Here is a 55,309-nt window from a genome sequence, read left to right on the forward strand (position 1 = left end):
GGGGCGAAGGTCTTCCACGTCGACCCCCGGTTCACCCGCACGAGTGCGGTCGCGGATGAGTACCTGCCGATCCGGGCGGGCACGGACATCGCGCTGCTCGGTGGGGTGGTGCGCTACATCCTCGACAACGAGTTGGACTTCCGGGAGTACGTGCTCGCGTACACCAACGCGGCGACGATCGTCAGCGAGGAGTTCAGCGACACCGAGGACGGCGACGGCTTCTTCTCCGGCTTTGACCCGGAGACCGGCGCCTACGTGCAGGACAGCTGGCAGTACGAGGGGCACGAGGGTTCGTCGGGCAGTGGGCACACGGCGCAGGAGCGGGACAGCGCGGCGGGGTTGACGCACGAGTCGCACGGCGCGCAGGTGAGCGGCCAGACCCGCCGCGACGAGTCGTTGCAGCACCCGCGCTGCGTCTACCAGATCCTCAAGCGACACTTCGCCCGCTACACCCCGGAGATGGTGGAGCGGGTCTGCGGCATCTCGCAGGCACAGTTCCTGGAGTTGGCGCGGGCGTGGACGACGAACTCCGGCCGGGACCGCACCGGCATGCTGATCTACTCGGTGGGATGGACGCAGCACAGCGTCGGCGTGCAGTACATCCGCACCGGCGCGATCATCCAACTCCTGCTGGGCAACATGGGCCGTCCGGGTGGCGGGGTGATGGCGCTCCGTGGCCACGCCAGCATCCAGGGCTCGACCGACATCCCGACGCTGTTCAACCTGCTGCCCGGTTATCTGCCGATGCCGCACCACGCCGAACACCCGAGCTTCGAGGAGTGGGTGGACAGCATTCGCCATCCGGGGCAGAAGGGGTTCTGGGGTAACGCGGGGTCGTTCGCCGCCAGCCTGCTCAAGGCGTACTGGGGTGACGCGGCGACGCCGGAGAACGACTTCTGTTACGGCTACCTGCCGCGGATGACGGGTGATCACGGCACGTACCAGCAGGTGCTGAACATGATCGACGGGAAGATCAAGGGGTACTTCCTGCTCGGGCAGAACCCGGCGGTCGGTTCGGCGCACGGACGCGCGCAGCGGCTCGGGATGGCCAACCTCGACTGGTTGGTGGTCCGCGACCTGTTCATGATCGAGAGCGCGACGTTCTGGCAGAACGGCCCCGAGGTCGCCACCGGGGAAATCGTGCCGGAGGAGTGCCGCACGGAGGTGTTCTTCCTACCCGCCGCGTCGCATGTGGAGAAGGAGGGCACGTTCACCCAGACGCAGCGGTTGTTGCAGTGGCGGGAGAAGGCCGTCGAGCCGCCGGGCGACGCCCGCTCCGAGCTGTGGTTCTTTTATCACCTGGGCCGCAAACTGCGGGAACGGCTGGCCGACTCGCCGCTGCCGCGCGACCGGGCGCTGCTCGACCTCACCTGGGACTACCCCACGCACGGTCCGCACGCGGAGCCGAGCGCCGAGGCGGTGCTGCGCGAGATCAACGGGTACGACGTGGCGACCGGCCGTCCGCTGTCCAGTTTCGCGGAGGCCCGCGCGGACGGCTCGACCGCCATCGGCTGCTGGATCTACACGGGCGTGTACGCGGACGGGGTGAACCAGGCGGCCCGGCGCAAGTCCCGGCACGAACAGGACTGGGTGGCCGCCGAGTGGGGTTGGGCGTGGCCGGCGAACCGGCGCATTCTCTACAACCGTGCCTCCGCCGACCCGGACGGCAACCCGTGGTCCGAGCGCAAACGCTACGTGTGGTGGGACGCGGAGGAGTCCGAGTGGACCGGCTACGACGTGCCGGACTTCGAGAAGACCAAGCCACCGTCGTACCGGCCGCCGCCCGGCGCGTCCGGGCCGGAGGGCATCGCGGGCGACGACCCGTTCGTCATGCAGGGCGACGGCAAGGGCTGGTTGTACGCGCCCAGCGGTGTCCTGGACGGGCCGCTGCCGACGCACTACGAGCCGGTGGAGTCGCCGGTGCGTAACCCGCTCTACGGTCAGCAGGCCAACCCGACGCGCAAGATGTACGCACACCCGGTGAACTCGGTGAACCCGAGTCCGCCGCAGGAGCACGCTCAGGTGTTCCCGTACGTGTTCACTGTCAGCCGGCTCACCGAGCACCACACCGCCGGTGCGATGAGCCGGACGGTGTCACCTCTCGCGGAGTTGCAACCGGAGATGTTCGTCGAGGTGTCCCCGGCCCTGGCCGGCGAGGTCGGGCTGACGCATCTGGGTTGGGCGCACCTGGTCAGCGGCCGCGCGGTGATCGAGGCGAAGGTGCTGGTGACCGATCGGCTCACCCCGTTGCGGGTGGACGGTCGGATCATTCACCAGGTGTGGTTGCCGTACCACTTCGGTTTCGAGGGTCTGGTCACCGGCGACTCGGCCAACGACCTGTTCGGCATCAGCCTGGACCCGAACGTGCTGATCCAGGAGAGCAAGGTCGGCACCTGCGACGTGCGGCCGGGCCGTCGTCCCACCGGCCCGGCGTTGCTCGACCTGGTGGCCGACTACCAGAGGCGCGCCGGGATCATCCCTGGCCAGCACGCGCCGGCCGTGACCACCGACGACGAGGGGAAGGAACACGGTGCTTCCTGACCCGAACAGCCTGTACGGTCCGCTGGACCCGGCACCCGAGGCAGGCTATGAGAACGCGCCGCCGCGGATGGGGTTCTTCACCGACACCAGCGTCTGCATCGGCTGCAAGGCCTGCGAGGTCGCCTGCAAGGAGTGGAACGGCGTTCCGGAGAGCGGCCTGGACCTGCTCGGCATGTCGTACGACAACACCGGCGCGTTGACAGCGAACTCGTGGCGACACGTCGCGTTCATCGAGCAGCCCCGCCCGGCCGGGCATGGTGTCGCCCTGGCGGACGTCCTCGGGGCGCCGGTCGACGCGGACCGGGCCCGGCCGGTCGACGCGGGACCGCAGTTCCTGGGGATGCCGGGGACCCAACCGCCGGGCCGGGGCACGGGCGTCGAGGAGCGCACGGATTTCCGGTGGTTGATGATGTCGGACGTCTGCAAGCACTGCACCCATGCCGCCTGCCTGGACGTGTGTCCGACTGGTTCGTTGTTTCGCACGGAGTTCGGCACTGTGGTGGTGCAGGAGGACATCTGCAACGGCTGCGGTTACTGCATCTCGGCGTGTCCGTACGGGGTGATCGACCAGCGTAAGGACGACGGTCGGGCGTGGAAGTGCACGCTGTGCTACGACCGGTTGGGCGCGGGGATGACTCCGGCGTGTGCGCAGGCGTGTCCGACCGAGTCGATCCAGTACGGGCCCCTGGACGAGCTGCGTGAACGCGCCGCCGCCCGGGTGACGACGCTGCACGACAGGGGCGTCCCCGAGGCCCGCCTGTACGGGCACGACCCTGACGACGGCGTGGGTGGTGACGGCGCGTTCTTCCTGCTGCTGGACGAACCCGAGGTGTACGGGCTGCCGCCCGACCCGGTCGTGACCACCCGTGACCTGCCGAAGATGTGGAAGCGCGCCGGCCTCGCTGCTCTCGCGATGGCGGCGGCGACCGTCGCCGCGTTCGTCGGAGGTTCCTCATGACCCCATCCGGCCCCGTGGGCGACCGGTTCCGTCGCTTCCGGGAGCGGCTCGCCGACGAGGGCGGCCACCGACCACAGGCGAGCCACGAGCGGCCGGGCAGCGCGACGGGCGCAGAGCATGCGCGGGGCGCAGAGCCGCCGGCGAGTGCCGGCGATCACCCGGGCGGCAGGGCCATCACCACCGACAGGGACAGCACCAGCGGTGACGAGGTCGGCAGCGGCCGTCGGGGTCACCAGTCGGTGCGGCGAAGCGGCGAACCTCCCGGCCGGCGGCGCAGGCGGCGCGGCGGTGGCGCCGAGGAACTGCGGGTGCCGGAGGCCGAGTTCACGTCCTATTACGGTCGGCCCATCCTCAAGGGGCCGGTGTGGAAGTGGGACATCGCCGCGTACCTGTTCACCGGCGGGCTGGCAGCCGGCTCGTCACTGCTGGCCGCGGGTGGGCAGCTCACCGGGCGGCCAGTGTTGCGGCGCGCCGGTCGGGTCACCGCGTTGGCCGCCGTCAGCGCCAGCGCCGTCTTCCTGGTCAAGGACCTGGGCCGGCCGGCGCGGTTCCACCACATGCTGCGGGTGGCCAAGCCGACCTCGCCGATGTCGATGGGTACCTGGATCCTCACCGCGTACGGGCCGGCGGCGGGTATCGCCGCGATCGCCGAGGCGGCCGGTGTGCTGCCCCGGCGCGGTCTGCTCGGGCTGGCCGGCCGGGCGTTGCCGTCGATCGGGCACGCCGCCGGGCTGCTCGCCGCCGGCACCGCGCCGGCGCTGGCCACGTACACCGGGGTGTTGCTGGCCGACACGGCGGTGCCGTCGTGGCATGAGGCGTACCCCGAGTTGCCGGTGATCTTCGCGGGCAGCGCGTTGGCCAGCGGCGCCGGCGTGGGTCTGCTCGCCGCGCCGCCGGCTGAGGCCGGGCCGGCCCGCCGGATGGCGGTGGCCGGCGCGGCCATGGAGCTGTACGGCGCGCATCGGGTGGAGACCCGCCTCGGCCTGCTCAGCGAGCCCTACCGGTTGGGTCGGCCGGGTCGGTTGCTGCGCGCCGGGCGGCTGCTGACCGCCGGCGGGGTGGCGGGTGCTCTGCTGGGCAGGCGCAGCCGGGTGGTCGGGGCGCTCTCGGGGACCGCGCTGCTGGCCGCGTCGGTGCTGACCCGGTTCGGCATCTTCTACGGTGGTGTCGCCTCGGCCCGCGACCCCCGGTACACAGTGGTGCCGCAGCGCGAGCGGGTGGAAGCGCGGCGGACCGCCATGGATGTTCCATCTGACTGGGCGGAGCCGCCCGCGGTGTGATCGAATGGCCGGTGGAGGCGTTCAGGCGGCTGGTGCCCCTCCCGGTCTTCAAAACCGGAGTGGTCCGGGACCCGGGCCAGGCGGGTTCGATTCCCGTCCGTCTCCGCCACACCGCTTGCAGGAGATGACGCGATGGGCGACGGCCCGGTGGACCCGCGACGTCGGGTGCCCCGTACGGACACGCTGCTCGCCGACCCGGTGCTGGCCGCCGCCACCGTGACTCTCGGCCGGGAGCAGGTCAAGGCCATCGTCTCCCACGCGCAGGGCCGCGCCCGTCGCGGTGAGCTCAACCCCGACGAGGTACGCGACGCGGCGGTCGCCGCGTTGCCCACGCCCGGCCCCCGGGTGGTGCTCAACGCCACCGGTGTCGTGCTGCACACCAACCTGGGCCGGGCGGCGTTGTCGTCCGCCGCGGTCGCCGCGGTGGTGGCCGCCGCCGGGCACACCGACGTCGAGTTGGACCTGGCCACCGGCCGGCGGGCCCGCCGCGGCCGGGGCGCGCTCGACGCGCTGGCCGCCGCCGTGCCCGACGCGGGCGCCGTGCACGTTGTCAACAACGGCGCCGCCGCGCTGGTGCTGGCCGCCACCGCGTTGGCCGCCGGCCGGGAGATCGTGGTCAGCCGGGGCGAACTGGTCGAGATCGGCGACGGTTTCCGCCTGCCAGACCTGCTGGAGAGCACCGGCGCGCGGCTGCGCGAGGTGGGCACCACCAACCGCACCACAGTCGCGGACTACGCCGCCGCGCTCGGCCCGCAGACCGGTTTCGTGCTCAAGGTGCACCCGTCGAACTTCCGGATCACCGGCTTCACCTCCGCCGTCGGGGTACGGCAACTGGCCACGCTCGGGGTGCCGGTGGTCGCGGACATCGGCTCCGGGCTGCTCGGCGCGGACCCGCTGCTGCCCGACGAACCGGACGCGGCCAGCACCCTGCGAGCGGGCGCCACGCTGGTCACCGCCAGCGGCGACAAGCTGCTCGGTGGGCCGCAGGCCGGGCTGCTGCTCGGTGACGCCGAGGTGGTCGACCGGCTGCGACGTCACCCGCTGGCCCGGGCGCTGCGGGTGGACAAGCTCACCCTGGCCGCGCTCGCCGCCACCCTGCACCAACCGCACACACCGACTTACGCGGCGCTGCACGCCGAGCCGGGCACTCTGCGGGAACGCGTGGAGCGCCTGCGGGACCGCCTCGGCGCGGACGGCCGCAAGGCGGAGGTGGTGCCAGCCGTCGCGGTGGTCGGCGGGGGCGGCGCCCCCGGCGTGGAGTTGGACTCGTGGGCGTTGAGCCTGCCCGAGCGGTACGCGTTCCCGCTGCGCACCGGAAACCCGCCGGTCCTCGGGCGGGTGGTGCGCGGGCGACTCCTGCTCGACCTGCGCTGTGTGCCCGCCGACGCCGACGACGCCGTCCGCGCGGCGGTGCTGCGCGTACCCGGGGACGACTGAACGTGTTCGTCGTCGCGACCGCCGGGCACGTCGACCACGGCAAGTCGACACTGGTCCGGGCGTTGACCGGGATGGAACCCGACCGGTGGGCGGAGGAACGCCGCCGGGGGATGACCATCGACCTGGGTTTCGCCTGGACGACGCTGCCGTCCGGCGCCACCGTCGCCTTCGTCGACGTACCCGGGCACGAGCGCTTCGTGCCGAACATGCTCGCCGGGGTCGGCCCGGTCCCGTCAGCGCTGATCGTGGTGGCCGCCGACGAGGGCTGGATGCCGCAGTCCGCCGAGCACCTGGCCGCGCTCGACGCGCTCGGCGTCGCGTACGGCCTGCTCGCGGTGACCCGCGCGGACCTGGCCGATCCGGGGCCGGCGACGGCCCGCGCCCGCGCCGAGATCGCCGCGACCACCCTCGGCGCAGTGCCGGCGGTGGCGGTCAGCGGCCTGACCGGCGCCGGCCTGCCGGAGCTGCGGGCCGCCCTGGACCGCCTCGCCGCCCAGTTGCCCGCGCCGGTCGTGGACGACCCGGTCCGGCTCTGGGTGGACCGCAGCTTCACGGTGCGGGGCAGCGGCACAGTCGTCACTGGGACCCTCGGCGGCGGCCGGCTGCGGGTCGGCGACGAACTGGAGCTGGCCGGCACCGACGAACCGGTCCGGGTCCGCGGCCTGCACTGCCTGGGCGAGGCCCGCCCGGAGGCGGCGGCGGTCGCCCGGGTCGCTGTCAACCTGCGGGGTACGCCCCGCGACCGGCTCGGCCGGGGCGACGCGCTGCTCACCCCGGGCCGGTTTCACCACACCGACCTCATCGACGTCCGGCTCGCCGGCGACCCGGCCGGCGACCTGCCAGCCACCCTCACCCTGCACGTCGGGTCGGCGGCGGTGCCGGTACGGGTGCGCCCGCTCGGCCCGGACACCGTCCGGCTGAGGCTGGCCCGCTCGCTGCCGTTGCTGGTGGGTGACCGGGCGCTGCTGCGGGACCCGGGCCGCCACCACGTCAGCGGCGGGGTGCGGGTGCTGGACGTGGCGCCGCCACCGCTGGGCCGACGGGGGGCGGCCGCCGCCCGCTCGCAGGTCCTCGCCGAGTTGGACGGTCGACCCGACCTGGCGGGGGAGCTGCGCCGTCGCCGACTGATCCGGGCCGGCGCGTTGATCCGGATGGGTGTGCCGGTGCGTACCCGGCCGGGGCGGGACAGCCCGGCGTTGGCGGCGCCGGTGGCCGGTGACTGGCTGGCCGACCCCGCGCACTGGCGGCAGCTCGGCGAGCGGCTGACCGAGGAGGTCGCCCGGTACGCGCGGGAGCACCCGTTGGAGCCCGGAATGCCGGTGGACGCCCTGCGTCAGCGCCTCGCCCTGCCCGACCGGGTGCTGGTCGAGGCGCTGGTCCGGCCGCCGCTGCGGATCCACGCCGGTCGGGTCGGGGCGGCGAACGCCAACGCGCTGCCCGAACCGGTGGCCCTGGCCGTGAGCCGGGTCCGCGCTGAGTATGGCGACCGGCCGTTCCGCGCCCCCGAAGCGGACCGCCTCGTCGACCTCGGTCTGGGCCCTCGGGAGATCGGCGCCGCGGTGCGGGCCGGGGCTCTGCTGCGTCTGGCCGACAACGTGGTGCTGCTGCCCGACGCGCTCGACGACGCGGTCCGGGTGTTGGCCGGGTTGCCGCAGCCGTTCACCCTCTCCGCTGCTCGGCAGGCGTTGGACACCACCCGCCGGGTGGCGGTGCCCCTGCTGGAACTGCTGGACCGGCGGGGCGCGACCCGCCGGCTGCCCGACGACGTCCGGATCGTCGTCACCTGAACGCGCGCCCTTGCGGGGCTGACAGGGTGGCGTGGGAATGCGACGGTGGGCTGATGGTCGAGGTGATGGCGTCCCGGGCGCGGCCGTTCGGTGGCCGCTGGCGGGAGATCGTCTCGGTGGCGCTGCGCTGGGGGCTGCCGGTGCTGTGGGTGCTGTGGGCCGGTCTGGCGTGGTGGGTCGAGCCCCGCGCGTCGACCGAGGCCCAGCTCGACCGGGATCTCGCGGCCGGCCGGGTGGTGAGCTACCAGCGGGCGTACGGCTGGGCCGACGACGGCGCGTACTGGGGGAGCCGGCCGCGTGTGCAGTACGCGGCCGACGGGGGGATGCTGACCTGGACCGTGTCGAACGGCCAGAACCGGTACGCCGATGGGGCGCCGTTGGCCTCGGACTCGTCCGCCGTCGGGCCGGACTCGTCGGCGAGCACCGGGTGGGACGCGCGGCGTGCCGCAGTCGACGGTTCGGGGCAGGCCGGGGGCGGCACCGCGCACCGGATCGGGAACGCCGCGGCTCTGCTCGCCGGTGTGCTGACCGTGCTCTGGCTGGGCCGCTTGATCGGTGGCGCGCCGCCGCTGGTCGGCACCCGGTGGTTCTGGTTCTGGGTCGGCCTCCTGCCGTTCGGGACAGGTGTGCTGGCCTGGACCTACCGGGAGCTGTGGAGACCACCGCCGGTGCCGGTGCCTGACCGGGGCTCGGGGTGGCGTGGGTTCGGCTGGCTGATCCTCGCCGCGGTCGGCATCAGCCTCCTGGTGTCCGTTGCCCGCATCGTGTTTGGGACGACGGTGGTGCCGGGCTGAGCCGGCGATGCCGGGCCAACCGGCCCCGAGGTCGGTGATGGTCACCTACGGTGACGCCATGGACCCTTCGGCGGTCTGGCGGGACCGGCAGCACAAGTGGCGGATCGAGGCGTACCGGGCGCCGGACCTCCGTTTCGCCATCTACGCCACCAACGGCCCCACCGAGTCGGTGCCGCTGTGGCTGTTCGGCATGTCGGCCCTGGCCCGCTGGCTGATGACCCACGCCATCTCGCTGGACGACCTGGAGGTCGACTGAGCGGGGGCGCGGTCGCAAACACCGCCCACGCCGCGCCCCGCTGCGGTTGAGTGACCTCAGGCGGCGGACGGGGGCACGCGATGGGCAGTCAGCTCGGGCAGTTGGCGTTGGTGGCCGTGCTGGTGCTGGTCAACGCCGCGCTCTCTGGCAGCGAGATGGCGCTGGTGACCCTGCGGGAGGGGCAGTTGCGGCGGCTGGGCCGGCGAAGCCGCGCCGGTGACCGGTTGGTGCAGCTGTCCCGCGACCCGAACCGCTACCTGGCCACGATTCAGCTCGGCATCACCCTGGCGGGGTTCCTGGCCTCGGCGGCGGCCGCGGTGTCGTTGGCCTCTCCGCTGGTCGGGCCGTTGGGTTTCCTCGGCGCGGCGGCGCGTCCCGCCGCGGTTCTGCTGGTGACCGTGCTGCTGACGTTCGTCACGCTGGTGCTCGGTGAGTTGGCCCCGAAGCGGCTGGCCATGCAGCGGGCTGAGCGTTGGGCGTTGCTGAGCGCCGGTCCGTTGGATCTGTTGGCTCGGGTGTCCCGGCCGGCGGTGTGGCTGCTCAGCCGGGCCACCGACGCGGTCGTGCGGCTCGCCGGTGGTGACCCGCGGGCCAACCGGGAGGAGATGACCGAGGAGGAGTTGCGGGAGATGCTGGCCAGCCAGCGCGGTCTGTCGGCCCAGCAGCGGGAGATCCTGACCGGCGCGTTCGACATCGCCGGCCGGACGCTGCGGGAGATCCTGGTAGCCCGGCGTGAGGTGACGACGCTGCCCGCCGGTCTGGCCGCCGACGAGGGCGTCCGGCGGCTCGCCGCCGCCGGACGGTCCCGCGCTCCCGTCACCGGCCCCGGCGGCCTGGACGAGGTGCTCGGCGTGGTGCACATCCGCGACCTGGTGCGGGCCGGCACCGCTGAAGTGGGTGAGCGGGTCCAGGCGCCGCTGCTGCTACCGGTGACCCTGCCGGTCGCCGACGCGATGCGTCAGCTGCGCCAGGAGCATCAGCAACTGGCCCTGGTCGTCGACGAGCACGGGGGCATCGACGGCATGATCACCATGGAGGACCTTCTGGCCGAGGTGGTCGGTGAGTTGTACGACGAGACCGACCGGGACGTGCGCGGGGTGGTCCGGGAATCGGACGGGTCCCTGCTGGTGCCCGGTGACTTCCCGCTGCACGACCTGCCCGACCTGGGGGTGCGGTTGAGCTTCCCGTTGTCCCGGGACTACACGACAGTGGCTGGTCTGGTGCTGGCCCGACTGCGGCACCTGCCGGAATCCCCGGGTGAGACGGTGCGGCTGCCCGGTCTGACCCTGCAGGTGGTGGAGGTCGCCGACCGTGCGGTGCGCCGGGTACGCCTCTGCGGGTTCGTCACCGAGCGCTGAGTGTTCACCCAGAAGGCTGACAAAAGGCCCAAATCGACAAGCCGGGGAACGCGGTACGCCTACGGTGCCAGACGTGAAGGACCGAGGGTTGCGTACGTTCGTCACGGTGCTGGCCGGCCTCGCGGTGATCTACTTCGGCAGCGCCGGCCGCAGCCCCGAGGAGGGCCGTGGCATCTCCGGCGGGGTGGTGGTCCTGGCGCTGCTCGCCGCGTTGCTCGTGTGGCACCTGACACGGCCGGGGGACAAGACGGTCAAGTGAGCGCCTCAACGGGCGGCGACACGGGTGACCTCACCGGCGGACTCCTCACCCAGCGCCACCCGTACCAGCGCTGACGCGAGCCGGCCGAAGTCCGGTTCGTCGACGAGACCGGCGAGCCGGTCCGGGGACCCCGGCAGGCCCAACCGCTTCGCCCCGGCCAGGGCCCGACGGTCGGCGTACGGGCGCACGTCCGACCAGACCGTCTGTGCCTCGCGCAGGTAGATGTCCGCGCCCGTGGGGCCGATGCCGGGAAACTCGGTGAGCCGCCGCCGCAGCCCGGCCGGGTCGCCCTGGGCCTCCCGGTGCAGGCGTCGCAGGTCACCGTGCCAACGGTCCAGGCACAGCCGGGCGCCGGTGCCGAGCATGGTGGCGGTCCGCTCGTCGTAGCGGCGGTAGTGGCCCCGGCCCAACGCGTCGACGCGCTCCTGCCAACTGGCCGCCTCCATCGCCTGTGGGGTGCGGTAGCCGGCGGCGAACAGTTCCCGCGCCGCGTCCACCGCCACGCACGCGCGGATCCGGGTGCTCAGCAGCGTGGTCAGCACCAGCAGCTGGTACAGCGGCCCCGGCCGGTCGGCAAGCCGGATGCCGGCCTCCTCCGCGTACGTGCGGCCACGCCGGTCGAGCAACACCCGCACCACACGTCGATCATTGCCCACCCGGTCGGGTTACCCACTTGAGGAGCGGCTAGCCGTCGCACCGCCGGCCGAGGCCGGAATGCCATCGGGGCGGGCGGGTATGCCGACGGTGGAGGCGGCTTCTGCCGCCTGCCGTACCGGAGGGAGACACCCCGTGACGAACCCGCAGCAGCAGGAGTTGCGCCGCAACGCACTGGGCGCCACCAGCCAGGACAACAAGGGCCCCGCCCCGGGCGGGCATCCGGCCAACCGCGGCTCGTCGCGCGGTGACGCCGGTCGTCCGGTGCCGAAGGGGCAGGTGTCGCCGTACGGCCCGGCCGGTGAGCCGGTGGCCGAGGACGACAGCGACACCCGCTGACGGACCTAGCGACCGCGGCCTGGCGGCCGTCGCAACCTGTTCCAGGTGGCGGCGGCCGCCAGCCCGTACGCGAGGTGCGGGATGATGTCGGAGATCCAGTCGGAGCGCCGCCACGTACGCGGGTCGCTGATCCCGAGCACGGTGATCGACCCGTCGGTCATGGTCATGACGCCCGCGCCGAGCAGACCGGTGGCCACCGGCAACGGCTGACGTCGACCACCGGCGTAGAGCGCGAACCCGACGCCCGCGGCGACGCCCAACCCGTAACCGATCAGCGGCCCGAGGCCCGAGCGGCGGTTGGCCGCCCGGGCCCCGTTTCCCAGGTCGACGTGCGCGATCCCGGCCAGCCGGTCGACGGTCTCCTGGGGAACGTCGCTCTCCGGCCGTCCCCGCAGTGCCATGTCCAGGAAGCTGACCACGTTCAGCGCGGTGCTGCCGACGGCGCCTGCGATCGCGCCGTCGGCCACGTCGACCGTCCTCACTTCGGGTCGCCCGGTTCGCGCTCGCTCTTCGGGCCGTACGTCCGGTCGCCGCGCACCACGCCTCGTTGACCGCGATCCTCCTGGAGGATCCTGTTCGCGACCTGGTTGGCCTTGCCGTCGGGTACTCGGCGTCCGGAGTCGTCGATCGCGTTACGCAACCGCGCGCGCTGCTTGTCGTACGCGTTACTGCCCGGCCGTGGTCCTGGCATCTGTGCCTCCTTCGTCGGTCTGGGCACCTGGTGCTGCCCGCCGTCCGCTGGGCGTACCGCGGCCGTCTACCCGTCTGGCGGCGGACCAACCCCGGCGCACTACCGGGGCGCGCGGACCACGACCACCGGGCACTGCGCGTGGTGCAGCATCGACTGACTCACCGACCCCAGCAGCAACCCGGTCACCTCGCCGCGCCCGCGCCCACCGACGACCGCCAGTTGGGCGGAGCGGGACGCCTCGGCGAGCACAGTGCCGGGTCGGCCGTGCACCACCTGGCAGGTCAACCGCAGACCCTGGTGGGCCTCGGTGAGCCCGGTCAGCCACCCGGCGAGCATCCGTTCCTGCTCGCCGCGCAACCGCGCCTCGTCGTACACCAGGGGTTGCATGTCGCCCGGGCCGCTGCTGCCGGGATGGCGGTAGGCGTGCACCGCCATCAGCGGCACGCCGAGTGACACTGCGGTCTCGGCGGCGAAGTCCGCCGCCAGCCGGGAGGCGTCCGAGCCGTCCACGGCGACCAGGACCGGCTCGTCGGGGCGTTGCGTGCCGCGCGCGACCAGCACCGGGCAGTCGGCGTACGCGGCGACCTGCACCGCGACCGAGCCGACCAGCAGCGCGGAGAACCCACCCAGCCCGCGATCGCCGAGCACGATGAGCGCGGCGGTGGGGGACTCGCCCACCAGCACCGCGGAAGCCTCACCGTCGATGATCTCGCCGGAGATCGTCAACCCGGGCACTGTCGCCTCGGCCTCGCGGACCGCGGCCTCGACGAGTTCCTCGGCCCGGTGGCGCAGCCCACCGCCGGGAGGCGCATCCGGGGCAGGGGAGACGGGTACGTGCAGCAGCGGCCAGATGAAGCCGTGCACGACCCGCAGTGGTCGGTGCCGGCGGGCCGCCTCGGCGGCGGCGAGGCGCACGGCGCGCAGCGCCGACTCCGAGCCGTCGACGCCAACCACCACCGCCGCGTTGTTCGCCGAGTTCACGGCCCCACCTCCGCTCGCGGCCAGTATCGCGGGCCCGGACGCCCCCGCGTCGCGATACCGCCGAGCGCGTCCAGGTCGGTACGCTGGCGACGACCGGGGAGGGAGCGCCGCCGATGGGTGAACCGGACCAGCCAAGCACCGCTCGCATGATCGACTTTTGGCTCGGCGGGCAGCATCACTTCCCCGTGGACGTGGCCGCCGCGAACGCGTTCGAGCAGGCGTACGGGCCGTGCGCGCCGGTGTTCCGCGAGCTGCGGGCGTTCCTGGGCCGGGCGGTGCGGGCCATGGCCGAGCAGGGCGTGGACGGGTTCCTGGTGTTCGGCGCCGGGGTGCCGACGATGGGCAACGTGCACGAGGTCGCCGCCGACGCGACGGTGCTCTACACCGACGTCGACCCGGTCACCATCCGACTGGGACAGAGCATCCTCGCCGGCAGCGACCGGGCCGGCTACGGCTTCGGCGACGCGACCGACATCGGCACCGTCGACCCGGCGCAGCTGCACCGTTTCGTGCCGGGGTGGGGTCGGCGGCCGGTCGGAGTGGTCTTCCTGGGGTTGGCCGCGTTCCTCGACGACGCCACGCTGACCCGCACCCTCGACGAGCTGTACGCTGCCGCGGCGCCGGGCAGCCTGCTCGCTGTGGACTTCGACACCGAGGAGCTGGCCGGTCACCCGCAGGCGCTGGCCATGATGGGGCCGCAGTTCCGGATGCGTCCACCGGCGGCGTTCGCGCCCCTGCTGGGTCGGTGGGCGCCGACGGCGGACGGGATCGTCCCGGTTGCCGAGTGGCGCCCGGAAGGGCCGCTGGCCGAGGTGCCCGACGCGTTCCACGGTGTGCTCGCGACCCGCGCGGGTGACTGACCGCGCCGATCACCCGTCCGGTGACGTCCGTATGATGCTTGCCCTACAGCAAGCTTCGGGGGAGGTCGACGATGGTAGACGCGCCGGACGTGGTGTCGCGCGCGTTGCGCGAGGCTCCGCCCGACCAGTTGGCGGAGGCGGCGGACCGGGCGATCCGGTCCGCGATGGGCGCGCTGCGCACCGACGTCTTCGTCGCCGACTACCGGATCAGCGGCCTGTGGCCGGTGCTGGATCCGGACCTGCCGGCGGCCGGTTTCCTGGCCTGCCACACCATGGCGCAGCGCTGCTTCAGCAGCCAGCAGCCGGTCCGCGATGGTGAGGGCCCCTGCCGGCTCTACCTGCCGTTGACCGTGTGGGGCGAGCGGCTGGGTGTGCTGATGATCGAGCTGCCGGCCGTACCGAACGCGGCGGTCACCGGTCGGGCGACGGACATCGCCGGCGCTCTGGCGGTGGCGATGCGCGCGGCGGACCGGGAGACCGACCGCTACCGGCGGGCCCGCCGTCGGGAGCGACTGACGATGGCCGCCGAGATGCAGTGGGACCTCCTGCCCGGTCGTGGTGTGTCCCACCACGCGTTCGACCTGGCCGGCCAGCTCGAACCGGCGTACACGGTGGGTGGCGACCACTTCGACTGGTCGCTGGACGGCGACCGTCTCACCGTGACGGTGCTCAACGGTGAGGGCAACGGGCTGGCGGCGTCGCTGTTGACAGCCGTCACTGTCAACGCGATGCGCAACGCGCGTCGCTCCGGTGGCGGCCTGGTGGAGCAGGCCGAGCTGGCCTCGGACACGGTCTTCTACCAACACCGGGGCGCCCGGTACGTGGCCACCCTGCTGCTTGAGGTGGACACTCGCCTCGGCCGGGTGCGGGCCGTCGACGCGGGCTCGCCCCACCTGTTGCGGATGCGCGGGTCCACTGTCGAGCCGATGAAACTCGATCAGCAGTTGCCGCTGGGCATGTTCGCCGAGACCCGCTACGAGCTTCAGGAGATGCAACTCGTCCCCGGTGACCGGCTCTTCGTCGTCAGCGACGGGGTGTGGGCCGCCGAACCGCCGGGCCAGGAGCCGTACGGGCAGCGGGCGATGGCACGTTCCCTGCGCGCCACGCGGTTGCAGCCGCCGGCCGAGGCGGTTGGTACGGTGATGCGCGAGCTACACGCCTATCACGCCGATTCCGATCTGCGTGACGACGCCGTCGTGGTCTGTCTGGACTGGCACGGTCCACGCGAGCGGAGCATGGCGTGAGTTTCGCCGCCGCATTGCCGGGCGGGCACCAGCGCGACAACGGCAGGGGACATCAGGTGGAGCGACCTGCGGATCTCGCCGCGGCGATCACCACGGCCGCCGAGACGCTGATCGCCGTGCTGGAGTCGGCCGGGTCGCGGCACCAGGTGCCGCCCACCCAGCTGAGGGTGCTCTTGCTGATCAGCGGTCGCCCGGAGACCAACGTCAACGGGTTGGCGGAGCTGCTGGACGTGGTGCCCTCGTCGGCAAGCCGCCTGTGCGACCGGTTGGAGGCGACCGGGCTGTTGCGTCGGGTGGCCGATCCGCGTGACCGGCGTGAGGTGCGGTTGGTGCCGACGCCTGCGGCGCTGACCCTGTTGGGGGAGTTGGCCGAGCGGCGTCAGCGCGCGGTGCAGGCGGTGCTGGACCGGATGCCGGCGCGGATGCAGCACGAGCTGTTGCTGGCGCTGGCCGGGTTCGCTCGGGCGGCGACCTCGGTGCCCGAGCAGCAGGCCGATCCCGCCGTCCAGACGGCCTGAGCGCCAACCCTTCTTCCACTAGTATCCTAGGACGCTCTACGCGTGGTGATCCACGCCACAGTGCGACATCGCCGCACCGGCAGGCCACGGCAGCGGCCGGCCAGCGAGAGGAAGCCCGATATAGTGGCAGCGCACCTACCCGGCCCGCGATCATCGAGATCGCGGGCCGTATCAGGGCAAGGGGCCCCGCCCGGGGCCGCAGGGGAGAGCCGGCGCTGGTCGGCCCGACAGCGCGTACGACCCTCAGCCGCGCCCGGCGCCGGCCGGGGGCCCGCGTGCCGTGGAGGAGGATCGGTGTCGCGTCGGCCGGCTCGGGCAGAGCAACCGCGGGACACCGGTGACGAGACTCCCGGCAACCAGGTCCTCACCCTGCCCAACCTGATCAGCTTCGGGCGGCTGCTGGGCGTGCCGCTCTTCCTCTACCTGTTCCTGGTGGCGCGGGCCGACGTGGCGGCGGTCGTGGTGCTGGCCATCGGGGGCACCACCGACTGGGTCGACGGCTGGATCGCCCGCCGCCTTCACCAGGTCAGCCGCCTGGGCGAGTTGCTCGACCCACTCGCCGACCGGCTCTACATCCTCGCCACCCTGATCGCCTTCACCGCGCGGGAGGTGGTGCCGTGGCAGTTCACCGCGGCCCTGCTGGCCCGTGAGGTGCTCCTGCTGGCCTCGCTGGCGGTGCTGCGTCGCTACGGGTACGGTCCGCCGCCGGTGCACTACGTGGGCAAGACTGCCACGTTCCTGCTGCTCGCGGCGTTCCCGGTGCTGCTGTTGGCCAGCGCGGCCACCGACGTGGCGACGGCGGCGAGCGCCATCGGTTGGGCGTTGGCCTGGTGGGGGCTGGTGCTGTACTGGGTGGCCGGCGCGATGTACGTCGTGCAGGCGGCCCGGCTGGTGCGCGCGGCGCGCGGTCCGGGAGCGGCGGCGTGAGCGCGCCTCGGCTGGGAAAACCCGGCCAGGACCGGGTGTACGCGCCGGACTTCCTCACCGAGCTGTTCCGCAACCCGCTGGATCCGGGGTACGCGGACGCGGCTGCCGCCCGTCGGCGCTCGGCGGAGTCCGCTCCGGCGCGCGGGTGGCGGGCCTTGCCGGCACGGTCGGTGAGCCTGGTCGTGGTGGTGATGCTCGGTTTCCTGTTCGCGGTCGCGTACCGGCAGACGATGGCAGACGAGCCGGGGCGCAGCCAGGCCCGTTCGGGTCTGGTGGCGCAGATCAAGGAGCGGGAGAGCCAGACCGACCGGTTGTCCACGCAGGCGGATCAGCTGCGCGAGGAGGTCAGTCGGCAGCGGGACGCGGCGTTGACCGGTTCGGCCGCCGCCCGGTTGCGCAACCTGGAGGCGAGCACCGGGTTGGGCCGGGTGCGCGGTGATGGTGTGGTGGTGCGGTTGGCGGACGCGCCGGACAAGGCTGATGCGGTCACCGGTGCCGGCGCTGGGCCGCCGCGCGTGCTCTACAGCGACCTGCAGGGTGTGGCGAACGCGTTGTGGAGTGCTGGCGCGGAGGCGATCGCCATCAACGGGCAGCGGTTGACGTCGACGTCGACGATCCGGTCGGCGGGTGAGGCGATGCTCGTGGATTTCCGGCCGGTGACCGGGCCGTACGAGGTGTCGGCGATTGGGCCGGGTTCGATGCGGCGCAAGTTCGAGGACAGTCGGAACGCGGCGCTGATGCGGAAGGTCGCGCAGGGGACGGGGTTGTCGTTCGGTGTGCGGGAGGCGGATGACCTCACCCTGCCGGCGGCGCCGGAGCCGCAGCTACGCTACGCCAAGCCGTCGGTCAGTCCGAGCCCTTCCGCGTCGGGTGTCCGTTCCGGCAGTCCCGGGTCGTCCGGTCCGGGGACGACTGTTAGCCCCTCCGGAGGTGGCCGATGATCGCGGTGTTGGCGTTGCTCGCCGGTGTGGTGCTGGGCGTGTGGCTTGATCCCACGGTGCCGGCGGCGTTGCAGCCGTACCTGCCGATCGCGGTGGTGGCCGCGTTGGACGCGGTGTTCGGTGGGGTGCGGGCCCGGTTGGACCGCATCTTCGACGATAAGCAGTTCGTGGTGTCGTTCATTTCGAATGTGCTGGTGGCTGGTCTGATCGTGTATCTGGGTGACCAGTTGGGGGTGGGTGGGCAGTTGTCCACCGGTGTGGTCGTTGTGTTGGGGGTGCGTATCTTCGGCAACGTGGCGGCGATCCGTCGGCACCTGTTCCGGGCGTAGGTTGGGTTGCGATGAGTGACGAGCAGACCGACACGGGGACCGGGTGGCCGCAGCCGGTGGGTCCGGTGCGGCCGGGTGGGCCGGCGGGTGAGCCGGATCCGCGGCCGGATGCGCCGGATCCGGATGAGTTGAGCCCGTTGGCGCCGCAGGCGCCGGCGGATGACGAGCCTGTGGCGGAGCCGGGTGTGGAGCCGGTCGACGATGGTGCGACGGTGGACCTGAGCGTGGTGTCGCGGTCGGGGGAGCAGCCGGTTGCGGGTGCGGACGGGTTGGCGGAGCCGGTGGGGGAGTCGGCGGCGCCGGTGGTGGCTGGTCGGTCCCGGTGGAGTGCGGCGGGGGTGATGATCGCCGCGTTGTTGGCGTTGCTGGGGTTCACGTTGGTCGTGCAGTTGAAGACGACGTCGACGGACCCGACTCTGGGTGCCACCCGTCAGGAGGATCTGGTCCGGATCCTGTCGGATCTGGATGCGCGGGAGAATCGCCTGCAGCAGGACATCCGGGCTCTGGAGGACAGTCAGCGGCAGTTGCGCTCGGGTGAGCAGGGTCGTCAGGCGGCGTTGGATGAGGCGACGCGGCGGGCGGACGAGTTGGGCATCCTGGCGGGGACGTTGCCGGCTGTGGGTCCGGGGTTGACTGTGCAGTTCGACGGCGGTGTGAAGCCGATTTCGGCGAATCGGGTGTTGGACGCGGTGCAGGAGCTGCGTGGTGCGGGCGCTGAGGCGATGCAGATTTCCGGTGGGGATCGGGCGACGGTGCGGATCATCGCGTCGACGTACTTCCTCGATGGGGAGAACAACGCGTCGTTGATCGTGGAGGGGCGTCGGTTGTCGGGGCCGTACACGATCACGGTGATCGGTGATCCGGCGACGATGCGTACGGCGTTGAACATTCCTGGTGGGGTGGTGGCGTCGGTCCGGGGTGACGGCGGTAACGTGACGTTTGGGGAGCGTGAGGTTGCCGAGGTTTCGGCGCTGCACGTGCCGATCAAGTTGGAACACGCCCGTCCGGTCTCCTGACCGGCGCGGCCGCGCCGGACCCGGGTGGTCCGGGGCACCGATGGATGAAGGACGCGTCTGGTGATTCCCGAGGATCTGCGATACACCGCCGAGCATGAGTGGGTGGCGGGTGACGGCACGGCTTCGGTCCGGGTCGGCATCACCCACTTCGCGCAGGACGCGCTCGGTGACATCGTGTACGTGCAGTTGCCCGAGGCGGGTGCGGTGGTCGCGGCCGGTGACTCGTTGGGTGAGATCGAGTCGACCAAGAGCGTGTCGGAGATCTACGCGCCGGTGGCCGGTACGGTGGCGGCGCGCAACGATGCGTTGGCTGACACGCCTGAGCTGATCAACACTGATCCGTACGGTGAGGGTTGGTTGGTGGAGATCACGCCGAACGATCCGACTGCGACGGATGGGTTGCTGACGGCGGCCGCGTATCAGAAGATCACCGAAGGCTGAGTGTGCTTGATCCGGTGCGCGGCATGTCTGCGCGCGTCCGGTTGCCCTGCATTTCGGCGCTGGCTAGGCTCGCCCAGTCGACCGAGAACCCAATAGTTGAGCGTTGCGGAATTGCCTTCCCGGGCACGGGGAGCCAGCCGCCGGGTGTTCAAGTGCCCGGCGGCCAGACCCGCCATTACCCGACGCCGACCGAACAGATCCGTGAGGTGGTCCCATGACGCGGCCAGACGACGAGTTCCCCCCACTCGACGTCACTTCGACGCTCAATCTCGGTTCGCTCGACGAAGTGCTGGAGGGGCCGGATACCGATGTGGTGCCGAGCCGGATGTCCGGTTCGTTGCCGCCGGGTATGGCGCTGCTGGTGGTTCGTCGAGGCCCGAATGCGGGTGCCCGGTTCTTGTTGGACCACGATGTGACGACCAGTGGCCGGCACCCGGACAGTGACATCTTCCTTGATGACGTGACGGTGTCGCGTCGGCACGCGGAGTTCCACCGTGATGGTGGGACGTTCACGGTGCGGGACGTGGGTAGCCTGAATGGCACGTACGTCAATCGTGAGCGGGTCGAGGCGGCCACGTTGAGCAATGGTGACGAGGTTCAGATCGGTAAGTTCCGGGTGGTGTTCATCGCCGGTCCGCGCCCGGAGGAGGAGGCCGGCCGGGGGTGAACGAGCCTGCGGCCTCCATGTCACCCGGGGCGGCTCGGTCTGAGCCGCTGATGAGCATCGGTGAGGTGCTTGGGCAGTTGCGGGTGGATTTTCCGGATACCACGATTTCGAAGCTGCGGTTTCTTGAGGCCGAGGGTTTGGTCGAGCCGCAGCGGACGGCGGCGGGTTACCGGAAGTACAGCTGGGACGATGTGGCGCGGTTGCGGTTCGTGTTGACCGCGCAGCGGGACAGGTACCTGCCGTTGCGGGTGATTCGGGAGCAGTTGGCCCAGTGGGATTCGTCCGGTGAGCAGCCGGAGCGGTCGCGGCCGGCGTTGGTGGCGGTTGGTCCTGATGGTGCGGTGCCGGGTCGTGAGTTCGCGGAGCCGGCCGAGTCGTCGCAGGTGCGGCTCGGCCGGTCGGATCTGGTGGCGCGCAGTGGGATCGACGAGTCGACGTTGGTGGAGTTGGAGCGGCTCGGTGTGTTGGTGTCGGATCCGCCGGGTTGGTATGACGCTGATGCTCTGATCATCGCGTCGGCGGTGGCGGGGTTGGCGGCGTACGGGTTGGAGCCGCGGCACCTGCGGGGTTATCGGACGGCGGCGGACCGGGAGGTCGGTTTGTTCGCGCAGTTGGTGGCGCCGTTGGCGCGGCAGAGTGATCCGGCGGCGCGGGCGCGGGCGGCGGAGACGGCGCGGGAGTTGGTGGCGTTGTCGGAGCAGTTGCACGCGGCGTTGGTGCGGGTGGGGCTGCGGTCGACGTTGGGTCGGTGAGGGTGCCCGGTGGGTGGTGGCTGAGCGGAAAGATCTCTTCCGGGAAGCGTGCCGTAGGCTTGCCGGGGTAACCCCTTTTCGGCGCGGACGTGGTGCTGTAGCGCATGGGACGGCCGTGTTGCGGTCCGTGTACCGTGCAGGGAAAGGCGCGGTGCGGCGTAGGTGACAACGACACGGAGGCGGCGGTGCGCGAGCTGAGCGTGGTCGGAGTTCGGGTGGAGCTGCCCAGCAACCAGCCGATCGTCCTGCTCAGGGAGGTCGAGGGGGACCGCTATCTGCCGATCTGGATCGGCGCGGTCGAGGCGACGGCTATCGCTTATGAGCAGCAGGGGGTCAAGCCGGCCCGGCCGTTGACGCATGACCTTCTGCGGGACGTGTTGGCGGCGTTGAAGGCGCCCTTGCAGGCGGTGGAGATCACCGAGCTGAAGGAGAACGTCTTCTACGCTGATCTGTTGATCGGTGATGGGGTGCGGGTGTCGGCGCGGCCGAGCGATTCGATCGCGTTGGCGTTGCGGGTTGGCGCGCCGATTCGTTGTGCGGAGCAGGTCCTCAGCGAGGCGGGGATCGTTATCCCTGATGAGCAGGAGGACGAGGTGGAGAAGTTCCGCGAGTTCCTGGAGCAGGTGCGTCCGGAGGATTTCGCGGGCTGAGGTGTGCCTGGGCTCTGTTGGTGATCTTTCTCGGTGGCTGCGCGGCGTGTCGCGTCGGTTCCTCCGTGGTAACCCCTGACGGTGGCGATAGGGTTTCCATGTCGAGGGGTGCGCGTCCCGGAAACGATGCGTCGCCACACTGACGGGGAGGTTGTCCGGATGCACGAGCCGCGGGATTCCGATCCGGGTGCAGAGTTCGACGAGTCGGGTGCCTCGTCGCCAGGTGTGGCGGCTGAGGGTGACGGTTCGGTTGGTTACCGGGGTGTGACGGCCTGCCATGCGGTGGGCATCAGTTACCGGCAGTTGGATTACTGGGCGCGGACGACGCTGGTGGTGCCGAGCGTTCGTGATGCCTCGGGTTCGGGGACGCAGCGGTTGTATTCGTTCCGGGACCTGGTGGTGTTGAAGGTCGTGAAGCGGTTGTTGGATGCGGGGGTGTCCCTGCAGAACATCCGTAAGGCGATCGAGGCGTTGCGGTCGCGTGGTGTGGAGGATCTGGCGGGGATCACGCTGATCTCTGATGGGACGACGGTGTATGAGTGCCGGTCTCCGGAGGAGGTGGTCGACCTGTTGCAGGGTGGCCAGGGGGTCTTCGGCATCGCGATCGGTGGGGCTTTCAAGGAGATCCAGGGGTCGTTGTCGCATCTGCCGGCGGAGCCGGCGACGAGCGGCCCGGTGGAGCCGGTGGTGGCGGCGGGCCCGGATCCGGTGGGTGACGAGTTGGCGGCGCGGCGGGCGCGGCGGCGCGCCGGCTGACGGTTCGGTCTTTCGGTTTTTTTCCGGTTGTTTTCTCGCGACCGTCGGTGACGGTGGCGGGGGTTGATCGGCCGCGTCGGTCCACTGTGGATACCGTGGGTGTCGTGTCGGTTGCCCATTGTGGAGATACCCATCGGTAGTGGTGACGCACCGTGTCGTCCTGTTGTCGGGAATCCGATAAGGGGGCGCTGACCGGGGGCGGTTGACACGCTATGGTCCCTCACGGTTCTGGACCCTTCACCCCCCGGAAGGAACGACCGTGACGGTTACGGAAGAGACTGTTCCCACCTCGCACTACGACCGTATTGGCGGTGCCAGTTCGGTCAAGGCGGCGGTTGAGCTGTTCTACGACAAGGTGCTCGCGGACCCGGAGTTGGCGGGCTATTTCGCTGGCGTGGACATGGCGGGTCAGCGGCGGCATCTGGCGTTGATGTTGACGGTGGTGCTGGGTGGCCCGAACGAGTACACGGGTCGCGGGTTGGACGAGGCGCACCAGCCGTTGAACATCACGGTGGGCCACTACGCGAAGGTGGGCGAGTACCTGACGGTGACGCTGACCGAGCTCGGAGTGCCGGCGGACGTCATCGCCGATGTGCAGACGGTGCTGGGGCAGGTGCAGGGCCAGGTGGTGGCTGCCGGGAACAGGTCGGGCGTCTGAGCGTGGACGCCGCTCGCCTCAAGCAGAGCTGGTCGGTGGTCGCCGGTCACGGCGATCAGGTGCCGCTCTACTTCTACTCGACGTTGTTCCTCGCCCATCCCGAGACGCGGCAGATGTTCCCCACGAACATGGCTGGTCAGCGGGACCGCCTCGTGACCGCGTTGGGTCACATCGTGTCCAACGTGGACCAGGTGGATCGGCTGGTGGGTTTCCTGCAGGATCTCGGCGCGGATCACCGTAAGTTCGCGGTCCGCGCGGAGCATTATCCGGCGGTCGGTGAGGCGCTGGTGGCGACGTTGCAGCATTTCCTCGCCGAGCAGTGGACCGACGAGTTGGCTGCGGACTGGACGGCGGCGTACGGGTTGGTCGCCCAGGTGATGGTGGAGGCCGCGCAGGCCGCTGAGGCGGTCAATCCGCCGTGGTGGGTGGCGGAGATCGTGGCGCATGAGCGGCGGGCGTTCGACGTGGCGGTGTTGACGGTGCGTCCGCAGTATCTGTTGCCGTTCACGCCGGGTCAGTCGATCGGGGTGTCGCACCCGTCGGTGCGGTCGTGGCGGTACTACTCGCCGGCGAACGCGCCGCGGGCGGACGGCACGTTGGAGTTGCATGTGCGGGCCGCGCCGGGTGGTGCGGTGTCGTCGCGGCTGGTGTACGGGTCGGCGGTGGGGGATCGGGTTCACCTGGCGGCGCCGGTGGGGGACCGGCTGGGGTTGTGGGCGGCGGGCTCCAGTGACCTGTTGCTGTTGGTGTCGGGTACCGGCTGGGCGCCGATGAAGGCGTTGGTGGAGCAGGTGGCCGCGGAGGGTTCCCGCCGGCGGGTGGACCTGTATGTGGGGGCCCGGTCCCGTAGCGAGTTCTACGACAGCGATGCGATCGACAAGTTGGCGTCGTCGTATCCGTGGTTGACGGTGACGTACGTGGTCGGTGCCGACATGCACCGGCCGGGGGAGTTCGTGCAGGCGGTGGACCGGGCGTTGGCCGACGGTGACTGGCGGTCCCGGCACGTGTTCGTGTGTGGGTCGGACGAGATGGTGTCGCACGCGGTGCGGACGTTGGTGCAGGCGGGCTACCACGCGGGTCAGGTGCACCACGAGGGCCTGGGCGCGCAGTGGTACGGCCCGGCGTGGCGCACGGCGGTGCAGCAGTCGGCTGCGGGTGGCACTTCGGGAGGTGGGCACAGGTGAGTGCGACGCCGATCAGTCGGTATGACGGGGTGCAGGTGTCCGGCGGTGTGCAGGTGCGGATGACCGCCGACCGGGTTCGGCGGTGGGAGTTCGGTGCGGCGTCGTTCGCTCGGCGTGGTTACGACAACGCTGATGTGGACCGGTTCCGGGTGCAGGTCGCTGACGAGTTGGACCTGTTGGCGACGCAGATCGCGACGTTGCGGGCGGAGAACGAGCGCCTGACCGACCGGGTGGAGTTGCACCGGCACGGGGTGATCCCGAGTACGGGGGCGGCGGCGAAGCTTCCGGCGGCGCGTGAGGTGAATCTGCTGTCGGCGGCGCAGCGGGAGGCCGAGCAGATCATCGCGCAGGCGCATGACTACGCGCGTCGGGTCGCCGAGTACGCCCGGGTGCAGTACGAGAGTTACCTGCACGCGGCGGAGGCGGAGGCGAAGCAGGAGGCGGAGCGGGCGGTGGCGGAGTACCGCAGCGCGGCGGGGTCGAGCTTCGACGACACGGTGGCGACCCGGGAGGCGTTGCGGATCTTCGGCGAGATGATGGTGTCGCACATGCAGGCGGCGGCGCGGCATCTCGACGACGGCAGTGAGCAGTTGGCGCGCACGATGGATCGGATCGCGGCGGAGACGCCGGGGGCGCCGTTCGTGGGTGGCGTGGTGGGTCAGTCGGCGTTGCCGCGGCACCAGCAGCGCTGAGTCGCCGGGTGGGGTGCGCTGAGGTGGACCCCACCCGGTGCGCTGGCGGCGGTGGCATAGTCGGAGGGGTCAGGCGGGGCTGACCGGTGGCCCGCCCCGGGGAGAGGCGCCGTCGTGTCGGTATCACCGTCTCCATCCGGCGGATCGGCGGACCCGCTGACCGCGTTGGAGGCGTCGGCGTGGGCGCTGGCGGCCGCTGTCGGCACCATGAGTGACGCCCTGTCGGCCCCGCTCGCCGAGGTCCTCGCGGCGTCGCCGCACCGCACCGCGGTATTGGAAGCGGCCGGTCTGCTGTCCTGGGACGGCGGGACGCCGGTCGCGCACCCGTCGCTGGTGCCTGCCGACGGGCCGACCGGGCGCAGCGCGGTGCAGGCGCGGTTGAGTTCGCTGCGGCAGGCGGTCGCCGCGGCGGCGCAGGAGCCTTCCGGCGGGGGTGGCGCGGGCTGGGCGCAGGTCGACGACGAGGTGTTGCTGCATCAGGGTCGGGCGTCGGCGGCGACCGGCCGGGCGTTGGCGACCCGGGTGGTGCCCGAGTTGGCGGGGCTGGCGGAGCGCTTGGACTCGGCGGATGCCCGGGTGCTGGACGTGGGCACCGGCGTGGCGGCGTTGGCTGTCGCCCTGGCCCGCGCGTTGCCCCGGGTGTCGGTGGTGGGCATCGACGTGCTGCAGCGGGCGTTGGACCTGGCCCGCGGGGAGTTGGCCGAGGCGCGCGACGTCGCGGACCGGATCAGTGTGCGCCGGCAGGACGTCGCGGACGTGGCCGAGCCGGATGGGTACGACCTGGTGTGGGTGCCGGCGCCGTTTCTTCCCCAGCAGACGTTGGCGCTCGCGTTGCCCCGGTTGGTGCAGGCGCTGCGACCCGGTGGCTGGCTGGTGGCCGGCACCAATCCGCCAGCCGGGGACCCGTTGCGGGCGGCCGTCGACCGGTGGAACGCCGTCCGCAACGGCGGCAACGCCTTCGACGCCGACCGGATGGCGGAGGTGCTGGAGGAGGCCGGGTTGGGTGACGTTCGGCGTTTTCCGACCGTCCCCGGTGGGCCGGTGTTGGTCGCCGCGCACCGCCCGGGCGGCTGAGGGCCGCACCTGGTGGGTGGGTGTCAGCCGAGCCCCTGCGGCGCGACGGGTCGGTCAGCTGGCGGCGGCGCGGACGGCCTCGACGATCGGGGTGGGTCCGTCGACGAGTTCCAGTGTCGCGCCGGTGGTGCGCGGTTCGTCGAGCAGCGCGGCGAGGACGTGGGCGACGTCGGTGCGGCTGATCGCGCCACTACCGGCGTGTGGGGTGAGGGTGACCCGCCCGGTGGGTGGGTCGTCGGTGAGCCGGCCGGGTCGTAGCACCGTCCAGGCCAGGTCGCGGCGGCGCAGGTCGTCCTCGGCGGCGCGTTTGGCGCGCAGGTACGCCGCCCACACGTCGTCGGTGCCGGGGGCGGGTGGTGTGTCCACGCCCATGGAGGAGACGAGCAGGTAGTGGTGGACGCCGGCGTGGGTGGCGGCGTCGGCGAGCAGCGCGGCGGCGGCCCGGTCGACGGTGTCCTTGCGGGCGGCGCCGCTGCCGGGGCCCGCGCCGGCGGCGAAGACCACCGCGTCGGCACCGCGCAGGTGCTCGGCCACCTGTTCCGGCGAGGTGTGCTCCAGGTCGCAGACGACGGGGGTGGCGCCGGCGGCGCGCAGCGTCGCGGTCTGCTCGGGGTTGCGGATGAGGCCGACGGCGGTGTCGCCGCGCCCGACGAGGTGGCGTTGCAACAGTAGGGCGATCCTGCCGTGGCCTCCGGCGATGACGACGCGCATGCGCCCAACCTACCGGCGTCATCGGCTTGACCTTGACCTTCGGGCAACCCTGAGCCTGGTGGGAGCCGGTCGCCGTGACCGGCGCGCGAGGAGGATGTCGACGTGGGGCTGATGACCATCGGGGCGTTCGCCCGGGCGGCGAGGCTGACGCCGAAGGCGTTGCGCCTGTACGACCAGGGCGGGCTGCTGGTGCCGGCCGCTGTCGATCCGGAGTCCGGTTACCGGCTCTACGACCCGGCTCAGCTGCCGGTGGCGCGGCTGGTCGCCCAGTTGCGTCGGCTCGGTATGCCGCTGGCGACGATCCGGGTCGTGTGTGACCTGGAGCCGGCAGCGGCGGCTGAGGCGGTCACCGCGTACTGGCAACAGGTCAGCGCCGACACCGCGGCCCGCGCCCGGCTCGCCACCCTCCTCGTGGACCACCTGTCTGAAGGGGGTACCACCATGTCTGACCCGGATCCCACAGTTGTCGTTCGCTTCGCCGCCGGTTGTGACACCGGGCTGGTGCGCGACAGCAACGAGGACACCGCGTACGCCACCGAGCGGTTGCTCGCCGTGGCCGACGGGATGCGGGGGCCCGGCGGCGCGGCCGCCAGCGCCGCCGCCGTCGACGCCCTGAAGCCATTGGCCCTCACCGACGTGCCGGGCGCGGACCTGCTGACGATGCTGGGCGGCGCGGTGAGCGCCGCCGACAGTGCCGTGCACGCGTTGGCCACCGACACCGACCAGCCCGTCACGACGCTGACCGCGCTGCTGCTCAGCGGCTCCCGGCTGGCGCTGGTGCACGTCGGTGACACCCGGGCCTACCTACTGCGCGGCGGTGAGTTGTCGTTGCTCACGCAGGATCACACCTGGGTGCAGACCCAGGTTGATCAGGGTCGGCTCGACCGGGACCAGGCCGCGACGCATCCGCAGCGCGCGGTGCTGGTGCGTGCCCTCGGTGGCGGCCGGCAGGTCGAGGCGGATCTGGCGCTGCGTACCGCGGTTCCGGGTGACCGGTACCTGTTGTGCTCCGACGGGCTGTCCGCGGTCGTCGGCCGGGCCGGGTTGGGGTCGGCGTTGGCCGCGACGGACGATCCCGAGGACACGGTGCGGGCGCTGATCGATCTGGCGCGCGCCGAGGGGGCGCCGGACAACATCGCCTGCGTCGTCGCCGACGTCCTAGCCGCAGAACCGTCGTCGCCGACGTCCTAGCTTGATAGCCGTCGTCGCCGACGTCCTAGCCGCATGGCCGTCGTCCGCGCCGGGTGGGGCCGCCCACCCGGCGCGGGGCTCGGCGTCAGCGGCCCGGTTGAGGCAGCATGGAGAGGTGATGGAGAGCTTCGACGCGTTGACCTCGCTGGTGGCCGGTGGTGGGGTGGTGGTGCTCAGCGGCGCCGGCCTGTCCACCGAGTCGGGAATTCCGGATTACCGGGGGCCCAGCGGGGTGGCGCGGCGGCACACGCCGATGACCTTCCAGGCGTTCACCCGCGATCCCCTCGCGCGGCGCCGCTACTGGGCGCGCAGCCACCTGGGCTGGCGGCTGATCACGGGCGCGGCGCCCAACGCCGGGCACCGGGCGGTGGCCGGGCTGCAGCACGCCGGGCTGGTCGACACGGTCATCACCCAGAACGTCGACGGTCTGCACGGTGCGGCCGGCAGCCCGTCGGTGATCGAGTTGCACGGTCGCCTCGACGAGGTGACCTGCCTGGACTGCGGCAACCTGACCTCCCGAGAGGAGCTGCACCGGCGGTTGCGCGAGGCCAACCCGGAGTTCGTGGCCCGCGTCGCCGCCGTCAACCCGGACGGTGATGTTGATCTCCCCGATGAGCAGGTGGAGGCGTTCCGGCCGGTGGACTGCGGGATCTGCGGCACCGGGATGCTGAAACCGGACGTGGTGTTCTTCGGTGAGACGGTGCCACCGCAGCGGGTGGCGCGGTGTTTCGCGGCCGTGGAGCAGGCCCGCGCGTTGCTGGTGCTGGGGTCGTCGTTGACGGTGATGTCGGGGCGCCGGTTCGTGATTCGGGCGGCGAAACGGGGCATCCCGGTCGCGATCGTCAACCAGGGGCCGACCCGGGGTGACGGCCACGCCACCGTGTGCGTGGACGCGCCGCTGGGTGCGGTGCTGCCGCAGGTGGCCGCGCGGGTCGGCGCCGGGGCGCCGCTGGGGGTCTGACGGGCCAACCCCGCATGGGCACCCCGCCCGGGTGGGACATCAGCCCCCGGGGGTAGGACATCTGCCGGAAACACCAACGCTGGTAGCGTTGACCACGCCGGTAACACCCACGTGGGAGAGACCGCCCGACAGCACGCAGGGCGGCGCCGAAGGGGCAAATCCTCCCCGGAACCTCTCAGGCAAAAGGACCTCGTGGGCAGGCGCTGTGGAGTGCCCCTGTGGGTGCGACAGAGGGGGAGGCCGACACGTCGACCTCGCCCCGGGAGTGCCACCCATGACTGTAGAGCAGTTCGCCACCCGTCACATCGGTCCCGGCCCCGACGATGAGCGTCGGATGCTGGAGGTCGTCGGGCACGACTCGATCGACGAGCTGATGGACGCCGCGATCCCCGAGGTGATCCGCTGGCACGGCACCCTCGACCTGCCCGAGGCGGCCACCGAGGCCGAGACGATCGCCGAGCTGCGGGCCCTCGCGGCGCGTAACACCGTCGCCGTGTCCATGATCGGGCTCGGGTACCACGGCACGCACACCCCGGCGGTGATCCGCCGCAACGTCCTTGAAGACCCGGCCTGGTACACGGCGTACACCCCGTACCAGCCGGAGATCAGCCAGGGCCGGCTGGAGGCGCTGCTGAACTTCCAGACCATGGTCACCGACCTGACCGGCCTGGCCACCGCGAACGCCTCCATGCTCGACGAGGGCACCGCGGCGGCGGAGGCGATGACCCTGGCGCGGCGGGCCTCCAAGAGCAAGAGCGGCGTGTACGTCGTCGACGCCGACGCGTTGCCGCAGACCATCGCGGTGATCACCAGCCGGGCCGAGCCGCTCGGCATCGACGTGCGGGTCCTCGACGTGCAGCGCGACGAGTTGCCGGGAGAGTTCTTCGGCCTGCACCTGCAGTATCCGGGGGCGTCCGGGGCGGTACGCGACCACGCCCGCCTCGTGGAGGCCGCGCACGCCGTCGGCGCCCTGGTGACAGTGGCGGCGGACCTGCTGGCGTTGACGCTGCTGCGCGCACCGGGCGACATCGGCGCCGACATCGCCGCCGGCACCACCCAGCGTTTCGGCGTACCCATGGGCTTCGGTGGGCCGCACGCCGGTTACCTGGCGGTGCGGTCGGGCCTGGAGCGGATGCTGCCCGGGCGCCTGGTCGGGGTGTCGCGCGACGCGGACGGCAACCCGGCCTACCGGTTGGCGTTGCAGACCCGTGAGCAGCACATTCGCCGGGAGAAGGCGACCAGCAACATCTGCACCGCGCAGGTGCTCCTGGCCGTGATGGCCGGCATGTACGCCGTCTACCACGGCCCGGACGGGCTGCGCGCCATCGCTACGCGTACCCATGCGATGGCGGCGCGGCTCGCGGCCGGGTTGCGCGCCGGTGGGGTGGACGTCGCGGACGTCGCGTTCTTCGACACCGTCACCGCGACCGTGCCCGGGAGGGCCGCCGAGGTGGTGGCCGCCGCCGCGGAGCGTGGTGTCAACCTGCGGCTGGTCGACGCCGACCGGGTGGGGGTGTCCTGCGACGAGACCACGACCGACGCGCACCTGGCGCAGGTGTGGGCGGCGTTCGGGGTGCCCGCGTTCGACGCCGACGCGGACGCGGCTCTGCCCGTCGACCTGATTCGCGGCAGCGACTTCCTCACCCACCCGGTGTTCCGCAGCCACCACTCGGAGACGGCGATGCTGCGCTACCTGCGGCGGTTGTCGGACTTCGACTACGCCCTGGACCGGGGCATGATCCCGCTCGGGTCGTGCACGATGAAGCTGAACGCGACCACCGAGATGGAGCCGGTCAGCTGGGCGGAGTTCGCGAACATCCACCCGTTCGCCCCGGACGCGCAGACCGCCGGGTACCGGGAGATGATCGGTCAGTTGGAGTCGTGGCTGGCCGAGGTGACCGGGTACGACGCGGTCAGCGTGCAGCCCAACGCCGGTTCGCAGGGTGAGCTGGCCGGCCTGTTGGCGATCCGCTCGTACCACGCGTCGCGGGGGGAGACGCACCGCGACGTGTGTCTGATCCCGTCGTCGGCGCACGGCACGAACGCGGCGTCGGCGGTGATGGCCGGGATGCGGGTCGTGGTGGTGACCTGCGACGACGACGGCAACGTCGACCTCGTCGACCTCGACGCGAAGATCGACAAGCACCGCGACGCGCTCGCCGCGATCATGGTGACGTACCCGTCCACGCACGGTGTGTACGAGACGGGTATCGCGTCGCTGTGCGCGAAGGTCCACGACGCGGGCGGGCAGGTGTACGTCGACGGGGCGAACCTCAACGCCCTGGTCGGGTTCGCCAAGCCCGGCAAGTTCGGCGCGGACGTGTCGCACCTGAACCTGCACAAGACGTTCTGCATCCCGCACGGCGGCGGCGGCCCGGGGGTGGGCCCGGTGGCGGTGCGCGCGCACCTGGCGCCGTTCCTGCCCGGTGACCCGCAGGGCGCGCACGTCGACGCCACCCCGGCGATCTCGGCGGCGAAGTACGGGTCGGCGGGGATCCTGCCGATCCCGTGGGCGTACCTGCGGATGATGGGCGCCGAGGGGCTGACCCGGGCCACCGGTGTGGCGGTCCTCGCGGCGAACTACGTGGCGGCGCGGCTGCGGGGGCACTTCCCGGTGCTGTACGCCGGCAACAAGGGCCTGGTGGCCCACGAGTGCATCCTCGACCTGCGGCCGTTGACGAAGGCGACCGGGGTGAGCGTCGACGACGTGGCGAAGCGGCTGATCGACTACGGCTTCCACGCGCCCACGATGTCGTTCCCGGTGGCGGGAACGCTGATGGTGGAGCCGACCGAGAGCGAGGACCTGGCCGAGCTGGACCGGTTCTGCGACGCGATGATCGCGATCCGCGCGGAGATCGAGCAGGTGGGTTCCGGGGCGTGGCCGGCGGGGGACAACCCCCTGGCAAACGCGCCGCACACCGCGGCGATGGTCAGCGGTGACGAGTGGTCGCACGCGTACCCGCGGTCGGTGGGCGCGTACCCGGCCGGGGTGGACCGGGCCGGGAAGTACTGGCCGCCGGTGCGGCGCATCGACGGCGCGTACGGCGACCGGAATCTGGTCTGCTCGTGCCCGTCGCCGGAGGCGTTCGAGGACTGACGACGCCGCAGCCGGTCGAGACTGACGACGGCGCGCCGGGGCGGGCGATACGGCCTGCCCCGGCAGCCGCTGCGACCTGGGCGGGGACGTCCCTTACCGGGGGACTAGCCTGGGTCGACGGCGGCTAAACGGTGACGCTGAGTGGTCGGTCAGGCCACGAGAGCGTGGCGGGCGGGGCCGCGGTGCGGTGCGATGCTGCTGCCGTCAGGAAGCAGCTCGCCGGTGTCCTCGAAGACGATGACACCGTTGCAGAGCAGGCTCCAGCCCTGCTCACGGAAGCAGGCGAGGACCCGCGCGGCTTCCCGGTCGGTGGCTTCAGCGGAGGGGCAGGTCGGTTGGTGCTGGCACATCGGGTTCTCCGGACTGTGGGGGCACTGTGTCATGGTTCACATGACCAGTGACGCACAGTACCAAGCGAAAGTGTCCAGCATCGAGCAGGTGCCCGCCTGGTGCACGGGAAATCCACTGAACGGATGAGGAAGGTTGGACCGTACGGCGTGGAAACGCTCCCAAAGGTGTGCGCCGCGAGCAGCGGCCCGGTTGCGACCGCCGCGAGCAGCGGCCCGGCTGCGACCGTCGATGTACCCGCCGCGCCGGCCGCGTGCCGGGGCGCGCTGACCGAACGCGCCCGCCTGCACTGGTCCCGCGGCGACGGCGGCGACCCCGCGGCCCTCGCCGAGGAGTTCCTCGCCGCGCACGGCCTACCCCTGCACGACCTGACCCGACCCGCCACCGGCCAGCACGGCACCGAGGTCTGCGGCGCGGCGCTGTACCTGTCCGCCGCCGCCGGGGCGCTGCTGGCCGGCGCACCCACCGGGGCGCCCGAGCCCGCACCGGTCCTACCCGACCTCGTCGTCGTGGTCTACCAGCACGGCCCCACCCGGTTCACCCGTCCCGGACCACCGCCACCGTGGTGGCTCGGCGACTGGGCCGAGAGCTGGACCCCCGCCCAGCACGCCGACGCCGTCGACGAGGTCCGCGCCGCCATCGGCCGCGGCGACGTCTACCAGAGCAACCTCGTCGGCCACGCCGCCGCCCCCTACAGCGGCGACCCGCTGCCCGCCCTGAAGCGCCTCGGCGCGCTGCCCGGCGCCCGCTACGGCGGCGTCCTCACCGGCGACGGCTGGGCCATCGGCTGCGCCTCCCCGGAAACCCTCGTCGAGGTCACCGACGGGCAGGTGATCACCCGACCGATCAAGGGCACCCGCCCGGCCACCGCCGCCGGCCGCGCCGAACTGTTCGCCAGCGCCAAGGAACGCGCCGAACACATCATGATCGTCGACCTGGAACGCAACGACCTCGCCCGCATCGCCCGCACCGGCACCGTCACCGTCGACGAACTGTTCGCCGTCCGCCGCTGGTGCGACCTGTGGCAGGCCGAGTCGACAGTGCGCGCCGCCGCCGCCGACGGCCTCGGCCTCGCCGACCTGCTGCGCGCCACCTGCCCCGGCGGCTCCGTCACCGGCGCCCCGAAACTCGCCGCCCTGACCCAGATCAACGCCCTCGAACCCGTCGGACGCGGCGCCAGCATGGGCGCGCTGGGCTGGGTCACCACAGGCCACGTCGACCTGGGCCTGACCATCCGCACCGCCGCCGCCGACGGCCAACGACTGCACACCTGGGCCGGCGGCGGCATCACCTGGGACAGCGACGCACACGCCGAGGTCGCCGAGGCCGCCGCGAAGACCACCCCGATCCGCGCCACCCTGGCCGGGCGCTGACCGCGGCACCACACGGCGATACGCTGAACCCCATGACCATGCGGCCCATCCGGATCATCGGCGACCCTGTCCTGCGCACCGGATGCGAACCGGTCACCACCTTCGACGCCGAGCTACGCGCCCTCGTCACCGACCTGATGGACACCCTGCTCGGCGCCCCCGGCCGCGCCGGCGTCGCCGCACCGCAGATCGGCGTCAGCGCCCAGGTGTTCGTCTACGACGCCGACGGGCACCGCGGCCACCTCATCAACCCCACCCTCGAACTGTCCGACGAACTCCAGGACGACGAGGAGGGCTGCCTGTCCATCCCCGGGCTGTACTTCCCGACCGTACGGGCCCTGCACGCCACCGCCCACGGCGTCGACCAGCACGGCGAGCCACTCACCATCGCCGGCAGCGGGTTCCTGGCCCGCGCCCTGCAACACGAGACCGACCACCTCGGCGGGCGGCTCTACGTCGACACCCTGCGCGGCGACACCCGCCGCCGCGCCCTGCGCGAAATCCGCGCCGGACGCTTCGACTCACCCAGCCGACGCGGCTAGGGCCTGTTTCGTAAGGGCGGTCGAGCCGAGGCGGTGTCCGGGCGGCGATCCGGCAAGGCGCGGTTTCGTTTGGATACCGCTGTTGTATCCGGACGAAACCGCAACGCCGCCGGTCGTCGTCCGGGCCCGGCGCAGGCCGGCCAGTTCTTACGAAACAGGCCCTAGCTCACCCACTGGTCGTGGCCCAGCTTCGCGACCAACGCCACCACCACCACCAGCAACACCACCCGCACGAACCCGGAGCCGCGGCGCAACGCCATCCGCGCCCCCAGCACCGCGCCGGCGATGTTGCACACCGCCATGCCCGCGCCCAGCAGCCACCACACGTGCCCGGTCGCCGCGAACACCACCAGCGCGCCCAGGTTCGTCCCCGCGTTGACGACCTTCGCCATCGCCGAGCCGTGCACGAAGTCCGCGCCCACGAGAGCGGTGAACGCCAACACCAGGAACGTGCCGGTGCCCGGGCCGATCAACCCGTCGTACAGGGCGATCCCCACACCGGCCACCGCGATCACCGCCGCCACCCGCACCGTGGTGCGCTTCGCCGGCACCGCGACCGCTCCCATCCGGGGACGCAACAGCACAAAGACCGCCACCGCCACCAGCACCACAAGGACGACCGGCCGGTACGCCGACGCCGGCACCGCCCCGGCCAGCGCCGCGCCCACCCCCGCGCTGAGCACCGCGAGCCCCGCCGCCGGACCCGCCACCCGCCAGTCGACAGTCGTCCTGCGCGCGTACGTCGCCGCCGCCGTGGCCGTGCCGAAGATCGCGGCCAGCTTGTTCGTGCCCAGCGCGGTGGCCACCGGCAACCCCGGGGCTGCCACCAACAACGCCGGCAGCAGCAACAACCCACCGCCACCGACCACGGCATCGACCCACCCGGCCATCGCCGCGGCGGCCAGCAGAGTACTCAGCGTCACGGCGTCCACGGGCGGCAATTCTGCCCACCCGACACGCCGCAACGGGCACCGAGTGGCCAGCCTCACCCGCTCACCGACCCCGCGTACGCCGCAACCACACCCCCAACGCGCCGACCGCCACGAACACCAGCACCGAACACAGCAACACCTTCACCACCCGGCAACCATGCCACGGCCACGTAAGGTGCAGGAGTGCGCCTGGCCACCTTCAACCTGCTGCACGGACGGTCCCTCACCGACGGGCTCGTCGACTCCGACCGACTCGCCGCCGCCATCGGGGCCCTCGACGCGGACGTGCTCGCCCTTCAGGAGGTCGACCGCGACCAACGCCGCAGCGGCAACCTCGACCTCACCGCCATCGCCGCCCGCGCCCTCGGCGCACCACACCACCGCTTCGCCGCGGCAGTCGTCGGCACCCCCGGCGAACAGTTCCGCCCTCTGCGCCACGAAGACGACGGCCACGGGGAGCCCTGCTACGGCATCGGCCTGATCAGCCGACACCCCGTCCGCAGCTGGCAGGTCACCCGACTCAAGCCGGCGCCGGTGCGCTCACCGGTCTACGTGCCCGGCCCCCGCGGCGGTCTCATCCTGCTGCACGACGAACCCCGCGTGATCCTCGCCGCCGTCCTGGACACCCCGCACGGCCCCCTCACCGTCGCCGCGACCCACCTGTCCTTCGTGCCCGGCTGGAACGCCCGCCAACTCCGTCAGACCGTCCGCGCCCTGCGCGCGCTACCGGGGCCCCGCGTCCTGCTCGGCGACCTCAACCTGCCCGCCGGCGCGGCCCGCCTCATCTCCGGCTGGCACCCCCTGGGCCGACTCCCCACCTACCCGTCCGGGCAGCCCCGCGTCCAACTCGACCACATCCTCGCCGACCGACACGCCCTCGCCGCCCTCCCACCGGTCCGCGCGGTCACCGCGCCGTCGTCCACCATCAGCGACCACCGCCCCCTGCTGGTCGACCTCGGCTGAGCACCATCGCCAACCGGCACCGGGCTGTCCTCGAAGGCGGGGGAGCGGGCCACCAAGACGCAAGATTCCCTCAAGATCATTGCATCGACGGACTTCGACGATCATGCTGGTCGACACGCCACGATCAACTCGTCGGAGGCCACATGAGACGCCAGCGACAAACCCTCATCGCCGTGTCCACCCTCATCGCCCTCACCCTCACCACCGCAGCCACCCCCGCCAACGCCCACACCGCCGCACCACCCGGCCAGGTCACCGCCCTCACCGCCCACCAGGCCGACGGATACACCACCCTCGCCTGGCAACCCGTCAACGGCGCCACCGACTACCAGATCGAACGCACCCCCGTCGACGCCGACAACACCCCCACCGGCGAAGCCACCATCGTCGGAATCTGGCGACCCAACCGCCAGATCAACCAACAGGCACCCACCTTCGCCGACGCCGGCTACAACCCCGGCGGCACCTTCCAATGGCGTGTACGCGCCCGCACCGGCACCACCGAACAGCCCTACTCCGACCCGGTCACCGCCACCACCACCGCACCCTGGGGCAACCCCACGACCCCCGGCGAGCAACTGCGCACCGGCTGGGAAACCACCCACGCCGCGCAGTACACCAGCGGCACCGACGAGTACGCCTACACCGCCGCCATCGACGCCCTCAGCGACCGCGTACGCGTCGTCGAACTCGGCCGCACCGTCCAGAACCGACCCATCAACATGATGGTCATCGGCCACCCCACCCCGCCGGCCACCCCGCAAGCCGTCGCCGCCACCGCACCCGTGGCCATCAACTGCAACGTGCACGGCAACGAACCCGGCGACCGCGAAGCCTGCCTCATCATGGCCCGCCAACTCGCCTTCAGCACCGACCCCCGCATCACCGACCTCCTCAGCCACACCACCGTCCTGATCGTCCCCACCATCAACGGAGACGGCCGCGCCAACAACACCCGCGGCAACTCCACCGGCCAGGACCTCAACCGCGACTACTCCCTGATCCGCCAACCCGAAACCGCCGCGTACATCAAAATGGTCCGCGACTACCGACCCGTCGCCGGCTACGACGGCCACGAGTTCGGCAACTCCCGCGCCGGCGACCTGCCGATGCTGCCCCCACGGCACCAGAACGTCGCCCAACCCATCTTCGACCAGTCCCAGGACATGATCGAAGGCCACATGTACGCCAAGGGCGCCGAAGCCGGCTGGTGGGCCTGCCCCTACGGCTGCGAAGGCGGCGGCAACGTCGGGCTCAGCGAGGAAACCATCCTGCGCAACACCCTCGGGCTCAAGAACGTCACCAACTCCCTGCTCGAACTGCGCAGCTCCGGCGGCCAGACCCGCCCCGACGAGGGCAACACCGCCAACAACCGACGCCGCAAGACCTACTCCGCCCTGTGGACGTTCCACCAGTTCCTCGACTACCACCGCGCCGACCGCGCCGACATCCTGACAGCCCGCAGCGAAGCCATCGAAACCCAGGCCGCCAACACCGGCCGGCTCGTCTTCCGCGGCTCCCGCCCCATCCCCGCCCACCCGGCACCGCACCCCGGCGACAGCCCACCACCACTCGACGCGCCCCCCGCCGACCTGATCCTCGACAACCCGCCCTGCGCCTACAAACTCACCGACGCCCAGTACAACGGCGCCCGCACCGACGGACCCGGTGGCGTCGGCACCACCGTCGCCCAGCGCATCGCCGCCCACGGCTGGAAGGTCATCACCGTCGGCGACGACCACTACGTCCCCCTCAACCAACCCGAACGCGGCCTCATCCCCCTGCTCCTCGACGGCAAGGGCGTGGAGAAGCTGACCGACGGCGAACGCGTCTATCCCACCCTCACCGGCCGCCGCAACGGACCCCTCACCGTCACCGGCTTCACCTGCGCCGACGACGCCACCATCAACGGCCCGGTCACCGTCCGGGCCGGCGCGGCACTCGTCACGACAGGAACCACCATCAGCGGCCCCCTCACCGCCACCGGCGCCACCGGCGTCCTCCTCGCCGACAGCACCATCAACGGCCCGGTCCGCATCACCACCACCGACACGATCTCCATCATCGACGCCACCATCGCCGGCCCCGTCGACCTGTCCGGCAACACCACCGCCACCGACGCACCCGTACTGGCCGGCACCACCATCCGCGGCCCACTCACCTGCACCGGCAACAACCCCACCCCGCACAACCTCGGCATCGCCAACACCGTCCACGGCCCCCGCACCAACCAGTGCGCGGCACTGTGACCGACCACTAGCGAGCCATCACGCCGGCGGCGCGGACCCGACACCCGCGCCGCCGGCACCCCACCAGCAACACCGCACCCGTGGAGGCCGCCGTGTCGCACCCCGCCACCGCACCGCGACACCCCCGACGATCCCGCGGACCGCACGGCGCTCGACGCGTCCGCCGGACGCTCGGCCTGCTCCTGCCGACCCTGCTGCTGGCCGCCTGCACCGGCAGCCCCGCAGCCCCCCGCACGGACGCCGCGCCCGCGAGCACCGCACCCCAGCCCACCGGGCCACTCTGCGCCGCCCTGCCCACCGGCACCGACCCCGGCAACCCGAACTTCCTCGCCGGGCAACCCGTCGAGGCGGCGCTGCGCTGGATCCCCACCCTCACCACGTTCGAAGCGGCACTGCGCACCAGCGGCGTCCTCACCGACCTACCCGCCGACGACGGAGTCACCCTCCTGGCGCCCTCCGACGACGCCTTCGCCGCCACGTTCTCCGAGGACAACTGGGACGACCTCATGACCCACCACACCGACCAGCTCCGCACCCTGCTGAAAGCCCACCTCATCACCGGAAGCCACCCGATCGCCGACCTCACCACCGCCGGCACCGCCACCACCCTCGACGGCGTCAGCGTCACCGTCACCCGCACCGGGCCCACCGCCCGCCTCGGCGACCGCGCCGACACCGTCTGCGCCGACTACCAGGCCACCAACGCCCGCATCCACATCATCAACGCCGTCCTCGGCCCCCTGCCCGTCACCGCCGACGGCACCGGCCACCGCGCACACTGATCACGCTCACCCCGGCGGCACCAGACCCGCCAGCGCGCGGTTCGTCCGGTTGGCGCGGACCGCGTCACGCTGCTGCCCGGCCGTCACCTCGATGTACGTCTGCGACGACGCCAACGACGCGTGCCCCAACAACCGCATGATCTCCGCCGCGCTCGCACCGTCCTCCGCCAACCGGGTCGCGAACGTGTGCCGCAGCGCGTGCAGCCGCGCACCACGCGGCACCCGGTCACCGATACCTGCCCGCCGGTAACACGACTCCACGAGATACTGCAGGCCACCACGGCGCAACGGCTCACCACGCCGATCCACCAGAAACGGCGAGTCGGGGCGTACCGACCGCGAACCGAAGCGCCGCACCCGACTGTCCAGGTAGTCCCGCAGCACCCGGTCCAGATCCGCCTCGATCGGCACCACCCGAGGCCGCCCACCCTTACCCGCCACCTCGACCCGCCGCTCACCGGACCGACCGCCGAGCGAGTCGACGCGCAACGCCAGCAACTCCGACAAACGCAGCCCGGCGCAAAGCGCCACCGCCAACACCGCCACGTCCCGCTCCGGCCACGGGTCGCGTTGCCGCCCGTCGTCCCGCGCGGCGGACGCGAGCAGCACCTCGGGAGTGTCCGCGCCGCGCAGCGGCTTCGGCTGGGGGAGTAGCGCCCGAGGCCGCCCAACCGCCGGCATCGGATTGCCCGCCACGAACCCGTCAGCGACCAGGAACGTGAAGAAACTGTTCCAGGTGGACCAGGCCCTGTGCACCGACGCGGGCGCCCGGGGGGCAGCGAACCGGGCGAAAGCCGCGCGCATCACCCGGGGGGAGAGGTCGGTGATCGACAGCGCGTCCAGGGGTAGGGGAGGGGCCTCCGCGACCAGAGCCGCGATCGTGCACAGATCCCTGCGGTACGCGGCCAGGGTGTGCGGGGAGGGCTTGCGGGTGGCCCGCGCGGTCAGGAACTCCTCGATCAGCACCGCGAGCGATTCGTCCCGCTTGTCATGCATAAGGGATATTATGCATGATTTTCGCGTTGCCGGGAAGCGGGTGCACGAGGGGGAGAGCGGCCTCATTCCGGACCGCCGCGAGCGCGGCCGGAGTCGATGAAGAAGCACGTATCGTGCGCGACATGACGTCGGTCGCCGCCATGTGTCCCACCTGTGGTCGACCCGGCACGCCCATCGTGTACCGGGACGTCGACGGTCCGACAGATCTGGTCTGCCGCGAGGGGCACCGTTGGCGGGCCGCTGGCCGAGCCGGGTGGGCTCCTCATGCGTCACCCGCCGCCGTCGACCGGGACCCGCAGGACGCAACGACACCGATGGAGCCCGTGGACCTCAGCAAGGACGGGCGGACCTGGCGGATCGGCACCGCCGGCGACGTCGCCTGGCTCGCCGGACGGACCACGCAGGGTCTGTCGGTCACTACGGCGATCCCACCGGTGTTCGAGGCGTACGGCACCTTTCACCCGCCCGCCGGGGTCGGTCTCGACGCCCACGAACAAGCGGTGATCAACGAGCTGGTGGCGTGCACACCGGACCAGCCCTGGTGGCTGGGCTTCCTCGACACCGGCGCCCACGACGTCGTCTTCCCGCACGCCCCAAGAGTGTCCCTCTACTGGGACTGGCCCTACGTACTGGTCCAGGCCGGGCCGGAACAGGCCCTGACCTGGCGGGTTGGTCACATGCGCGGCAACGGGGCGCTGCCCGACCTGTTCTTTCCGGCGGATCGCTCCTGGCTCGTCTCCGCCCTGTGGGACGACACCTGGACCGACATCGGCGCCAGCGGTGCGGTGCTCGCGGCCCTGCGACGTAACCCGCTGGTCAACGCGCGCCTCGTCGGCCCGGACGAGGACGCGTGCCCGCCCGGCCTGACACGCGACTGACCCCCGTCGGTGAAGGGGCGAGGGGACCCCCAGAAAGCCTCTACTTTACATAATGTGCATTATCGAATCAGCTTTACATCGTTCCGGACCGATGCGGCCTTGCGCCATGACAACTGGCGCGAGGCCCTAACATTGCCCGGGTGATCGAGGACTTCGTGGAGCGGCTTCTGCACGACATGGCCACCCTCGACCCTTGCACAGCGGTGGTCGACGCTGGCGAACAGGACGTCGACGGGCTTACCGACTACGGCCCCGAGGGCCACCAGGCCCGCGCGGACCGGGCCGCCCTCGCCCTGCGCGAGATCGAGGCACTGCCGGCCGGGACCCCGCTGCACGCCCACCTCGTCGAACGGCTGCACACGCGTGTCGCCTTTCACGACGCCGGGGAGGATCTGCGCGAACTGCACGTGGCGGCCGCCGGTCCCCTTCAGCTCATCCGCCAAGCCGTCGAAGCCGCGGTTCCCGGCCGCGACGCCGAGAACGCGGCCTTCGAGGAGGGCTGGGCTCGTGTCGGCGCACGCATGGCCGCGATCCCTGCGGCCCTTGACGGGTACGCCCGCAGCCTTCTACTCGCCGCGCAGCGCGGCGATGTGCCGGCGCGCCGTCAGGTGGAGCTCGTCGCGCAGCGCTGCCGTGCCTGGACTGACGACGATGCTGCCCTGGTGGATCGCTACGGCGAGGGGCGTCAGCGGGCGTCGTTGCAAGCCGCGGCAGCGGGCTCGCGAGCGGCGTACCAGAAGCTCGCCGAGAGGCTGACCGTCGACCTGGCGCCGAGGGCAGTTGAGGAGGAGGCGTTCGGTCAGCAGCGGTATGCGCTCTGGGTGCGTACCTTCCTCGCGGCCCAACCTGACCTGCGCGAGTTGTACGAGTGGGGTTGGGAGGAGTTCAGAGCGACAGAGGCGGAGCTTCTCGCTGAGGCGGAGGCCCTGGGCGGGAGCGTGCCGGAGGTGCTCGCCCGGCTCAACAGTCCCGACGCACCTGGCACGCTGCACAGTAGGGAGGCGTTCGCTGCGTGGCTGCAGGACCTGTTGGAGTCGACTACCGAGAGGTTGGACGGTGTCTACTTCGACATCCCCGCTCCGCTTAGGCGCATCGAGTCGCGGTTGGCCACGTCGTCCGGCATCGCGTACACAGGGCCGTCACGGGACCTGGCGCGGCCGGGTCGGGTCTGGTGGTCGGTCCCGGAGGGCGCAGCGACATTCCCTACCTGGTACGCCTACAGCACCGCCTTTCACGAGGGGGTTCCCGGCCATCACCTCCACCTCGGCGCGGAAGCCTGCCGGGGCGGCCTCGGGCAGCGGTTGAATCTGCTCGGCGGCCTCTCCGGGAGTCAGGAGGGTTGGGCGCTGTATGCGGAGCGGTTCATGGACGAGATCGGGTTGTATGAGCAGCCAGGTGCTCGACTGGGGTACCTGTACATGCAGCTCCTGCGCGCCGCGCGGGTCGTGCTCGACATCGGCCTGCACCTGCGGCTGGCGATGCCCTTCGGCGATGGAGCCGGGTGGACGGCGGACGCGGCGCTGAAAGTTGTTGCGGGATCGCTGCCATCAGGGGGCCTACGCGTCCGCTGAGCTTGCGCGTTACCTGGGTCGGCCTGGGCAGGCGTTGGCCTACAAGGTGGGTGAGCGCGTGTGGCTGGCCGGCCGTTCGTCCTTTCCTGGCGACCGGCGCGCGTTCCATCGTCAGGCGCTGGAGTTGGGTTCGATGGGCTTGGATCAGTTGACGGTGGCCCTTCGGGGTGACCGAGCACCACTTGCGGCTCGCGGTGAAACACGTCTGGGACCGCGTAGATAGCTGGACAAGGTCCGCTCCCCCGGCTCGGGCTGTCAGATGTGCGATCGGCGCAGCCAGTCCTGGGTGAGCGAGCGCAGCAGAGCGGGTTGTTCGTACGGCAGGTAGTGCCCGGCGGCGTCGATCACGGTGTAGGTGCCGCGCGGATAGTGGCGCATGGCGTGGAACTGGTCGGCGTACCCGACGATGCGGTCCTGCCGGCCGGTGATCACGCTGACCGGGCTGTCGGAGGCGATGTCGGTGTTCTCGTCGGGTAGCGCGTAGTCGGGGCCGCTCTGCAACTCCTGGTGGAATGTCGGGTCACCGGGGCCGCCGGAGTGCAGTGCGGCGAGCACCGTCGCGACGACCTTTGGGGTGCGGTGACCCAGTGCGGCGTCCAGATGTGGGTGCAGTTCGGTGGGAGCGGCGTCGAGCCAGCCCGGGGGTGCTTCGAGTGGTGGGGCGTCGGGCAGGTTGCGGCTGTGGCGGGCGATGGTGACACCGGGGCAGACGAGGAGCAGGCCGCGGACGAGGTCGGGTCGTTGGCGGGCGATGCCGGCGGCCAGGTACGCGCCGTAGGAGCCGCCGGCGAGCAGGGCTGGGGTGTCGAGGTGGTGGTCGAGCCAGGCGCAGACGGTGTCGAGCACTGCCTGGGAGGTGGGTGGGCAGTGTGCGGGGGTGTCTCCGTGGCCGGGGAGGTCCAGGTAGATCTCTCGTAGGCCGGTGCCGGCGAGGGCGGGGTGAAAGGCGGCGGCCGTGGCGGCGCGGCTCATGCTGAACATGGGGAGGCACACCACCGCTGGTCCGGTCTCCGCCGTGTGGTCGAACGCCAGGTTCATCGGGAGTCCTCGTTGGGGTTGTCGGTGGTGGGGTTCAGGGTCAACGTCTCATGCCGGGTGGGCCGTGGGTGAAACTGTTCTGCGTCTTCGGCGGGTGGTGTCTACAGTGGTGCGCTCCGGCCACTGCCCGTTCGCCGCGAACGGCGGGGCCGCACATCACCACGGGGGAACACCTTGACGAGTATGCCTGTCCGGATTGTGGTTGGCCTGGTCGCGACCGTCGGCCTCGTTGTGGGCTGCCAGCCTGCCGAGAAGGAGAATGCTGGGGCCGCCGCCCCGCCGTCGCCGACCGTGGCGCCGAGCCCGACCGTCGACGTGGCGGCGAACAGCAAGCAGGTCTGCGACGCCAGTCTCGTCTTTGTGAAGAAGCACTACGTCGCGATGGCTGACGATGCGATCGCCGCGATCGACAAGCCGGTCAGCGCCAAGGAGGCGGGCGCGAAGGTTCGCGGCCACTACACGGCGCTGTTGCAGGACCTCAAGACGGCGGCGCCGACCGCTGCCGATCCGCAGGTGCGCACCGCGTTGGAGACCCTGGCCGCCGGGGTGGAGAAGCACCTGGCCGGTCCGAAGGCCACCGAGATCGAGGCGCCGGATCTCGACCCGCCGCTGAAGGCGTTGGACACCGTCTGCGGTCGCTGAGCGTCGTGGGCACCGGCCGGGTCGGCCGGTGCCCACGAACCGGGGTACGGGTCAGATCCAGGGCACCTGTGGGGACGGGTAGAAGTCGACCTGTTGCAGTCGCCAGCGGGGTGCCTGCTCCCCCAGTCTGGTGCGGAATGATTCCCAGTCGTGGCTGGCGGTGGTTGACCAGCCGAGTTCGGCGATCGCTGGTAGGCGGGGGAAGGCCATGTGTTCGATGTCGTCGAGGGTGCGCAGCGTCTCGGACCACAGTGGGGCCTCGACGCCGAGGATGGCGTTCTCGCCGATGCCGGTGACCCGGGTGGCGGGGTCCCAGCCGTACGCGTCGGACACCTCGATCAGGCCGGCCCAGCGTAGGCCGAGGCGGGTGTTGGCGTCGTACTTCATGTCGAGGTAGGCCTTGTTTGCCGGTGACATGACGACTTTGGTGCCGCGGGCGGCGGCCGCGACGAGGCTGGCGTTTGTGGTGCCGGTGCCCCAGAACTGGGCGACGTCGTCGGTGGAGGTGTCGGCCTGGGTGATTTCGTTCCAGCCGTAGGCGCGTTTGCCGTACTTCGTGACCAGGGGCAGGACCCGGTTCATGAAGGTGCGGTAGTCCTCGTCGGTGGTGGCGTGGGCTTCGTCGCCGCCGATGTGCAGGAATGGTCCGGGGGTGATGGCAGCGATTTCGCGGATGACGTCCTCGACGAAGCGGTAGGTGAGGTCGTCGTTGATGCAGAGGGAGCTGTAGCCGACGGCGATGTCGGTGCGCGGGGGCGGTGCGACGCCGTCGCAGTTGAGTTCGGGGTAGGTCGACTGGGCGGCGTTGGTGTGCCCGGGCATGTCGATCTCGGGGATGATCGTGATGTGTCGTGCGGCGGCGTAGGCGACGACGGCTGTGTAGTCGGCCTTGGTGAGGTATCCGGGGCCGACGCCGTCGACTCCGGTGCCGGGTCCGCCGCCGACGGTGGTGAGGCGGGGCCAGGAGTCGATCTGGATGCGCCAGCCCTGGTCGTCGGTCAGGTGCAGGTGCAGGTAGTTGATTTTGTACTGGCTGAGCAGGTCGACGTAGGCGGTGATGTCGTCGACGGTGTGGAAGTGGCGTGCGAGGTCGAGCATCGCGCCGCGGTAGGCGAAGCGTGGGTAGTCGATGATTCGTCCGCCGGGGATTGTCCAGGTGGTCCGCTGCCGGTCGGGTGCCTCGATCTGGGCGGGGAGCAGTTGGCGCAGGGTCTGGGTGCCGGCGAACAGCCCGGCGGGGGTGTTGGCGCGGATCGTGACGCTGCGGCGGGTGACGTCGAGTTGGTAGCCCTGCTGGCCGATGCGGTCGTCGGCGCCGCCGATGAGCAGGGCGATCTCGGGTAGCGGGGTGGAGCGTACGGGCAGGACGGGCAGGGCGTGGCCGGTGGCGGGGCGCAGTGTGGTGGCGAGTTGGTGGCCGACGTGCCAGGCGGCGGCTGAGCCGGGGGTGGTGCGGATGACGGTCAGGGGGGTGATGCGGAATGTGGTGTGCGCGTCGGGGTGGGTTTCGACAGGTGCGGGGATGACGTCGCTGAGGTGTCGGGCTGGTGCGGTGGGTGTCGCGGCGGCGGGCGTTGCGGGCAGGGTGACGGGTAGCGCGAGTGCGGCTATGGCCAGCAGCCGTGTGGTGGTGTGTCGGCGACGCACGGTACCTCCAGGCCTCGTCATGATCGACGATTGTCGATTAGAGGGGCAGATTACCGGCGTTTCGCCTGCACTGTAAACCTTCCTTAACATAAGAGCGCGTCGAGACAGTGCTGTCGCCGACCTCACGTACGCCGCACCCTGGGGAATTCCGGGAGTGGTCGTGCCGTTGTCCGTTCGGAAGATCAGGTTCGGATGATCGATTGGGAAGTGCCATGCACATGCGCTCAGACGCGGTAGTGCTGTTCGGCGTCACGGGAGACCTCGTCTCGAAGAAGCTGTTTCCGGCGCTGTACGAGTTGAACCGGCGCGACCGTCTCGACGTTCCGGTGATCGGTGTGGCCCGCTCCCCCTGGGACGATCAGCAGTTGGTCACCATGGCCCGCAAGTCGGTCACCGAGGCCCAGGACGAGATCGACGACGAGACCTTCGACCGGCTGGCGGACAACCTCTCGATGATCTCCGGCGACTACGCGGACCCGGCGACGTACCAGCGGCTGGCGCAGCGGCTGCGCGACGCCGAGCGGCCGGTCTTCTACCTGGCGATCCCTCCGGCGGTGTTCGGCTCCGTCGTCGAGGGCCTGGCGGCCGTGGGTCTGGCCGACCGGGGTCGGGTGATCGTGGAGAAGCCGTTCGGGCGTGACCTGGAGTCGTCCCGCGAACTGGATCGCACCCTGCGCGCGGCCTTCGCGCCGGAGCGGGTGTTCCGCATCGACCACTACCTCGGCAAGGAAGCCGTCGAGGGTCTCTACGCCTTCCGGTTCGCCAACCGGCTGTTCGAGCCGCTGTGGAACAACGAGCACATCGACAACATCCAGGTGACGCTCGCCGAGGCCTTCGGCACCCAGGGCCGGGCCGGCTTCTACGACACCGTGGGCGCGACCCGGGACGTGCTGCAGAACCACATCCTGCAGGTCGTGGCGCTCATCGCGATGGAGGCGCCGGCCAGCGAGGACACCACGGCGTTCCGGGAGGCGGAGGCCGCGGTGCTGCGGCAGATCGCGCCGCTGTCGCCGGACTCCACCGTACGAGGGCAGTACGCGGGCTACCGCGACGAGCCGGGCGTGGCGGCGGATTCGAACACCGAGACGTTCGTGGCGGCCCGGTTGACGGTCGACTCCCCCCGGTGGGCGGGTGTGCCGTTCTACCTGCGTGCTGGCAAGTCCCTGGCGGGGACGGCGACGGAGGTCGTGGTCGAGTTCAAGCAGCCGCAGCGCTCGCTGATCCCGGCCGAGCGGGGTCAGGCCACCGCCGCGAACCTGCTGCGGTTCCGGCTCGGGCGCGGCGACGGCATCACCATGTCGATCCAGGCGAAGAGCCCGGGTGCTGAGGTGGCGAGCCGTCCGGTGGACCTGTCCGTCGACTTCGGCGCGGCCCTCGGTCGCCGGCAGGAGGCGTACGAGCGGCTGCTCGACGACGCGATGGACGGGCAGCACCTGCGCTTCGCGCGTGCCGAGACGATCGAGCAGGAGTGGCGCATCGTCGAGCCGATCCTGGATCTGCCGACGGCGGTGCGGTCGTACGAGAAGGGCAGCTGGGGTCCGGCGGACGCCGACGCGCTGGCCGGCGGCTGGCACCTTCCGGACCTGCGCTAGTCGCGGCCGGAGCTGACGAAGGCGGCGTGACCGACTTGTCGCGGTGTCTCGACTGTGGGCAAGCCGAGTCGGTCACGGGTGCGGCGCGCGGTCGCTGACTGACCGCTCAGCTCAGCGGAACGACCGTCCGGCGACGGTGAGGTTTGCCGCTTACGCGGGGTGTGGGCACGTTGGGGGCGACGTTTCTCGTCCTCGTCGGAGAGGAAGCAGCTCATGCTTTCCGCACTCGATCGTCGGCACACCGTCGCGCCGCCCGGCTACAGCCGGTGGCTCATCCCCCCGGCGGCGTTGGCCATCCACCTCTGCATCGGTCAGGTCTACGCGACCAGCGTCTACAAGAACTCGCTGATCGCCCACTTCGACACCAGCCAGACGGCGATCGGGGTGATCTTCAGCATCGCGATCGTGATGCTCGGATTGTCCGCGGCGGTCGCCGGGACCTGGGTGGAGGCGAACGGGCCGCGCAAGGCCATGTTCGTCTCGGCCTGCTTCTGGGCGGCGGGGTTCCTGGTGGGCTCGCTGGGCATCGCCACGAAGCAGCTCTGGCTGCTGTATCTGGGCTACGGGCTGCTCGGCGGCATCGGGCTGGGCATCGGCTACATCTCCCCCGTCTCCACACTGATCAAATGGTTCCCGGACCGGCCGGGGCTGGCCACCGGGTTGGCGATCATGGGGTTCGGTGGTGGGGCGATGGTCGCCTCTCCCCTGTCGCGGCAACTGTTGTCGTTCTACGACGCCGGCTACGACCCGGCCAACGCGGGGTCGACGGCGTCGGGCAGCGCCCTGGTGTGGCTGTTCGTGACGCTCGGCCTGGGCTACTTCGTGATCATGATGTTCGGGGTGGCGAACGTGCGGGTGCCGGCGCCGGACTGGCGGCCGGCCGGCTTCGACCCCGCCAGCGTGGCGGCGAAGCCGCTCGTCACCACGGCGAACGTGTCGGCGGCGAACGCGGTGAAGACCCGCTCGTTCTGGCTGCTGTGGGTGGTGCTGTTCTGCAACGTGACCGCCGGCATCGGCATCCTGGAACAGGCCAGCCCGATGATCCAGGACTTCTTCCGCGACAACGGCACCTCCGCGGTGACCGTCGCGGCGGCCGGCGGGTTCGTGGGTCTGCTGTCGCTGTTCAACATGGCCGGGCGGTTCGCGTGGTCGTCCACATCGGACATCATCGGCCGCAAACCGATCTACCTGGTGTACCTGGGTGTCGGCATGGTGCTCTACGCGCTGCTGGCGCTCGTCGGGCAGACCTCGACGGCCCTGTTCGTGCTGTTGGCCTGCGTGATCCTGTCGTTCTACGGCGGTGGCTTCGCGACCGTGCCGGCGTACCTGCGGGACCTGTTCGGCACCTTCCAGGTCGGGGCGATTCACGGTCGGCTGCTGACCGCGTGGTCGGCGGCGGGGATCGCCGGTCCGCTGATCGTCAACGGGTTCCTCGACGCGCAGGGCGAGCCGGGGTCGCTGACCGCCGCTGCGTACCGTCCGGCGCTGTTCACGATGGTGGGCGTGCTGGCCGTGGGCTTCGTGGCGAACCTGCTGGTGCGGCCGGTGCCGCAGCGCTACCACGAACCAGCGGCGGAACAGCACCCGCAACAGAACGTGGACGAGGACACGACGGCGCAGAGGAGTGGTACGCGATGAGTGAGGACAGCCGTTCCGGGCAGCAGGCCCGGTTGTGGATCTCCTGGTTGGTGGTGGCGGCGCTGCTCGGCTACGGGATCGCCCAGACCGTCATCACGGCGGCGAAGCTGTTCACCCACTGAGGTGAGCTGCGGGGTGCCGTCGCACGGCACCCCGCAGCACCGTCAGAGACCGCCGGCGACGCGCAGCACGGTCCCGGTGGCGTACGAGGCGTCCGGGCCGAGTAGCCAGGCGATGGCGGCGGCGATCTCGTCGGGTTCGCCGGCGCGGCCCAGCGGGATGCGACCGACGGCGGAGTCGGCGCGGTCGGGGACCCCGGAGTCGGCGTGGATGTCGGTGCGCACGATGCCGGGGGCCACGGCGTTGACCCGGATGCCCTTCGGGGCGAGTTCCTTGGCCAGGCCGACGGTGAGGGTGTCGGTGGCGGCCTTCACGGCGGCGTAGTGCACGTACTCCCCCGGGCTGCCGAGGGTCGCGGCCGCCGACGAGACGTTGACGATCGCCCCACCGTCGGTGAGCCGGTGGGCGGCCTGCTGGGCGCAGAGGACGTAACCGACGAGGTTGACGTCGACGACCCGGCGCAGGTCCTCGACGCGCAGCTCGGTGAACGGTCCGATCAGGCTGGTGACGCCGGCGTTGTTGACCAGGCCGGTGAGCGGGCCGAGCTGCGCGGCGGCGTCGAACAGGGCGTGCACCTGCTCGGGGTCGGTGGTGTCGGCGCGTACCGCGATCGCCTGTGCGCCGGCGGCCCGCAGGTCGGCCAGGACGGCGGTGGCGGCGGCCTCGTCGCGGCGGTAGCACAGGGCCACGTGGTGACCGGCGGCGGCGAGCCGCCGGGCGGTGGCCGCGCCGATGCCCCGGCCGCCGCCGGTGATGACGGTGACGGGTGCCACGGTGCCTCCCGGAGAGTCTGACGGCTGCGCGATGCTCGTGCCGACGCTACCGTGACCCGCGCGGATCGGTCCTCGAGAGGAGGGTCACACGCGGCGGGCGTCGGGACCCGACAGCGGGGTGTCCCTGCTGGCCGGACGACGCCAGGCCGACGAGGTGGCGGCGCTCGGGGTGTGATCGCTTACGCTCACCGCGCGGTCGATCAGACGATGGAGGTGCGCGGTGGCGGGTGTGGTTGTCGGCGACGTGGTGCAGGATTTCGAGCTGCCGGACGAGACGGGCACGCCGCGGCGGCTGTCGGAGTTCCTGGCGGCCGGGCCGGTGGTGCTGTTCTTCTACCCGGCGGCGATGACCCGGGGGTGCACGGCGGAGAGCTGCCACTTCCGCGACCTCGCCGCGGAGTTCACGGCGCTGGGCGCGACGCGGGTGGGCATCAGCCGCGACCCGGTGGCGAAGCAGGCCGAGTTCTCGAAGCTGCACGGCTTCGACTATCCGCTGCTGTCGGACGCCGACGGCGCTGTGGCGCAGCAGTTCGGGGTCAAGCGGCGGGTGCCGTTGGGGCCGTTGAGCATGAAGCGCATGACGTTCGTCATCGGCACCGACCAGCGGATCATCGAGGTGATCCACAGCGAGGTCAGCATGAACGAGCACGCGGACCGCGCGCTGCGGGCGCTGGGCGGCTGAGCGGGCGTGAGCCCCGTGCGGCGGGTGTCGCAGTCGGCTGGTATCAAGACAGCAATCAAACAGGTGTACGGAAGAGGGTTGTGATGGATGCCGGCCAGGGTTTGTCCACTAGCGAGGTGCAGAGCATCCGGGAGTCGTTGGCGGCCGGGCGTAAACCGCGGGTGGTGTTCACCGCGTCGGCGGGGCAGATCGCCGGTCAGGTCGGTCAGGTGATCGAGCTGACCGACCCGGAGGTGTCCGACGAGTTCGTGGTGGTGCGCTTCGGTCGCGACGAGTTGCCGTTCTCCCCCGCCGACCTGGCCGTGGCGCCCAAGGGCGTCACCCGTCGGGTGGTGGAGCCGAAGCCGGAGCCCGAGCCCGAGCCGCCGACGGTGGCCGCGCCGGAGTTCGTGTTGGACACGCCGCGGGTGCCCGCGCAGCGACAGGAGGAGCCGAAGGTGGAGCAGACGGAGAAGCCGCCGGCGCGGCGGGCGGTCAAGGCCGTCAAGCCGAAGAGCCCCGCGGGCCTCACCGTGACCTTGGCGTACGCCGACGGAGAGTGGACAGTCGCCGCGCAGCAGGGCAGCAAGGCCCTCGCGAAGCCGTACGTGGTGAAGCCGGCGGAGGCGTTGAAGATGGTGGCCCTCGTCGACGTGCCCGGGGTGCAGGAGGCGGTGGAGCAGATCCTCGGCACCGAGCGGGCCGAAGCGGAGCAGCAGGCCGAGAAGCTGCGCGCCGAGCTGGCCGAGATCGAGGCCCGGCTGGCGGAGCTGCGCGAGGCCCGCTGAGGGCTGTCAGTGCCGGCTGTGGTGGTGCAGCAGTCGGGTGAGCAGTCGCGTCAGCTGCTCGCGCTCGGTGGTGGACAGCGGTGCGAGCAGGTCGACCTGGACGCGTTCGAGGGTCGCGCCCAGCCGGCGGGCCTCGTCGGCGCCGGCGTCGGTGGCGCTGATGACGTTGCGGCGGCGATCGGCCGGGTCGGGGGCACGCACCACGAGCCCTCGGCCGGCCAGATCGTTGATGGCGGCTACCACGTCGCTGCGGTCGATGCCGCAGCGACGGCCGAGGTCGGCCTGACTCGCGGGCCCGTCCTCGGCGAGGGTGGCGAGCAGCCGGTAGTGGTAGCCGCGCAGGGCGTGCGCGGCGAAGCCCTCGCTGAGCAGGCGGGCGGCGTGACCGGCGGTCTGGTTGAGCAGCCAGCTCGGGGTGGTGCTGAGCCCGGCGGGTGACTGCGGGGCCGCGTTGTCCATGCCGCGCAGCCTATCAGGAATCGTTGGCGCGACCCACGATCGGGTGTTACGTTGGCGCAACCAACGTTGGCTCGGCCAACGTATCGAAGGAGGCGTCATGTCCACCGTCCCCACCCTCAACGGCCAGGTCATCGGCCAGGCCCACTACGCCACCCGGGCCCTGCTCGAACGGTCCATCAGCACACTCGGCGTCACGTTCAACCAGGTGGTCGCGCTGCACGTCCTCGCCCAGGGCCCGGTCGAACCCGCAGACCTCACGCACCGGGTCACCAGCACGCTCAAGATCGACGATTCGGCCGCGCGCCAGGTGGTCGACCACCTCGTCGACGCCGGCCTCGCGCAGGTCGACGGCCCGGCCGGCGGCGACGAGACACGGCTGGCGCTCACCGACACCGGTCGCACCACGCAACGCGGCGTCGTCGCCGCCGTCGCCGACCTCAGCGCCCGGCTGTACGCGGGAATCCCCACCGACGAGGCCAGCACGGCAGCGCGGGTGCTCACCATCGTCACCCAACACGCGAACGCCGAGCTGGCGGCGACCCCGGCCTGACCGGACGCCGCCGCCGGGCGGCCGGCATCCAGGACACGGAGCCTGGAGCCGGCCGCCCGGGCCACCTACCGCGCCGGGCGCTGCCCGAGGTCCGACACCACGGCCCGTTGCAGCACCGCTGTCGTGCCCAGCACCGTCCCGGCCGGCCCGTCGACGGTGTCCGCCACGAGATAGCTGCGCTCACCGAGGTAGTCGAAGCTCTGCTCATCGAAGATCCACTCGTCGCGGCGGCTCCGCTCGGTGTGCGCGACGGCGATCCCCCGCCGCCCGGCCGCGTCGGTGACCCCGCGCACCACCTCGACCCCGGGGATCTTCGCCGCGGCCCGGTAGAGCGCGGCGCTCGTGACCGGCGGCACCAACGACTCGCGCAGGATGTCGCCGATCGCGGTGAACGCCGCGCCGTCGCGGCTGTTGCCCCGGCCCCGCTGCTGACGTTCCCGGTACAGCTTCGCCAGCAGGGCGTCCGGGTCCTCGGGCAGGTCGACCAGCGCCGCGTTCGGCGTCACGTCCGTGAGCGTCTCGCGCTGCGGGATCACACCGACGATCGGAGCGTGGAAGAACGGCTGCTGCACCAGGCCGTCACCCCGCTCGTGCCGAGGGATCCAGATCTCCCGCTCGTGCACCGGTCGCAGTCGGGCCGGGCCGTCACCGAGCTCCGCGAAGGCTCCCCGACTCCTGATGTAGACGTACCCGCCCTCGCCGGGCGGCGGCCCCGGCCTGCCGGTGGCCACCGCGGCCATCCGGTTGAGCAGCAGTGACGCCCCGACGCGTTCCCCCTGCGCGACCGGGACGATCAGTGGCGCGCTGTCCGACGACCACGGCTGGGCGACCATCCCGGCCGCGACCACGACGGTCAGCGCGCCCGCCACCGGCACGAGCACCCGCATCCGTCGTGGCCGCCGCGACGGCCGCCGGACCTCGGTCAGCAGATGATGCCGCAGTGCCTGTCGGCGCAACGCCGGCAGGGCCGGCACGGGCGGAGCGGTGGGCTCTCTCATCGGTACTCTCCCTGCTCGACGGGGGTCATCCGGGCGCCGGTCAGCTCCTGCTGCGCCAGCGCCCGCAGCCGGGTCCGGGCCCGCGACAGTCGGGAGCGCACGGTCCCGACGGGTACGCCCAGCGCCTCGGCCGCCGCCGCGTAGTCCAGTTGCGACCACACGCAGAGCAGGAACACCTCCCGGTCGGCGCGGCGCAACGCCCGCAGTCCCGCCAGGGCGGCGGCCACCTGGTCGGCGTCGTGCATCCGGTCGACCACCGCGTCGGCGAAGTCGGGGACGGTGTCACGTACCGGCAGCCGCCGCAACGCCTCCCGGTGCCGGCGCGCCGCCCGCCGGCGGTTGCGCAGGACGTTTGTCGCGATCCCGAGCAGCCACGGCCGCAGACCGTCCCCGTCCGGGCGCAGGGATTCGCGGATCCGCCACGCTTCGAGGAAGGTCAGCGACACCACGTCCTCGGCGTGCGCCGCATCGCTTCCGCTCCACAGCGCATGTCGATGAACCGCCTCGGCGTGCTCGTCGAAGAGCTCACCCAACGCGTCGGAGTCTCCGGCCCGGATCCGGGCCCGCATCTCGGCTGTCACACCTGTATCTGTCCGCTGCCGCCGCCGAGTTCCCACTTCGGAGGCGGAAACCATCGGCCCGCCGGTCAGAAGTAGTCGAGCAACTGCGCGGGCCCGCCGCAGGCCAGGAGGTCGAGCGCGCCCGGGTCGACACCCGGGCTGTGGTGCAGCAGCCCGGCCTGCGCGACCGAGCGGGCCCGCGCGGCACCGGCGTAGAGCAGGGCGAAACCGCGCACGTCCAACCGCAGGTCGGCCTCGCCGCCGACCCGGGTCAGCTCGGCGTCACCGTCGGCGACGGTCAGCCGCCAGGTGCCGGTGTTCCACTCGGCGAGCGGATCGGTGAGGGCGAAGTCGACGACGCCCCGGGCGTGGGCGGGCCACCCCCGCGCGCTCACCGCGCGGGCGACGTCGACCGGTCGGTGCATCCACAGGTCCCGCTCGTGGTCGCGGGCCGACTCCAACGGCAGGACGGTGCTGACCGCGTCGCCGTCGAGCGGGCACAGCCGCAGCGTCGGCGCGACGCTGGCCCAACTGCCGAGCACCCCGACGATCTCCCGGGCGGCCTCGGGCGTGACAGCGAGGGCCTCGTCGACGGTGAGCACCGAATCCGCTCCGTAGCCCCGGCCCCGCTGCCAGGTGGCGTAACCGACCAGCTCGCCGTCGGCCTCGACAAGGGTGACCCCGTCGCCGGGCAGACCGCGGTCGGCGGCGTCGAACAGCTCACCCCGGCGGGTCAGCATGCCGTTGCGGTGCCGGGTGACCCGCTCGTACAGGGCGTCGACGGCCGGCAGGTCGGCGGGCGTACCGGCTCGGACGGTGAGGTGCGACGCGGGCCGGTGGCGGGGCAACGCGGCGGTGGCCAGGTCGACGGTGCGCAGCACTCCCGCGGCCTCCCACCCGCAGGCCCGGTACGGGCCGGCGACGGTCGGATAGAGCGCGCTGATCGCCGCCTGACGGTCGCGGGCGCCGCGTAGCAGCGCGCTGAGCAGGGCTCGCGCCACGCCATGACCACGGGCCTCGGGGGCGACAGCCACCCCGGCCACGTCCGCAGCCGGCACCGCCCGCCCGGACCACCACTGGTCGTGGTGCAGGTCGATGGCCTTGCCGACGAGCCGACCGGAGTCGTCGAACGCGCCGTAACGGGTCAGGCCGGGCACCGGCGCGGGCGCGTGCGCGGGGCGCTGCGGGTCGGAGCCGAACGCGAA

59 protein-coding genes, 1 tRNA gene and 1 riboswitch (2 of these 61 cut by a window edge) are annotated in these 55,309 nt (G+C 71.7%); of the genes, 45 read left to right on the forward strand and 15 right to left on the reverse strand.

Going from position 1 to position 55,309, the window contains the following annotated elements; all coding sequences use genetic code 11:
- The 10 genes from fdh to ACLQ3F_RS05925 all read left to right on the forward strand — a co-directional run.
- Positions 1-2,541, forward strand: partial view of a formate dehydrogenase gene (gene fdh, locus ACLQ3F_RS05880; RefSeq protein WP_425846849.1) — the 3' portion only. The gene continues 732 nt to the left of window position 1, outside the view; 2,541 of the gene's 3,273 nt are visible here — the last part of the coding sequence; its start codon lies off the left edge, out of view; it ends in the stop codon at positions 2,539-2,541.
- Entirely contained in the window at positions 2,531-3,499 is a 969-nt protein-coding gene (locus tag ACLQ3F_RS05885; RefSeq protein WP_425846851.1) for a 4Fe-4S dicluster domain-containing protein, read from the forward strand. The genes fdh and ACLQ3F_RS05885 overlap by 11 nt, the downstream gene beginning before the upstream one ends.
- Positions 3,496-4,779 (forward strand): NrfD/PsrC family molybdoenzyme membrane anchor subunit, encoded by a 1,284-nt coding sequence (gene nrfD / locus ACLQ3F_RS05890; RefSeq protein WP_425846853.1) that lies wholly within the window; start codon positions 3,496-3,498, stop codon positions 4,777-4,779. The genes ACLQ3F_RS05885 and nrfD overlap by 4 nt, the downstream gene beginning before the upstream one ends.
- A gap of 13 nt (positions 4,780-4,792) precedes the next feature.
- Positions 4,793-4,888, forward strand: a tRNA-Sec gene (locus ACLQ3F_RS05895).
- A 23-nt stretch (positions 4,889-4,911) separates the two neighbouring features.
- Entirely contained in the window at positions 4,912-6,216 is a 1,305-nt protein-coding gene (selA, locus tag ACLQ3F_RS05900) for an L-seryl-tRNA(Sec) selenium transferase (RefSeq protein WP_425846856.1), read from the forward strand.
- 2 nt (positions 6,217-6,218) lie between these two features.
- Positions 6,219-8,003, forward strand: a complete 1,785-nt coding sequence (selB, locus tag ACLQ3F_RS05905; protein WP_425846858.1) for a selenocysteine-specific translation elongation factor — start codon at positions 6,219-6,221, stop codon at positions 8,001-8,003.
- 53 nt (positions 8,004-8,056) lie between these two features.
- The gene (locus tag ACLQ3F_RS05910; RefSeq protein WP_425846860.1) at positions 8,057-8,797 is read left to right on the forward strand and encodes a hypothetical protein; all 741 of its coding nucleotides are present in this window, start codon (positions 8,057-8,059) and stop codon (positions 8,795-8,797) included.
- A 58-nt stretch (positions 8,798-8,855) separates the two neighbouring features.
- Positions 8,856-9,053: a hypothetical protein gene (locus ACLQ3F_RS05915; protein ID WP_238669770.1), complete on the forward strand. Its 198-nt coding sequence runs from the start codon at positions 8,856-8,858 to the stop codon at positions 9,051-9,053.
- Between the two features lie 80 nt (positions 9,054-9,133).
- Positions 9,134-10,411 (forward strand): hemolysin family protein, encoded by a 1,278-nt coding sequence (locus ACLQ3F_RS05920; protein WP_425846863.1) that lies wholly within the window; start codon positions 9,134-9,136, stop codon positions 10,409-10,411.
- A 73-nt stretch (positions 10,412-10,484) separates the two neighbouring features.
- A complete protein-coding gene (locus tag ACLQ3F_RS05925; protein ID WP_036410487.1) occupies positions 10,485-10,670 on the forward strand; it encodes a hypothetical protein in 186 nt (61 codons plus the stop codon).
- 5 nt (positions 10,671-10,675) lie between these two features.
- On the opposite strand, the gene ACLQ3F_RS05930 is transcribed toward ACLQ3F_RS05925, so the two are convergent.
- Positions 10,676-11,326 (reverse strand): hypothetical protein, encoded by a 651-nt coding sequence (locus tag ACLQ3F_RS05930; protein ID WP_357206703.1) that lies wholly within the window; start codon positions 11,324-11,326, stop codon positions 10,676-10,678.
- A 133-nt stretch (positions 11,327-11,459) separates the two neighbouring features.
- On the opposite strand from ACLQ3F_RS05930, the gene ACLQ3F_RS05935 reads away from it, so the two are divergent.
- Positions 11,460-11,663, forward strand: coding sequence for a hypothetical protein (locus ACLQ3F_RS05935; RefSeq protein WP_355007565.1), 204 nt, complete (start codon positions 11,460-11,462; stop codon positions 11,661-11,663).
- A 5-nt stretch (positions 11,664-11,668) separates the two neighbouring features.
- On the opposite strand, the gene ACLQ3F_RS05940 is transcribed toward ACLQ3F_RS05935, so the two are convergent.
- The 3 genes from ACLQ3F_RS05940 to ACLQ3F_RS05950 form a co-directional block, all read right to left on the reverse strand.
- Positions 11,669-12,145, reverse strand: a complete 477-nt coding sequence (locus ACLQ3F_RS05940; RefSeq protein ID WP_425846867.1) for a hypothetical protein — start codon at positions 12,143-12,145, stop codon at positions 11,669-11,671.
- Positions 12,142-12,354 (reverse strand): phosphatidylethanolamine-binding protein, encoded by a 213-nt coding sequence (locus ACLQ3F_RS05945; protein ID WP_088989541.1) that lies wholly within the window; start codon positions 12,352-12,354, stop codon positions 12,142-12,144. The genes ACLQ3F_RS05940 and ACLQ3F_RS05945 overlap by 4 nt, the downstream gene beginning before the upstream one ends.
- A gap of 99 nt (positions 12,355-12,453) precedes the next feature.
- Entirely contained in the window at positions 12,454-13,335 is an 882-nt protein-coding gene (locus ACLQ3F_RS05950; RefSeq protein ID WP_425846870.1) for a universal stress protein, read from the reverse strand.
- 113 nt (positions 13,336-13,448) lie between these two features.
- On the opposite strand from ACLQ3F_RS05950, the gene ACLQ3F_RS05955 reads away from it, so the two are divergent.
- The 16 genes from ACLQ3F_RS05955 to ACLQ3F_RS06030 all read left to right on the forward strand — a co-directional run bounded on the left by ACLQ3F_RS05955 (position 13,449) and on the right by ACLQ3F_RS06030 (position 26,044).
- Positions 13,449-14,195, forward strand: a complete 747-nt coding sequence (locus tag ACLQ3F_RS05955) for an SAM-dependent methyltransferase (protein ID WP_425846872.1) — start codon at positions 13,449-13,451, stop codon at positions 14,193-14,195.
- Between the two features lie 71 nt (positions 14,196-14,266).
- A complete protein-coding gene (locus tag ACLQ3F_RS05960) occupies positions 14,267-15,439 on the forward strand; it encodes a PP2C family protein-serine/threonine phosphatase (RefSeq protein ID WP_425846875.1) in 1,173 nt (390 codons plus the stop codon).
- Between the two features lie 56 nt (positions 15,440-15,495).
- Positions 15,496-15,957, forward strand: a complete 462-nt coding sequence (locus ACLQ3F_RS05965; protein ID WP_357206478.1) for a MarR family winged helix-turn-helix transcriptional regulator — start codon at positions 15,496-15,498, stop codon at positions 15,955-15,957.
- 294 nt (positions 15,958-16,251) lie between these two features.
- The gene (locus ACLQ3F_RS05970; protein ID WP_355007559.1) at positions 16,252-16,884 is read left to right on the forward strand and encodes a CDP-alcohol phosphatidyltransferase family protein; all 633 of its coding nucleotides are present in this window, start codon (positions 16,252-16,254) and stop codon (positions 16,882-16,884) included.
- Positions 16,881-17,825 carry a DUF881 domain-containing protein gene (locus ACLQ3F_RS05975; protein ID WP_357227668.1) on the forward strand — a complete coding sequence of 315 codons (945 nt, stop codon included), beginning with the start codon at positions 16,881-16,883 and terminating at the stop codon, positions 17,823-17,825. Before ACLQ3F_RS05970 ends, ACLQ3F_RS05975 begins: the two co-directional genes overlap by 4 nt.
- Positions 17,822-18,154: a small basic family protein gene (locus tag ACLQ3F_RS05980; protein WP_030327710.1), complete on the forward strand. Its 333-nt coding sequence runs from the start codon at positions 17,822-17,824 to the stop codon at positions 18,152-18,154. Before ACLQ3F_RS05975 ends, ACLQ3F_RS05980 begins: the two co-directional genes overlap by 4 nt.
- An 11-nt stretch (positions 18,155-18,165) precedes the next feature.
- On the forward strand, positions 18,166-19,170 hold the full coding sequence (locus tag ACLQ3F_RS05985; RefSeq protein WP_425846879.1) for a DUF881 domain-containing protein: 1,005 nt from the start codon (positions 18,166-18,168) through the stop codon (positions 19,168-19,170).
- A 60-nt stretch (positions 19,171-19,230) separates the two neighbouring features.
- Entirely contained in the window at positions 19,231-19,611 is a 381-nt protein-coding gene (gene gcvH, locus ACLQ3F_RS05990) for a glycine cleavage system protein GcvH (RefSeq protein WP_091397961.1), read from the forward strand.
- A gap of 214 nt (positions 19,612-19,825) precedes the next feature.
- Positions 19,826-20,278 carry an oxoglutarate dehydrogenase inhibitor Odhl gene (gene odhI / locus ACLQ3F_RS05995; RefSeq protein WP_007071101.1) on the forward strand — a complete coding sequence of 151 codons (453 nt, stop codon included), beginning with the start codon at positions 19,826-19,828 and terminating at the stop codon, positions 20,276-20,278.
- A 50-nt stretch (positions 20,279-20,328) separates the two neighbouring features.
- Complete coding sequence (locus ACLQ3F_RS06000) at positions 20,329-21,030, forward strand: MerR family transcriptional regulator (RefSeq protein ID WP_357206467.1); 702 nt, start codon at positions 20,329-20,331, stop codon at positions 21,028-21,030.
- A gap of 185 nt (positions 21,031-21,215) precedes the next feature.
- The gene (locus ACLQ3F_RS06005) at positions 21,216-21,680 is read left to right on the forward strand and encodes a bifunctional nuclease family protein (protein ID WP_030327706.1); all 465 of its coding nucleotides are present in this window, start codon (positions 21,216-21,218) and stop codon (positions 21,678-21,680) included.
- A 159-nt stretch (positions 21,681-21,839) separates the two neighbouring features.
- The gene (locus tag ACLQ3F_RS06010) at positions 21,840-22,436 is read left to right on the forward strand and encodes a MerR family transcriptional regulator (protein ID WP_355007555.1); all 597 of its coding nucleotides are present in this window, start codon (positions 21,840-21,842) and stop codon (positions 22,434-22,436) included.
- Between the two features lie 259 nt (positions 22,437-22,695).
- Positions 22,696-23,094: a group I truncated hemoglobin gene (locus ACLQ3F_RS06015; RefSeq protein WP_357206469.1), complete on the forward strand. Its 399-nt coding sequence runs from the start codon at positions 22,696-22,698 to the stop codon at positions 23,092-23,094.
- Between the two features lie 2 nt (positions 23,095-23,096).
- Positions 23,097-24,278 carry a globin domain-containing protein gene (locus ACLQ3F_RS06020; RefSeq protein ID WP_425846883.1) on the forward strand — a complete coding sequence of 394 codons (1,182 nt, stop codon included), beginning with the start codon at positions 23,097-23,099 and terminating at the stop codon, positions 24,276-24,278.
- Positions 24,275-24,970 (forward strand): DivIVA domain-containing protein, encoded by a 696-nt coding sequence (locus ACLQ3F_RS06025; RefSeq protein ID WP_355007552.1) that lies wholly within the window; start codon positions 24,275-24,277, stop codon positions 24,968-24,970. Before ACLQ3F_RS06020 ends, ACLQ3F_RS06025 begins: the two co-directional genes overlap by 4 nt.
- A 114-nt stretch (positions 24,971-25,084) precedes the next feature.
- Positions 25,085-26,044 carry an SAM-dependent methyltransferase gene (locus ACLQ3F_RS06030; protein WP_425846886.1) on the forward strand — a complete coding sequence of 320 codons (960 nt, stop codon included), beginning with the start codon at positions 25,085-25,087 and terminating at the stop codon, positions 26,042-26,044.
- 54 nt (positions 26,045-26,098) lie between these two features.
- On the opposite strand, the gene ACLQ3F_RS06035 is transcribed toward ACLQ3F_RS06030, so the two are convergent.
- Positions 26,099-26,755, reverse strand: coding sequence for an NAD(P)H-binding protein (locus ACLQ3F_RS06035; RefSeq protein WP_425846888.1), 657 nt, complete (start codon positions 26,753-26,755; stop codon positions 26,099-26,101).
- A gap of 102 nt (positions 26,756-26,857) precedes the next feature.
- Here ACLQ3F_RS06035 and ACLQ3F_RS06040 point away from each other — a divergent pair, with 102 nt between their 5' ends.
- The 3 genes from ACLQ3F_RS06040 (at position 26,858) to gcvP (ending at position 32,004) form a co-directional block, all read left to right on the forward strand.
- Complete coding sequence (locus ACLQ3F_RS06040; RefSeq protein ID WP_425846890.1) at positions 26,858-27,946, forward strand: MerR family transcriptional regulator; 1,089 nt, start codon at positions 26,858-26,860, stop codon at positions 27,944-27,946.
- A gap of 118 nt (positions 27,947-28,064) precedes the next feature.
- Complete coding sequence (locus ACLQ3F_RS06045; protein ID WP_425846892.1) at positions 28,065-28,907, forward strand: NAD-dependent protein deacetylase; 843 nt, start codon at positions 28,065-28,067, stop codon at positions 28,905-28,907.
- A gap of 102 nt (positions 28,908-29,009) precedes the next feature.
- A riboswitch (glycine riboswitch) is annotated at positions 29,010-29,108 on the forward strand.
- A gap of 73 nt (positions 29,109-29,181) precedes the next feature.
- Positions 29,182-32,004, forward strand: coding sequence for an aminomethyl-transferring glycine dehydrogenase (gcvP, locus tag ACLQ3F_RS06050; RefSeq protein WP_425846894.1), 2,823 nt, complete (start codon positions 29,182-29,184; stop codon positions 32,002-32,004).
- Between the two features lie 149 nt (positions 32,005-32,153).
- Here the strand turns inward: gcvP and ACLQ3F_RS06055 are convergent, their stop codons facing one another.
- Positions 32,154-32,354: a DUF5999 family protein gene (locus ACLQ3F_RS06055; protein WP_007460326.1), complete on the reverse strand. Its 201-nt coding sequence runs from the start codon at positions 32,352-32,354 to the stop codon at positions 32,154-32,156.
- A 123-nt stretch (positions 32,355-32,477) separates the two neighbouring features.
- On the opposite strand from ACLQ3F_RS06055, the gene ACLQ3F_RS06060 reads away from it, so the two are divergent.
- A complete protein-coding gene (locus ACLQ3F_RS06060) occupies positions 32,478-33,725 on the forward strand; it encodes a chorismate-binding protein (RefSeq protein WP_425846896.1) in 1,248 nt (415 codons plus the stop codon).
- Positions 33,726-33,757: 32 nt separating this feature from the next.
- Positions 33,758-34,267, forward strand: coding sequence for a peptide deformylase (gene def / locus ACLQ3F_RS06065; protein WP_210783845.1), 510 nt, complete (start codon positions 33,758-33,760; stop codon positions 34,265-34,267).
- Between the two features lie 161 nt (positions 34,268-34,428).
- Here def and ACLQ3F_RS06070 read toward each other — a convergent pair whose 3' ends face one another.
- Positions 34,429-35,199 (reverse strand): sulfite exporter TauE/SafE family protein, encoded by a 771-nt coding sequence (locus tag ACLQ3F_RS06070; protein WP_355007547.1) that lies wholly within the window; start codon positions 35,197-35,199, stop codon positions 34,429-34,431.
- A gap of 183 nt (positions 35,200-35,382) precedes the next feature.
- Here ACLQ3F_RS06070 and ACLQ3F_RS06075 point away from each other — a divergent pair, with 183 nt between their 5' ends.
- From ACLQ3F_RS06075 to ACLQ3F_RS06085, 3 genes are all read left to right on the forward strand, one after another.
- Entirely contained in the window at positions 35,383-36,162 is a 780-nt protein-coding gene (locus ACLQ3F_RS06075) for an endonuclease/exonuclease/phosphatase family protein (protein ID WP_357258663.1), read from the forward strand.
- Between the two features lie 143 nt (positions 36,163-36,305).
- Entirely contained in the window at positions 36,306-38,411 is a 2,106-nt protein-coding gene (locus ACLQ3F_RS06080) for a M14 family zinc carboxypeptidase (protein ID WP_425846899.1), read from the forward strand.
- Between the two features lie 92 nt (positions 38,412-38,503).
- The gene (locus ACLQ3F_RS06085) at positions 38,504-39,193 is read left to right on the forward strand and encodes a fasciclin domain-containing protein (RefSeq protein ID WP_425846901.1); all 690 of its coding nucleotides are present in this window, start codon (positions 38,504-38,506) and stop codon (positions 39,191-39,193) included.
- Positions 39,194-39,199: 6 nt separating this feature from the next.
- Here ACLQ3F_RS06085 and ACLQ3F_RS06090 read toward each other — a convergent pair whose 3' ends face one another.
- Complete coding sequence (locus ACLQ3F_RS06090) at positions 39,200-40,189, reverse strand: tyrosine-type recombinase/integrase (RefSeq protein WP_425846903.1); 990 nt, start codon at positions 40,187-40,189, stop codon at positions 39,200-39,202.
- 314 nt (positions 40,190-40,503) lie between these two features.
- On the opposite strand from ACLQ3F_RS06090, the gene ACLQ3F_RS06095 reads away from it, so the two are divergent.
- From ACLQ3F_RS06095 to ACLQ3F_RS06105, 3 genes are all read left to right on the forward strand, one after another.
- The gene (locus ACLQ3F_RS06095) at positions 40,504-41,067 is read left to right on the forward strand and encodes a hypothetical protein (protein WP_425846905.1); all 564 of its coding nucleotides are present in this window, start codon (positions 40,504-40,506) and stop codon (positions 41,065-41,067) included.
- A gap of 140 nt (positions 41,068-41,207) precedes the next feature.
- Entirely contained in the window at positions 41,208-42,638 is a 1,431-nt protein-coding gene (locus ACLQ3F_RS06100) for a DUF885 domain-containing protein (protein ID WP_425846907.1), read from the forward strand.
- A 34-nt stretch (positions 42,639-42,672) separates the two neighbouring features.
- The gene (locus ACLQ3F_RS06105; RefSeq protein ID WP_425846909.1) at positions 42,673-42,861 is read left to right on the forward strand and encodes a hypothetical protein; all 189 of its coding nucleotides are present in this window, start codon (positions 42,673-42,675) and stop codon (positions 42,859-42,861) included.
- Positions 42,862-42,893: 32 nt separating this feature from the next.
- Here the strand turns inward: ACLQ3F_RS06105 and ACLQ3F_RS06110 are convergent, their stop codons facing one another.
- Entirely contained in the window at positions 42,894-43,676 is a 783-nt protein-coding gene (locus tag ACLQ3F_RS06110) for an alpha/beta fold hydrolase (protein ID WP_425846911.1), read from the reverse strand.
- A 183-nt stretch (positions 43,677-43,859) separates the two neighbouring features.
- Between ACLQ3F_RS06110 and ACLQ3F_RS06115 the strand changes: the two genes are divergently transcribed.
- Positions 43,860-44,318 (forward strand): hypothetical protein, encoded by a 459-nt coding sequence (locus ACLQ3F_RS06115; protein ID WP_425846913.1) that lies wholly within the window; start codon positions 43,860-43,862, stop codon positions 44,316-44,318.
- Positions 44,319-44,369: 51 nt separating this feature from the next.
- Here the strand turns inward: ACLQ3F_RS06115 and ACLQ3F_RS06120 are convergent, their stop codons facing one another.
- Complete coding sequence (locus tag ACLQ3F_RS06120) at positions 44,370-45,986, reverse strand: beta-N-acetylhexosaminidase (protein ID WP_425846915.1); 1,617 nt, start codon at positions 45,984-45,986, stop codon at positions 44,370-44,372.
- 191 nt (positions 45,987-46,177) lie between these two features.
- Between ACLQ3F_RS06120 and zwf the strand changes: the two genes are divergently transcribed.
- The 3 genes from zwf (at position 46,178) to ACLQ3F_RS06135 (ending at position 49,317) form a co-directional block, all read left to right on the forward strand.
- Positions 46,178-47,557: a glucose-6-phosphate dehydrogenase gene (gene zwf / locus ACLQ3F_RS06125; RefSeq protein ID WP_425846918.1), complete on the forward strand. Its 1,380-nt coding sequence runs from the start codon at positions 46,178-46,180 to the stop codon at positions 47,555-47,557.
- A gap of 213 nt (positions 47,558-47,770) precedes the next feature.
- Positions 47,771-49,195 carry an OFA family MFS transporter gene (locus tag ACLQ3F_RS06130; RefSeq protein WP_425846921.1) on the forward strand — a complete coding sequence of 475 codons (1,425 nt, stop codon included), beginning with the start codon at positions 47,771-47,773 and terminating at the stop codon, positions 49,193-49,195.
- Positions 49,192-49,317 (forward strand): MFS transporter small subunit, encoded by a 126-nt coding sequence (locus tag ACLQ3F_RS06135; RefSeq protein WP_357207405.1) that lies wholly within the window; start codon positions 49,192-49,194, stop codon positions 49,315-49,317. The genes ACLQ3F_RS06130 and ACLQ3F_RS06135 overlap by 4 nt, the downstream gene beginning before the upstream one ends.
- Positions 49,318-49,359: 42 nt before the next feature.
- Here the strand turns inward: ACLQ3F_RS06135 and ACLQ3F_RS06140 are convergent, their stop codons facing one another.
- The gene (locus tag ACLQ3F_RS06140; RefSeq protein ID WP_425846924.1) at positions 49,360-50,088 is read right to left on the reverse strand and encodes an SDR family oxidoreductase; all 729 of its coding nucleotides are present in this window, start codon (positions 50,086-50,088) and stop codon (positions 49,360-49,362) included.
- Positions 50,089-50,308: 220 nt separating this feature from the next.
- Here ACLQ3F_RS06140 and ACLQ3F_RS06145 point away from each other — a divergent pair, with 220 nt between their 5' ends.
- On the forward strand, positions 50,309-50,770 hold the full coding sequence (locus tag ACLQ3F_RS06145) for a peroxiredoxin (protein WP_425846927.1): 462 nt from the start codon (positions 50,309-50,311) through the stop codon (positions 50,768-50,770).
- 83 nt (positions 50,771-50,853) lie between these two features.
- A complete protein-coding gene (locus ACLQ3F_RS06150; RefSeq protein ID WP_357258690.1) occupies positions 50,854-51,537 on the forward strand; it encodes a hypothetical protein in 684 nt (227 codons plus the stop codon).
- Between the two features lie 6 nt (positions 51,538-51,543).
- Here the strand turns inward: ACLQ3F_RS06150 and ACLQ3F_RS06155 are convergent, their stop codons facing one another.
- Complete coding sequence (locus ACLQ3F_RS06155; RefSeq protein WP_425846931.1) at positions 51,544-51,996, reverse strand: MarR family winged helix-turn-helix transcriptional regulator; 453 nt, start codon at positions 51,994-51,996, stop codon at positions 51,544-51,546.
- A 97-nt stretch (positions 51,997-52,093) separates the two neighbouring features.
- Here ACLQ3F_RS06155 and ACLQ3F_RS06160 point away from each other — a divergent pair, with 97 nt between their 5' ends.
- Complete coding sequence (locus tag ACLQ3F_RS06160; RefSeq protein ID WP_425846934.1) at positions 52,094-52,546, forward strand: MarR family winged helix-turn-helix transcriptional regulator; 453 nt, start codon at positions 52,094-52,096, stop codon at positions 52,544-52,546.
- 65 nt (positions 52,547-52,611) lie between these two features.
- Here the strand turns inward: ACLQ3F_RS06160 and ACLQ3F_RS06165 are convergent, their stop codons facing one another.
- From ACLQ3F_RS06165 to ACLQ3F_RS06175, 3 genes are all read right to left on the reverse strand, one after another.
- Entirely contained in the window at positions 52,612-53,544 is a 933-nt protein-coding gene (locus ACLQ3F_RS06165) for a CU044_5270 family protein (RefSeq protein ID WP_425846937.1), read from the reverse strand.
- Positions 53,541-54,125 (reverse strand): RNA polymerase sigma factor, encoded by a 585-nt coding sequence (locus ACLQ3F_RS06170; protein ID WP_387349212.1) that lies wholly within the window; start codon positions 54,123-54,125, stop codon positions 53,541-53,543. The genes ACLQ3F_RS06165 and ACLQ3F_RS06170 overlap by 4 nt, the downstream gene beginning before the upstream one ends.
- A gap of 65 nt (positions 54,126-54,190) precedes the next feature.
- A protein-coding gene (locus ACLQ3F_RS06175) for a GNAT family N-acetyltransferase (protein WP_425846941.1) crosses the window boundary here: on the reverse strand, positions 54,191-55,309 show its 3' portion. Its footprint extends 69 nt past the window's final position; only the last 1,119 of its 1,188 coding nucleotides appear in the window; the start codon falls outside the window, past its right edge; it ends in the stop codon at positions 54,191-54,193.

The organism is Micromonospora sp. DT15 (assembly GCF_049841475.1).
Taxonomy (GTDB): domain Bacteria; phylum Actinomycetota; class Actinomycetes; order Mycobacteriales; family Micromonosporaceae; genus Micromonospora.

What these genes read in the sequence shown, in the direction of transcription:
- ACLQ3F_RS06165 (WP_425846937.1), bottom strand. Translation starts at nt 53,544, where the DNA reads ATGAGAGAGCCCACCGCTCCGCCCGTGCCGGCCCTGCCGGCGTTGCGC.
- ACLQ3F_RS06000 (WP_357206467.1), top strand. Translation starts at nt 20,329, where the DNA reads ATGAGCATCGGTGAGGTGCTTGGGCAGTTGCGGGTGGATTTTCCGGAT.
- ACLQ3F_RS05980 (WP_030327710.1), top strand. Translation starts at nt 17,822, where the DNA reads ATGATCGCGGTGTTGGCGTTGCTCGCCGGTGTGGTGCTGGGCGTGTGG.
- ACLQ3F_RS05960 (WP_425846875.1), top strand. Translation starts at nt 14,267, where the DNA reads ATGGTAGACGCGCCGGACGTGGTGTCGCGCGCGTTGCGCGAGGCTCCG.
- ACLQ3F_RS06120 (WP_425846915.1), bottom strand. Translation starts at nt 45,986, where the DNA reads ATGACGAGGCCTGGAGGTACCGTGCGTCGCCGACACACCACCACACGG.
- selA (WP_425846856.1), top strand. Translation starts at nt 4,912, where the DNA reads ATGGGCGACGGCCCGGTGGACCCGCGACGTCGGGTGCCCCGTACGGAC.
- gcvP (WP_425846894.1), top strand. Translation starts at nt 29,182, where the DNA reads ATGACTGTAGAGCAGTTCGCCACCCGTCACATCGGTCCCGGCCCCGAC.
- ACLQ3F_RS06155 (WP_425846931.1), bottom strand. Translation starts at nt 51,996, where the DNA reads ATGGACAACGCGGCCCCGCAGTCACCCGCCGGGCTCAGCACCACCCCG.
- ACLQ3F_RS06160 (WP_425846934.1), top strand. Translation starts at nt 52,094, where the DNA reads ATGTCCACCGTCCCCACCCTCAACGGCCAGGTCATCGGCCAGGCCCAC.
- ACLQ3F_RS05955 (WP_425846872.1), top strand. Translation starts at nt 13,449, where the DNA reads ATGGGTGAACCGGACCAGCCAAGCACCGCTCGCATGATCGACTTTTGG.
- nrfD (WP_425846853.1), top strand. Translation starts at nt 3,496, where the DNA reads ATGACCCCATCCGGCCCCGTGGGCGACCGGTTCCGTCGCTTCCGGGAG.
- ACLQ3F_RS06115 (WP_425846913.1), top strand. Translation starts at nt 43,860, where the DNA reads ATGCCTGTCCGGATTGTGGTTGGCCTGGTCGCGACCGTCGGCCTCGTT.
- odhI (WP_007071101.1), top strand. Translation starts at nt 19,826, where the DNA reads ATGACGCGGCCAGACGACGAGTTCCCCCCACTCGACGTCACTTCGACG.
- ACLQ3F_RS06135 (WP_357207405.1), top strand. Translation starts at nt 49,192, where the DNA reads ATGAGTGAGGACAGCCGTTCCGGGCAGCAGGCCCGGTTGTGGATCTCC.
- ACLQ3F_RS06150 (WP_357258690.1), top strand. Translation starts at nt 50,854, where the DNA reads ATGGATGCCGGCCAGGGTTTGTCCACTAGCGAGGTGCAGAGCATCCGG.
- ACLQ3F_RS05985 (WP_425846879.1), top strand. Translation starts at nt 18,166, where the DNA reads ATGAGTGACGAGCAGACCGACACGGGGACCGGGTGGCCGCAGCCGGTG.
- ACLQ3F_RS06110 (WP_425846911.1), bottom strand. Translation starts at nt 43,676, where the DNA reads ATGAACCTGGCGTTCGACCACACGGCGGAGACCGGACCAGCGGTGGTG.
- ACLQ3F_RS05910 (WP_425846860.1), top strand. Translation starts at nt 8,057, where the DNA reads ATGGTCGAGGTGATGGCGTCCCGGGCGCGGCCGTTCGGTGGCCGCTGG.
- ACLQ3F_RS06060 (WP_425846896.1), top strand. Translation starts at nt 32,478, where the DNA reads ATGAGGAAGGTTGGACCGTACGGCGTGGAAACGCTCCCAAAGGTGTGC.
- ACLQ3F_RS06095 (WP_425846905.1), top strand. Translation starts at nt 40,504, where the DNA reads ATGGAGCCCGTGGACCTCAGCAAGGACGGGCGGACCTGGCGGATCGGC.
- ACLQ3F_RS06045 (WP_425846892.1), top strand. Translation starts at nt 28,065, where the DNA reads ATGGAGAGCTTCGACGCGTTGACCTCGCTGGTGGCCGGTGGTGGGGTG.
- ACLQ3F_RS06130 (WP_425846921.1), top strand. Translation starts at nt 47,771, where the DNA reads ATGCTTTCCGCACTCGATCGTCGGCACACCGTCGCGCCGCCCGGCTAC.
- ACLQ3F_RS05915 (WP_238669770.1), top strand. Translation starts at nt 8,856, where the DNA reads ATGGACCCTTCGGCGGTCTGGCGGGACCGGCAGCACAAGTGGCGGATC.
- ACLQ3F_RS05945 (WP_088989541.1), bottom strand. Translation starts at nt 12,354, where the DNA reads ATGCCAGGACCACGGCCGGGCAGTAACGCGTACGACAAGCAGCGCGCG.
- ACLQ3F_RS06035 (WP_425846888.1), bottom strand. Translation starts at nt 26,755, where the DNA reads ATGCGCGTCGTCATCGCCGGAGGCCACGGCAGGATCGCCCTACTGTTG.
- def (WP_210783845.1), top strand. Translation starts at nt 33,758, where the DNA reads ATGACCATGCGGCCCATCCGGATCATCGGCGACCCTGTCCTGCGCACC.
- ACLQ3F_RS06090 (WP_425846903.1), bottom strand. Translation starts at nt 40,189, where the DNA reads ATGCATGACAAGCGGGACGAATCGCTCGCGGTGCTGATCGAGGAGTTC.
- ACLQ3F_RS05920 (WP_425846863.1), top strand. Translation starts at nt 9,134, where the DNA reads ATGGGCAGTCAGCTCGGGCAGTTGGCGTTGGTGGCCGTGCTGGTGCTG.
- ACLQ3F_RS06080 (WP_425846899.1), top strand. Translation starts at nt 36,306, where the DNA reads ATGAGACGCCAGCGACAAACCCTCATCGCCGTGTCCACCCTCATCGCC.
- ACLQ3F_RS06010 (WP_355007555.1), top strand. Translation starts at nt 21,840, where the DNA reads ATGCACGAGCCGCGGGATTCCGATCCGGGTGCAGAGTTCGACGAGTCG.
- ACLQ3F_RS06055 (WP_007460326.1), bottom strand. Translation starts at nt 32,354, where the DNA reads ATGTGCCAGCACCAACCGACCTGCCCCTCCGCTGAAGCCACCGACCGG.
- zwf (WP_425846918.1), top strand. Translation starts at nt 46,178, where the DNA reads ATGCACATGCGCTCAGACGCGGTAGTGCTGTTCGGCGTCACGGGAGAC.